General features: G+C 56.4%; 49 protein-coding genes. 26 read left to right on the top strand and 23 right to left on the bottom strand.

Annotated features, from left to right (window positions below):
- The first annotated feature begins 58 nt into the window (after positions 1 to 58).
- The 3 genes from K325_RS0117145 to K325_RS0117135 are packed head-to-tail and all read left to right on the top strand — an operon-like array spanning position 59 to position 4,044.
- Entirely contained in the window at positions 59 to 1,546 is a 1,488-nt protein-coding gene (locus K325_RS0117145; protein WP_029655486.1) for a SulP family inorganic anion transporter, read from the top strand.
- Between the two features lies 1 nt (position 1,547).
- Entirely contained in the window at positions 1,548 to 2,486 is a 939-nt protein-coding gene (locus K325_RS0117140) for a universal stress protein (RefSeq protein WP_029655485.1), read from the top strand.
- A gap of 10 nt (positions 2,487 to 2,496) precedes the next feature.
- Positions 2,497 to 4,044 carry a phospholipase D family protein gene (locus K325_RS0117135; protein WP_228128481.1) on the top strand — a complete coding sequence of 516 codons (1,548 nt, stop codon included), beginning with the start codon at positions 2,497 to 2,499 and terminating at the stop codon, positions 4,042 to 4,044.
- Between the two features lie 4 nt (positions 4,045 to 4,048).
- Here the strand turns inward: K325_RS0117135 and K325_RS0117130 are convergent, their stop codons facing one another.
- The 3 genes from K325_RS0117130 to K325_RS0117120 are packed head-to-tail and all read right to left on the bottom strand — an operon-like array spanning position 4,049 to position 6,396.
- Positions 4,049 to 5,239, bottom strand: coding sequence for a BaiN/RdsA family NAD(P)/FAD-dependent oxidoreductase (locus tag K325_RS0117130; protein WP_029655483.1), 1,191 nt, complete (start codon positions 5,237 to 5,239; stop codon positions 4,049 to 4,051).
- 45 nt (positions 5,240 to 5,284) lie between these two features.
- Positions 5,285 to 6,094: a PhzF family phenazine biosynthesis protein gene (locus tag K325_RS0117125; protein WP_029655482.1), complete on the bottom strand. Its 810-nt coding sequence runs from the start codon at positions 6,092 to 6,094 to the stop codon at positions 5,285 to 5,287.
- A complete protein-coding gene (locus K325_RS0117120) occupies positions 6,091 to 6,396 on the bottom strand; it encodes a hypothetical protein (protein WP_051146704.1) in 306 nt (101 codons plus the stop codon). Before K325_RS0117120 ends, K325_RS0117125 begins: the two co-directional genes overlap by 4 nt.
- Positions 6,397 to 6,599: 203 nt before the next feature.
- On the opposite strand from K325_RS0117120, the gene K325_RS0117115 reads away from it, so the two are divergent.
- Positions 6,600 to 8,015 carry an aminotransferase-like domain-containing protein gene (locus K325_RS0117115; protein ID WP_029655480.1) on the top strand — a complete coding sequence of 472 codons (1,416 nt, stop codon included), beginning with the start codon at positions 6,600 to 6,602 and terminating at the stop codon, positions 8,013 to 8,015.
- Between the two features lie 7 nt (positions 8,016 to 8,022).
- On the opposite strand, the gene K325_RS0117110 is transcribed toward K325_RS0117115, so the two are convergent.
- Both K325_RS0117110 and K325_RS0117105 read right to left on the bottom strand, forming a co-directional pair.
- Complete coding sequence (locus tag K325_RS0117110; protein WP_029655479.1) at positions 8,023 to 8,673, bottom strand: response regulator transcription factor; 651 nt, start codon at positions 8,671 to 8,673, stop codon at positions 8,023 to 8,025.
- On the bottom strand, positions 8,673 to 10,172 hold the full coding sequence (locus tag K325_RS0117105) for a PAS domain-containing sensor histidine kinase (protein WP_029655478.1): 1,500 nt from the start codon (positions 10,170 to 10,172) through the stop codon (positions 8,673 to 8,675). Before K325_RS0117105 ends, K325_RS0117110 begins: the two co-directional genes overlap by 1 nt.
- A 148-nt stretch (positions 10,173 to 10,320) precedes the next feature.
- Here K325_RS0117105 and K325_RS0117100 point away from each other — a divergent pair, with 148 nt between their 5' ends.
- The 5 genes from K325_RS0117100 (at position 10,321) to K325_RS0117080 (ending at position 16,717) form a co-directional block, all read left to right on the top strand.
- Positions 10,321 to 11,949, top strand: a complete 1,629-nt coding sequence (locus K325_RS0117100; protein ID WP_029655477.1) for an acyl-CoA synthetase — start codon at positions 10,321 to 10,323, stop codon at positions 11,947 to 11,949.
- Positions 11,950 to 12,043: 94 nt separating this feature from the next.
- On the top strand, positions 12,044 to 13,420 hold the full coding sequence (locus K325_RS0117095; RefSeq protein ID WP_029655476.1) for a solute carrier family 23 protein: 1,377 nt from the start codon (positions 12,044 to 12,046) through the stop codon (positions 13,418 to 13,420).
- A gap of 244 nt (positions 13,421 to 13,664) precedes the next feature.
- Positions 13,665 to 14,483 carry a metal-dependent hydrolase gene (locus K325_RS0117090; RefSeq protein ID WP_029655475.1) on the top strand — a complete coding sequence of 273 codons (819 nt, stop codon included), beginning with the start codon at positions 13,665 to 13,667 and terminating at the stop codon, positions 14,481 to 14,483.
- A 119-nt stretch (positions 14,484 to 14,602) separates the two neighbouring features.
- Entirely contained in the window at positions 14,603 to 15,553 is a 951-nt protein-coding gene (locus K325_RS0117085) for a DegV family protein (RefSeq protein ID WP_029655474.1), read from the top strand.
- Between the two features lie 129 nt (positions 15,554 to 15,682).
- Entirely contained in the window at positions 15,683 to 16,717 is a 1,035-nt protein-coding gene (locus K325_RS0117080) for a hypothetical protein (RefSeq protein WP_029655473.1), read from the top strand.
- Positions 16,718 to 16,790: 73 nt separating this feature from the next.
- Here the strand turns inward: K325_RS0117080 and fdxA are convergent, their stop codons facing one another.
- From fdxA to pgaA, 6 genes are all read right to left on the bottom strand, one after another.
- The gene (gene fdxA, locus K325_RS0117075) at positions 16,791 to 17,114 is read right to left on the bottom strand and encodes a ferredoxin FdxA (protein WP_023009330.1); all 324 of its coding nucleotides are present in this window, start codon (positions 17,112 to 17,114) and stop codon (positions 16,791 to 16,793) included.
- 163 nt (positions 17,115 to 17,277) lie between these two features.
- Positions 17,278 to 19,896, bottom strand: coding sequence for a DNA mismatch repair protein MutS (gene mutS, locus K325_RS0117070; protein WP_029655472.1), 2,619 nt, complete (start codon positions 19,894 to 19,896; stop codon positions 17,278 to 17,280).
- Between the two features lie 225 nt (positions 19,897 to 20,121).
- Positions 20,122 to 20,610, bottom strand: coding sequence for a poly-beta-1,6-N-acetyl-D-glucosamine biosynthesis protein PgaD (gene pgaD, locus K325_RS0117065; protein WP_029655471.1), 489 nt, complete (start codon positions 20,608 to 20,610; stop codon positions 20,122 to 20,124).
- Complete coding sequence (pgaC, locus tag K325_RS0117060; RefSeq protein WP_029655470.1) at positions 20,607 to 21,950, bottom strand: poly-beta-1,6-N-acetyl-D-glucosamine synthase; 1,344 nt, start codon at positions 21,948 to 21,950, stop codon at positions 20,607 to 20,609. Before pgaC ends, pgaD begins: the two co-directional genes overlap by 4 nt.
- Complete coding sequence (gene pgaB, locus K325_RS0117055) at positions 21,947 to 23,956, bottom strand: poly-beta-1,6-N-acetyl-D-glucosamine N-deacetylase PgaB (protein ID WP_029655469.1); 2,010 nt, start codon at positions 23,954 to 23,956, stop codon at positions 21,947 to 21,949. The genes pgaC and pgaB overlap by 4 nt, the downstream gene beginning before the upstream one ends.
- Before the next feature lie 11 nt (positions 23,957 to 23,967).
- Positions 23,968 to 26,424 (bottom strand): poly-beta-1,6 N-acetyl-D-glucosamine export porin PgaA, encoded by a 2,457-nt coding sequence (pgaA, locus tag K325_RS0117050; RefSeq protein ID WP_156836624.1) that lies wholly within the window; start codon positions 26,422 to 26,424, stop codon positions 23,968 to 23,970.
- A gap of 251 nt (positions 26,425 to 26,675) precedes the next feature.
- Here pgaA and K325_RS0117045 point away from each other — a divergent pair, with 251 nt between their 5' ends.
- Both K325_RS0117045 and K325_RS0117040 read left to right on the top strand, forming a co-directional pair.
- Complete coding sequence (locus tag K325_RS0117045) at positions 26,676 to 27,455, top strand: response regulator transcription factor (protein ID WP_029655467.1); 780 nt, start codon at positions 26,676 to 26,678, stop codon at positions 27,453 to 27,455.
- Between the two features lie 29 nt (positions 27,456 to 27,484).
- Positions 27,485 to 29,899, top strand: coding sequence for a hybrid sensor histidine kinase/response regulator (locus K325_RS0117040; RefSeq protein WP_169441830.1), 2,415 nt, complete (start codon positions 27,485 to 27,487; stop codon positions 29,897 to 29,899).
- Here K325_RS0117040 and K325_RS0117035 read toward each other — a convergent pair.
- The 5 genes from K325_RS0117035 to K325_RS0117015 form a co-directional block, all read right to left on the bottom strand.
- A complete protein-coding gene (locus K325_RS0117035; protein WP_211218173.1) occupies positions 29,869 to 30,966 on the bottom strand; it encodes an ABC transporter substrate-binding protein in 1,098 nt (365 codons plus the stop codon). The two genes, K325_RS0117040 and K325_RS0117035, sit on opposite strands and share 31 nt — an antisense overlap.
- Positions 30,967 to 31,135: 169 nt before the next feature.
- The gene (locus K325_RS0117030) at positions 31,136 to 32,032 is read right to left on the bottom strand and encodes a GGDEF domain-containing response regulator (protein WP_029655464.1); all 897 of its coding nucleotides are present in this window, start codon (positions 32,030 to 32,032) and stop codon (positions 31,136 to 31,138) included.
- Positions 32,033 to 32,060: 28 nt separating this feature from the next.
- Positions 32,061 to 34,442, bottom strand: coding sequence for an ATP-binding protein (locus tag K325_RS0117025; RefSeq protein WP_051146701.1), 2,382 nt, complete (start codon positions 34,440 to 34,442; stop codon positions 32,061 to 32,063).
- Positions 34,443 to 34,568: 126 nt separating this feature from the next.
- Positions 34,569 to 35,204: a TIGR04282 family arsenosugar biosynthesis glycosyltransferase gene (locus K325_RS0117020; RefSeq protein ID WP_029655462.1), complete on the bottom strand. Its 636-nt coding sequence runs from the start codon at positions 35,202 to 35,204 to the stop codon at positions 34,569 to 34,571.
- Positions 35,201 to 35,905 (bottom strand): TIGR04283 family arsenosugar biosynthesis glycosyltransferase, encoded by a 705-nt coding sequence (locus tag K325_RS0117015; protein WP_029655461.1) that lies wholly within the window; start codon positions 35,903 to 35,905, stop codon positions 35,201 to 35,203. Before K325_RS0117015 ends, K325_RS0117020 begins: the two co-directional genes overlap by 4 nt.
- 83 nt (positions 35,906 to 35,988) lie before the next feature.
- Here K325_RS0117015 and K325_RS0117010 point away from each other — a divergent pair, with 83 nt between their 5' ends.
- From K325_RS0117010 to K325_RS0116950, 14 genes are all read left to right on the top strand, one after another.
- A complete protein-coding gene (locus K325_RS0117010; RefSeq protein WP_029655460.1) occupies positions 35,989 to 37,080 on the top strand; it encodes an FAD-dependent oxidoreductase in 1,092 nt (363 codons plus the stop codon).
- A gap of 37 nt (positions 37,081 to 37,117) precedes the next feature.
- Positions 37,118 to 37,618: a nicotinamide-nucleotide amidase gene (gene pncC, locus K325_RS0117005; RefSeq protein ID WP_029655459.1), complete on the top strand. Its 501-nt coding sequence runs from the start codon at positions 37,118 to 37,120 to the stop codon at positions 37,616 to 37,618.
- Between the two features lie 158 nt (positions 37,619 to 37,776).
- Positions 37,777 to 38,820, top strand: coding sequence for a recombinase RecA (gene recA, locus K325_RS0117000; RefSeq protein ID WP_029655457.1), 1,044 nt, complete (start codon positions 37,777 to 37,779; stop codon positions 38,818 to 38,820).
- 177 nt (positions 38,821 to 38,997) lie between these two features.
- Positions 38,998 to 39,630 (top strand): TetR/AcrR family transcriptional regulator, encoded by a 633-nt coding sequence (locus K325_RS0116995; RefSeq protein WP_029655456.1) that lies wholly within the window; start codon positions 38,998 to 39,000, stop codon positions 39,628 to 39,630.
- 255 nt (positions 39,631 to 39,885) lie between these two features.
- Positions 39,886 to 41,073: an efflux RND transporter periplasmic adaptor subunit gene (locus K325_RS0116990; protein ID WP_051146699.1), complete on the top strand. Its 1,188-nt coding sequence runs from the start codon at positions 39,886 to 39,888 to the stop codon at positions 41,071 to 41,073.
- Positions 41,074 to 41,094: 21 nt separating this feature from the next.
- Positions 41,095 to 44,244, top strand: a complete 3,150-nt coding sequence (locus K325_RS0116985; RefSeq protein ID WP_029655454.1) for an efflux RND transporter permease subunit — start codon at positions 41,095 to 41,097, stop codon at positions 44,242 to 44,244.
- Entirely contained in the window at positions 44,241 to 45,671 is a 1,431-nt protein-coding gene (locus tag K325_RS0116980) for an efflux transporter outer membrane subunit (RefSeq protein WP_029655453.1), read from the top strand. Before K325_RS0116985 ends, K325_RS0116980 begins: the two co-directional genes overlap by 4 nt.
- Positions 45,664 to 46,296 (top strand): paraquat-inducible protein A, encoded by a 633-nt coding sequence (locus tag K325_RS18315; RefSeq protein WP_051146698.1) that lies wholly within the window; start codon positions 45,664 to 45,666, stop codon positions 46,294 to 46,296. The genes K325_RS0116980 and K325_RS18315 overlap by 8 nt, the downstream gene beginning before the upstream one ends.
- On the top strand, positions 46,293 to 46,910 hold the full coding sequence (locus K325_RS18310) for a paraquat-inducible protein A (RefSeq protein WP_051146697.1): 618 nt from the start codon (positions 46,293 to 46,295) through the stop codon (positions 46,908 to 46,910). The genes K325_RS18315 and K325_RS18310 overlap by 4 nt, the downstream gene beginning before the upstream one ends.
- Complete coding sequence (gene pqiB / locus K325_RS0116970) at positions 46,903 to 48,510, top strand: intermembrane transport protein PqiB (protein ID WP_029655452.1); 1,608 nt, start codon at positions 46,903 to 46,905, stop codon at positions 48,508 to 48,510. The genes K325_RS18310 and pqiB overlap by 8 nt, the downstream gene beginning before the upstream one ends.
- 2 nt (positions 48,511 to 48,512) lie before the next feature.
- On the top strand, positions 48,513 to 49,070 hold the full coding sequence (locus tag K325_RS0116965; RefSeq protein WP_029655451.1) for a PqiC family protein: 558 nt from the start codon (positions 48,513 to 48,515) through the stop codon (positions 49,068 to 49,070).
- A 118-nt stretch (positions 49,071 to 49,188) separates the two neighbouring features.
- Complete coding sequence (locus K325_RS0116960; RefSeq protein WP_029655450.1) at positions 49,189 to 49,650, top strand: flavodoxin family protein; 462 nt, start codon at positions 49,189 to 49,191, stop codon at positions 49,648 to 49,650.
- Positions 49,651 to 50,092: 442 nt separating this feature from the next.
- On the top strand, positions 50,093 to 51,013 hold the full coding sequence (locus tag K325_RS0116955) for a restriction endonuclease (RefSeq protein ID WP_029655449.1): 921 nt from the start codon (positions 50,093 to 50,095) through the stop codon (positions 51,011 to 51,013).
- Between the two features lie 288 nt (positions 51,014 to 51,301).
- The gene (locus K325_RS0116950; RefSeq protein WP_029655448.1) at positions 51,302 to 52,696 is read left to right on the top strand and encodes a hypothetical protein; all 1,395 of its coding nucleotides are present in this window, start codon (positions 51,302 to 51,304) and stop codon (positions 52,694 to 52,696) included.
- Between the two features lie 44 nt (positions 52,697 to 52,740).
- Here the strand turns inward: K325_RS0116950 and K325_RS0116945 are convergent, their stop codons facing one another.
- The 7 genes from K325_RS0116945 to K325_RS0116915 form a co-directional block, all read right to left on the bottom strand.
- Positions 52,741 to 53,493, bottom strand: a complete 753-nt coding sequence (locus tag K325_RS0116945; protein WP_029655447.1) for a hypothetical protein — start codon at positions 53,491 to 53,493, stop codon at positions 52,741 to 52,743.
- Between the two features lie 355 nt (positions 53,494 to 53,848).
- Positions 53,849 to 54,184: a putative quinol monooxygenase gene (locus tag K325_RS0116935; protein ID WP_051146696.1), complete on the bottom strand. Its 336-nt coding sequence runs from the start codon at positions 54,182 to 54,184 to the stop codon at positions 53,849 to 53,851.
- A gap of 11 nt (positions 54,185 to 54,195) precedes the next feature.
- Positions 54,196 to 54,384, bottom strand: coding sequence for a helix-turn-helix domain-containing protein (locus tag K325_RS18630; protein WP_228128480.1), 189 nt, complete (start codon positions 54,382 to 54,384; stop codon positions 54,196 to 54,198).
- A gap of 132 nt (positions 54,385 to 54,516) precedes the next feature.
- Positions 54,517 to 55,434 carry a LysR family transcriptional regulator gene (locus K325_RS0116930; RefSeq protein ID WP_029655444.1) on the bottom strand — a complete coding sequence of 306 codons (918 nt, stop codon included), beginning with the start codon at positions 55,432 to 55,434 and terminating at the stop codon, positions 54,517 to 54,519.
- 37 nt (positions 55,435 to 55,471) lie between these two features.
- Positions 55,472 to 56,074, bottom strand: coding sequence for a nitroreductase family protein (locus tag K325_RS0116925; RefSeq protein ID WP_029655443.1), 603 nt, complete (start codon positions 56,072 to 56,074; stop codon positions 55,472 to 55,474).
- 49 nt (positions 56,075 to 56,123) lie between these two features.
- Complete coding sequence (locus tag K325_RS0116920) at positions 56,124 to 56,651, bottom strand: DMT family transporter (protein ID WP_051146695.1); 528 nt, start codon at positions 56,649 to 56,651, stop codon at positions 56,124 to 56,126.
- A gap of 83 nt (positions 56,652 to 56,734) precedes the next feature.
- Positions 56,735 to 57,127 (bottom strand): helix-turn-helix transcriptional regulator, encoded by a 393-nt coding sequence (locus K325_RS0116915; RefSeq protein WP_084694276.1) that lies wholly within the window; start codon positions 57,125 to 57,127, stop codon positions 56,735 to 56,737.
- Positions 57,128 to 57,222: 95 nt separating this feature from the next.
- Between K325_RS0116915 and K325_RS0116910 the strand changes: the two genes are divergently transcribed.
- The coding region (locus K325_RS0116910) for an IS5 family transposase (RefSeq protein WP_029655440.1) at positions 57,223 to 57,671 on the top strand (449 nt) is incomplete at its 3' end.

The raw sequence follows: 57,671 nt of genomic DNA, 5'->3' as shown, positions 1-57,671 counted from the left end.
CGTCTGGCGGGGCAGGCCACGGAATTATTAGCTCTGAAATCACTGGACATCCCCGACTATGGTAAATGCACTCAAGCAACAATGGTTTTCTAACATTCGTGGCGATCTGCTCGCCGGCATTGTGGTGGCGCTCGCCCTGATTCCCGAAGCCATCGCTTTCTCGATTATTGCCGGAGTGGACCCCAAGGTTGGCCTTTATGCGTCTTTCTGTATCGCGGTGATCATCGCCTTCGTGGGCGGCCGGCCCGGGATGATTTCCGCCGCCACAGGTGCCATGGCCCTGTTGATGGTCACACTGGTGAAAGAACATGGGCTGCAGTACCTGCTGGCCGCTACGCTGTTGACAGGGGTGATCCAGATTGCCGCCGGCTATCTGAAGCTGGGTGGGCTGATGCGGTTTGTGTCCCGTTCCGTTGTGACCGGTTTTGTGAACGCGCTGGCGATTCTGATTTTCATGGCTCAGTTGCCGGAACTGACCAACGTTACCTGGCACGTTTACGCCATGACAGCGGCGGGCCTCGCGATCATTTATCTGTTTCCCCTGATTCCAACGGTGGGGAAACTGGTCCCATCGCCGCTGGTGTGCATTGTCGGGCTGACCATTGTGTCCATGATTCTGGGCCTGGATATCCGGACGGTGGGGGATATGGGAGAGTTGCCGGATACCCTGCCAGTATTCCTGTGGCCGGAAGTGCCCCTGACACTGGAAACCCTGATGATCATTCTGCCGTACTCAATTGGTCTGGCGGTGGTGGGGCTGCTGGAATCGCTGATGACCGCCACCATCGTAGACGATCTGACCGACACCACCAGTGACCGTAACCGTGAGTGTAAAGGGCAGGGCGTTGCCAACATTGGTGCGGGCCTCCTGGGCGGGATGGCCGGATGTGCGATGATTGGCCAGTCGATCATCAACGTAAAATCCGGTGGCCGCACCCGGTTATCCACCCTGACGGCAGGGGTCTGTTTGCTGATTCTGGTGCTGGTGCTCGACCAGTGGCTGGTGCAGATCCCCATGGCGGCCCTGGTGGCGGTCATGATTATGGTATCCATTGGTACCTTCAGCTGGGATTCTGTTCGTAATCTCCGGAAGCACCCCTTGTCTACCAACATCGTGATGCTGGTGACGGTGATGGTGGTGGTCGCCACCCATAACCTGGCTTTTGGTGTTCTGGCGGGTGTGTTGCTGGCGGCGCTGTTCTTCGCGAATAAGATAGGGCATTACATGCTGGTGACCCCGGAACTGGATGAGGCCACGGGTACTCGCCGCTATACCGTGGTGGGCCAGGTGTTCTTCAGCTCCTCGGAAAAGTTTCTGGAATCCTTTGATTTCAAGGAAGCGGTGGATAATGTGGTGATTGATCTCAGCCGGGCGCATTTCTGGGATATCACCGCCGTAGGTGCCCTGGACAAGGCGGTGATCAAGTTCCGTCGTGAAGGGGCCGATGTTGAGGTTATCGGCCTGAATGAGGCCAGCGCGACCATCGTTGACCGGTTTGGCGTGCACGATAAGCCCGAGGTGGTTGACCCGTTGATGGGGCATTGATATGACCCAAACCAAGGCAAATGCTGAAATTCGCAGCGATAATGACAAACAGAATCACCAGCAAGGCGAGGCAGTTATGTCGGCAGAGAATCTGAACGTTGTGGCGTGTATTGATGGCTCCCGGGCGGCACCGGCCGTGTGCGATTACGGGGCCTGGGCGAGCAGGCATACGGGGACGCCCCTGATGCTGCTGCACGTTCTGGACGAGGGGCGTTACCCCGCAGAGCCCGATCTGGCAGGCAGTATTGGCCTGGGAAGCCGGGAACACCTTCTGGATGAACTGGCAGAGCTGGATCGCAAACGTGCCAAGCTGGCTCTGGAGCATGGTCATCATCTGCTGGATGAAGCCGAAGCCCGGGTGAAAGCGGCCGGTGTTGCTGACATTCAGAAACGCCAGCGCCATGACAACCTGACGGAAGCGCTGACGACGCTGGAAAAGAACACCCGACTGTTTGTGATGGGGCTGCACGGAGAAAGCAGCTCCGACCGTGAGACCCACATTGGCAGCCAGCTGGAAACGGTGATCCGAAGCGTGAACCGCCCGATTCTGCTGGTGCCGGATGAATTCACGGAGCCCAGAACGGCGATGGTGGCCTTTGACGGCAGTGTAACCGCTTTCAAAGGCGTCGAAATGATCGCCCAAAGCCCTGTTTTGAAAAACTTGCCGCTGCACCTGGTGATGGTGGGCGAGGAAACGCCGGATCGTTGGGAGCAGTTGAAGAAAGCCGAGCAGATGCTGCATGGGCTTGGTGTGGAGATCACACTTGCCGTCCGGGCCGGGGATGTGGAACCGGCACTGCACGCCTACCAGGAACAACACGATATCGACATGCTGGTGATGGGGGCGTACGGTCATTCCAGAATTCGCCAGTTCCTGGTTGGCAGTACCACGACGATGATGTTGAAAACGGCGCGCAAGCCTCTCGTTATACTGAGATAGGGAGTCGACATTGCCCAACCAAAGGCTGGCGCGATTGATTGTAAAGGGGGTCTTCGCCCTGTTGTTTGCGGGCACCATGACGGGCTGCGCAGGAGGGATTGTGCCCATGATTCACGGGCCAGGGGAGCCGGTCATGTCTGAGCCCGATGCCTTTTTGCAGGCGCAGACCCAGGCTCGGGAAGACTCGGGATTGCCGAGCCTGAGGTTGCTGAACACCGGGCAGGATGCGTTTCTGGCGCGGGCGGCGCTGATCGAAACCGCCCATCAGCGCATCGACGCCCAGTACTATATCTGGAATGACGATGCGTCTGGCCGGTACCTGGCCAGTCGGTTGGTTGCGGCGGCACAGCGTGGGGTGTCGGTCCGGTTGTTGCTGGACGACATCAACGTTGCCGGGAAGGAATCTCTGTTCGCGTTGCTGGATGCTCATCCGGGCATCGAGGTCCGGATTTTCAATCCGTCCCGGTCGCGGGATGGTCTTGGTCGCTGGCTGTCATTCATCACGGACTTTGACCGCATAAACCGGCGCATGCATAACAAGACCTTCGTGGTGGATGGCCTGGCGGGAATCGCCGGTGGGAGAAATATCGGTGATGAGTATTTCGACCAGCACCCGAACCTGAATTTCCGGGATCGGGATGTTCTGGTGCTGGGGGCTCTGGCCGGGGACATGACCCGGAATTTTGAAGCATACTGGGGCAGCGCCTGGACATTGCCTCTGGAACGGCTTTATACCAAGCCGGAGTCTGGCGAGGCAGATTTTGCTGCCTTCAGGAAACGCGTTGAATCGGAAACCTACAATGCACCGCTGCCATACAGCCGTGATGTCGCCAGAACGTATCTGGAAACCCTGTTCTCCGGCCTGATTTTGGCACCGGCAGAGTTGGTGTTTGACGCACCACCAGAGAACCCGGAAGCACCTGCCAATGAACCCCAGCGGACTGCCGAGGCGTTGTACCAACTGGTCGAAAATGCCGGGTCAGAGATCCTGATTGAATCTGCTTATCTGATCCTGACCGATGAACAGTTACAAGCTCTCTCCCAGCGGCGCAGCGGGGAACTCGACGTTGCTGCGCTGACGAACTCCCTGGCAACCAATGATCTTGTGACCAATCATTCCGGATATGCCCGCTGGCGTCGGGCCATGCTGGAACAAGGCATTGAGTTACATGAACTGCGCCCCGATGCCCCGGCATGCCAGCGCTGGGTTGCGGCTCAGGAAGCGTGTAAAGGAGGGGAGGTCAGCCTGCATTCCAAGGCGGTGGTCTTTGATCGTGAAACCCTGTTTATCGGGTCGTTTAACGTCAACCTTCGTTCCATCTATCTCAACGGTGAGACCATCCTGGTGATCAGAAGCCCGGAACTGGCGGCTGCGGTTGCCGACGACATTCGTTATGCCATGGCGCCCGAGAACAGCTGGCAGGTCGTACTGAACGACCGGGATGAGCTGGTTTGGCATCAAGGGGCTCAGACCATACCGCATGAGCCCGAGGTCGGCTTCTGGCGGCGTGCAATGTCGCGAGTTCTGTCCTGGCTGCCGATTGAGAAGTATCTGTAAGCCCTCAGGCTTCATTTCCTGCTGCCACGCCGGACGCCCAGGCCCACTGGAAATTGTGGCCGCCCAGGTGGCCGGTGACATCCACAACTTCTCCGATAAAGTAGAGATCGGGTCTGTTCAGGCAGGCCATGGTTCGGGAAGATAGTTGTCGGGTATCGACGCCCCCCAGGGTGACTTCAGCGGTTCGGTAACCTTCGGTGCCAGCGGGTTTCACGCTCCAGTTGTCCAGAGTCCGGGCAATATGCTCAATGTCCTGATTACGGCAGGCCTGTAGTGGTCCGTGCCAGCCGTTCAGGTCGTTGAAGGCCTGAGCGAAACGTTTGGGCAGGTGCAGGCCAAGATACTGGGCAACCGTGGCCTGTGGTTTTTCGTTTCTCAGCGTCAGAAGGTCGTCGTGAACGCGTTGGCCGGGGAGCAGGTTGATGTGTATCGTTTCCCCTGGCTGCCAGTAGCTTGAGACCTGCAGCATAGCCGGGCCACTGAGGCCCCGATGGGTAACCAGCAGGGGCTCGCGAAAGTGCTGGTTGTGGCAGTGGGCATCAACCGGGCAACTGATCCCCGAGAGGGGCGCCAGTTGTTGTTTCAGCTCCGGTTGCAGGGTAAACGGTACCAGCCCGGCACGGGTTGGTAGCACCGTTAGCCCGAACTGTTTTGCCAGTTCGTAACCGAGGCCGGTTGCGCCCATGGTGGGAATGGACAAGCCGCCTGTGGCGATCACCAGAGATTCGCAGGTCAGAGCTCCGTCGCTGGTTGTCACCTGGTACCCTCTGTCGGCCTCCCGTACCGCCTGCACCGCGGTTTTCAGCCGGATCTCAGCACCGGCCCATTCGCACTCGGTCAGCAGCACGTTCAGAATATCCCTGGCGCTATCCCGGCAGAACAGCTGGCCCGGGGCCTTCTCCTCATACTCCACGCCGTGGCGATCCGCCAGTTCCAGGAAATCCTGGGGGGTGTATCGTTTAAGCGCTGAGATGCAGTAGTGGGGATTGTTGGAGAGAAAGTTTGCAGGGGTGCTGTTCAGGTTGGTGAAATTGCAGCGTCCCCCGCCAGACATCAGAATTTTTTTGCCCGGTTTGTTGGCGTGATCGACCACCAGAACACGCCGGCCACGGTAACCAGCGGTGGCGGCACACATCAGCCCGGCTGCGCCGGCACCGATGATGATTACGTCATACGCTGAAGCTGAAACTGCCATGGTACCGCCCGCTGTTGGTGGAAAACGGCGGGCAGTATACCAGCCTCATGGCAGCTGTACGGAACCTTCCATATAGAAGGCAGCCTGTCCGGAGATGGCGACCCGGTTGCCCCGAAGTTCGCAGCGCAGTTCGCCTCCCCGTGCGGATAGCTGGCGAGCTCTGAGCTGCGTTTTTCCAAGCTGTTCTGCCCAGTAGGGCGCCAGCACGCTGTGAATGGACCCGGTAACCGGGTCTTCATCAATGCCTGCGCCCGGGGCAAAATACCGGCTGACAAAGTCACAGTTGATTCCCCTGGCCGTCACAATCAGGCCCTGATTCCCGAGGGCTGCCAGCTTGCGCAGATCCGGGGTGGCCATGCGGACCGCGTCGTCATTCTCCAGAACCACCATGTAGTTTGTGTCGTTGGGCACGTAGAGGGCCTCAGGAGGGGCCTCGGGCAACGCCTCGGAGATCAGGGCCGGGGTTGGCACCGTTTCCGTGGACAGGTTCGGGAAGTCGAGTTCCAGCCAGCCGTCCGGGCAGCGGGTGACTGCCAGAGGGCCGCTTCCGGAATGGAATCGCACAGTCTCGCTTTGCCAGTTCAGCCGATTGAAGATGACCCAGGCCGAAGCGAGTGTGGCATGGCCGCACAGTGGGACTTCCACCGCAGGGGTGAACCAGCGGATGTGAAAGTCGGCCTGGCTGGCGCCGGTCAGTGGAACCAGAAAGGCGGTTTCCGACAGGTTGTTTTCCAGCGCGATCGCTTGCATTTGAGCATCCGGCAACCAGGATTCCAGCGGCATGACCGCGGCTGGGTTGCCTCCGAAGAGGTGGTTGGTGAATGCATCAACCTGATAGATCGGGGTTGTGTTCATCGGGGTCTCCGGTGGGTTTTGGTCAGATAGTGTCGGGCAGTCGAGTTGGCGAATCGTTGCAGTTCCTGTTCACTGTAACAGTGAATTTCCGGCAGCGGCTGAGAGCCCCTGAGAACCCAGTGGCCGGGGCCGATGGGAATCACCCGGATGCCCTCCCGGCTGAGCGCTTTCATGGCGGCCAGATGAGGCTGCGGCTTGTGTCCGGTATCCGGGCCGGACAGCCGGAAGAGATCTTTTTTTCGGCTTTGTGTCACTGGGGCCGATTCATCGGAATGCTCCTCAGCCGGGTGTGCGTGTGCCATGGTCAGACTCCTTCTTCACGGGATGTCTTTATTGTTCACTGAGCGAGAGAGGCATAACAGATTCAGAAGGGTTGTCTTTGGATCGGCACAGGCTGCCTATAATAGCGTCTGTGCTGGTCAGAAAGTCGCCAATCTGTGCTGCCCGAGCCGGTGCAGGATCTGCTGCAATAGTGCGGTCAACAGCCAATCAAACGGAGATCGTCATGGGTGTGCTCTACAATCAGGTGGCGGAGCAGCTTCAGGGGCTGATTCGGGACGGTGTCTACCGGGAGGGCGAACGCCTGCCGGGCGTGCGTGTGCTCAGCCGGCAGCTGGGAGTGAGTATTTCAACGGTGCTCCAGGCTCACCAGACGCTGGAGGCCCGGGGGTATCTGCAGGCACGGGAACGCAGCGGGTACTTTGTGCGCCTGCCAGCCAGAGAAATTCCGGAGCCCAGAATGGCCGACCAGCGAAGCCAGCCGCTGCCAGTAACGGCCCGGGAAATGGCGCTGGATCTGTGCGCCGATGAGCAGAAACGCATGGTGCCACTGGCAACGGCCATTCCGCACGCGGATTATCTGCCGTTGCGGCAGATCCAGCAGAGTACGATTTGGGCCGCCCGGCGGGGGCTGGAAACTCTGGATTACGCCTTTCCCGGTAAGGAGTCGTTTCGCCGACAGATTGCCCAGAAAATGGCCGCTCTGGGGGTGCCTGTTTCACCGGACGACGTGCTGGCGACTAACGGGGCTCAGGAGGCGATCATTCTGGCGTTGCGGGCGGTCACTCAGCCGGGTGATATCGTTGCCGTGGAGTCGCCGTCCTTTCCGGGCATCCTTCAGGCGCTGGAGGTAGTGGGGCTGCGGGTGATCGAGATCCCAACGCACCCGTCCGACGGTATCAGTCTGGAAGGGCTGCAACTGGCGCTGGAACAGTGGCCGCTGAAAGCCTGTGTGGTGGTGCCGAACCACAGTAACCCCATGGGTGCCCGGATGACGGACGAGCGCAAAAAACAGCTGGTATCGATGCTGGCAGCGGCAAATGTGCCGCTGATCGAAGATGACATATACGGTGATTTGCATCATTCCGGGGATCGGCCGCGGCCTGCCAAGGCCTTTGACCGGGCGGACAACGTGATCTACTGCAGTTCATTTTCAAAAACCATCTCACCAGGACTGCGGCTGGGGTGGATGATTCCTGGCCGGCACATGGCCAGTGCCCGGCAGCATAAGTACTTTGTGAATCTGGCGACGTCGACCATCCCACAGTTGGCGGTTGCCCATTTTCTGGAGCAGGGCGGTTACGACCGGTATTTGCGGGGTGCCCGACAACACTACCGGGACGCGACGGAACGCCTTCGCAGTGCGGTGGCGCGCTCATTTCCGGAGGGAACGGCCGTCAGCCGTCCCCAGGGTGGTTTTGTGCTCTGGGTTCAGTTGCCGGATGGCGTATCAGGGACTGAAGTGGGGCGTCGTGCGCGAGCGGAGAACATCAACGTCGCCCCCGGGTTGATGTTCTCGACCACCCGTAAGTTCGAAAACTGCCTGAGGCTCAATGGTGGTAATCCCTGGACCGAGCGCCTGGAAACCGCTGTCATTCGCCTTGGCTCTCTGGCCCACGAGGTCCAGCGGGAGAGTGGCTGAACCGGCGTTAGTCTGTGCGGTGGGGTGCCCTGAGCTGAAGCGGGTCGAGAAGTCTGGCGGCAACCGCCAGCCCGGTCACATCGGGCAGCCGTTCCGCTCCCAGGCGTTTCATGACCCTGGCCCGGTAAAGATCGATGGTTTTTACGCTGACATCCAGCTGTTCGGCAATTTCCTTGCTGGTGTAGCCCTGTGCCAAAGGCAGAAACACGTCTTTTTCCCGGCGTGTCAGACTGGCAAGCAGGGTTTCGGTACTGGCTGAAACCGCAGGGTCGGGGTCCGGTGCGTCACTGCCCTGAAGTGCTTGCTGAACGCTGTCCAGAAGCAGCTGTTCGTTGAAGGGCTTCTCAATGAAATCAAACGCGCCGGACTTGAATGCCCGCACCACGATGGGGACATCGGCATGGCCCGACACAAAGATGATGGGCACTTCAATGCTTCGTTTCTGGAGCTCTTCCTGAACGTTCAGACCACCCAGCCCGGGCATCCGGATATCCAGCACCACGCAGCCCGGTCGCTGAAGCTCCACTGCGTCCAGAAACTGTCGCCCGTCACTGTACCCTTTGACGTTCAGGCCGACCGATTCGAGCAGCCACTGGGTGGATTCGAGCATGCCGGCATCGTCATCAACAACGTAGACGGTGTTCTGTGTGTCTGCCATCAGGGTGTTTCTCCTGGCTGGGTGTCTTGGGTTCGGTTGGGAGACAGCCGGTTCTGGCTGGTTGGAAACCGGCAGATCAGGGACAGGCCGCCGGTACTGGCTGGTATGGCGTCCAGAAACCCGCCAAAGCCCTCAATAATGGACCGGCTCATGGAAAGCCCGAGCCCCAGGCCTTTGGGTTTGCTGGTGTAGAAAGGCTGAAACATCTGGCGAATGCCTTCTTCGTTCAGCCCTGTGCCTTCATCCGTAACCTGAATGAGGGTTTCCTGCTGATCATTTACGCAGGTGGTGACGACGATATGGGACATACTGCCTGCGTGGGCTTCAAGGTTGGCATCAATGCCGTTCCGGATCAGGTTGATCAGTACCTGTTCCAGTAGCACCGGGTCGGCGGCAATCACGGGAGAGGGCGCCGCCAGGTGTTCCTGAAGACGCACGCCGTTTTTCTCCGCTTCCCAATGGCACAGGCGGACCACGTCGCTGATGACCGCGTTCAGAGAGACCGGAGCCATGCGCTTCTGGCCTTTCCGAAGGAAGGCCCTCAGGCGTTTGATGACCTCTGATGCACGGTTAGCGTGATGGACGATTTTCTGTAGCCCATCCTCCACTTTCGCCAGCCGGCCGGGGTGTTTGTCAGCCTCTTTGAGAAAACGCTGACTGGCACTCGCAAAATTGACGATGGACGCCAGAGGCTGGTTCATTTCATGGGCAATGCTGGAGGCCAGCTCGCCCAAAGTGGCCAGCCGGGCGGTGTGGGCCAGTTCGTCGGCCAGCAGGCGGTTCTGTTCTTCGGACTCGACCCGGGCGGTGATGTCACGGGAGACGCTGATCACCTCCACCACGGCGCCGGTATAGGTCTCACGGATGGCTCGGCTGGCGATCTCAAACCAGCGCCGGCTGCCATCCCGGTGCCTGAGCTCGGCGGTGAGCGTGGCGTAGCCGTCTTCCCTCAGGCGGTGGCGGGTATGGGCCAGTGCTTCGGCCAGATTGTCCCCCTGAAAAACCTCTTCAAGGGCCTTCCCTCTGAGTTCCTCTGGCCAGTACCCGAGCAGGCGCCACGAGGCGGGTGTGGCATCGATAAAGTGCCCGTCTGGCGCGTGTCGGGAAATCAGGTCGGTGGTGTTTTCGGTAATCAGACGGTATAGGCGGTTGGAGCGCACGGCGCGCTCCTGATTCTGTATGTCGTCAGTGGCATCGCGGCCACGGGCCAGCACCTGATGTTGGCCGGGCAGCGGGATGAACCCCCACAGATAGATCCTGGAGCCGAACCGGGATTCCACGTTCTCGATGGCCCGGCCCTGTTCCAGTGCCGCCTTAACCAGAGCCACTGCATTGGTAGGCAGCAGATCCTCCGGAAAGGGGCCGTCATGGGATGAAAGCAGAGCCTGGGTGGCCTGATTCCAGTCTGACACCGTGGCGCCAACTTCCAGAAGGAGCGTGGGTTGCGGATCGCTGTCCAGTAACAGGTTGATTCTTCGATGATTACTGGGATCTGTCATGATTTATAGTATTTTTCCCATAATACCATGGTAGAGTTTCTAGTGTATTTTGTGTGATCTACCATTTTCGCTACGACTGAGTATAGCTGCTTTAGCGATTCTCCTGAATACGCGATAAAAACAACACTCAAGTTAGAGGACCACGCCGATGACGTCGATCTTTGACCAGGGGCTCGAGCCCCGGGACGCGAACTATGCCGTCCAGTCTCCCATAGATTTTATTGAAAGAACCGCCAATGTGTACCCGGATTATCCGGCGATCATTCATGGTGCCATCCGCCGGACCTGGGCCGAAACCTACGAGCGTTGTCTGCGCCTTGCGTCAGCCCTGAAAGGTCGTGGTATTGGGCGTGGTGACACTGTGGCGGTCATGCTGCCAAACATTCCGGCCATGGTGGAGTGCCATTTTGGTGTTCCCATGATCGGCGCTGTGCTGAATACGCTGAACGTTCGTCTGGACGCTGAGGCCATTGCGTTCATGCTGGAGCATGGCGAAGCCAAGGTAGTGATTGCCGACCGTGAATTCGGGCAGGTGGTCAAGGATGCGGTTCGCCATCTGGAGCATAAACCGCTGGTGATCGATGTTGATGACCCGGAATACGGCGAAGGTGTGCAGGTCAGCGACCTGGATTACGAAGCGTTCCTGCAGGAAGGCGACCCTCAGTATCAGTGGAGCTTCCCGGATAACGAGTGGGATGCCATTTCCCTGAACTACACCTCGGGTACCACGGGTAACCCCAAAGGCGTGGTTTACCATCATCGCGGTGCCTACATCAATGCTCTGGGGAACCAGGCGGTATGGTCAATGGATATGCATCCGGTGTATCTGTGGACGTTGCCGATGTTCCATTGCAACGGCTGGTGTTTCCCCTGGACCATCACCGCGATGGCCGGTACCCATGTTTGCCTGCGCCGCGTAGACCCGGAGAAGATCCTGAAGCTGATCCGGGATCATCAGGTGACTCACATGTGTGGCGCACCGATTGTCCTGAATGCGCTGCTGAATGCCTCGCCGGAAGCCAAGGCGGGTATTGATCACGAAGTGAAATCCATGACTGCTGGTGCGGCGCCCCCTGCCCAGGTGATTGGTGCCATCGAGGAGATGGGCATCAAGGTGACTCATGTGTATGGCCTGACCGAAGTCTATGGTCCGGTTACCGTGTGTGCCTGGAAGTCGGAATGGGACGAGCTGCCCCTGCAGGATCGCGCCAGAATCAAGGCCCGCCAGGGTGTGCGCTATCACACGATGGGCGGAACCATGGTCGGTGACCCCAACACCATGCAGCCGGTTCCCAAAGACGGTAAGACCATCGGAGAGATCTTCCTGCGCGGTAATACCGTGATGAAAGGTTATCTCAAGAACCCGACGGCGACAGAAGAAGCCTTCCGTGGTGGCTGGTTCCACACCGGAGACCTGGCAGTCTGGCATGAAGACGGTTACATGGAGATCAAAGATCGCCTGAAAGACATCATCATTTCCGGCGGTGAGAACATTTCCACCATTGAGGTGGAAGACACCCTGTATCGACACCCAGCCGTGCTGGAAGCTGCCGTTGTGGCAAGGCCTGATGAAAAGTGGGGAGAAACTCCCTGCGCGTTCATCACGCTGAAGCCGGAAGCCGGGGATGTGTCTGAGGAGGACATTATCGGTTTCTGTCGGGAGCATCTGGCCCGCTTCAAAGTTCCCAAGACTGTCGTCTTTACGGAGCTGCCGAAAACCTCCACAGGCAAGATTCAGAAGTTTGTACTGAGGGACCAGGCTAAAGATTTGAACTGATTACCTAAAACGGCTGCGCCTGTCAGCGCAGCCACACCTCTCCACAAAAACAACATTGGCTGGTACCTGAAACAGGGTGCCCGGAGGTTTCTTTATGCAAATGTTCCACAGAAAAAACGGTGAAGAGCAGCCGTATTGGCCGGCTGGTCCCTTCAAGATTCGACTTCCTTTCGTACATTACCGCTGGGAATTTGCGGAGATGGTTCAGGCGCTGATCATGTTTGTGGTCAGTCTGGCTATGATTCCGCTCCTCGAAAAATACCTGGGTGTGCCCTACGATGTGGCGCTGGCCTACGTGGTGGTTTGTGGCATCGGTTTCATGTTGCCTGCCCTTCTGGGGGTGCCTCTGGTACCTGGCTGGATCACGCCCGGTATCCCCGTGGTCTTGCTGTTTCTTTCAGACTACGAGCCCGGCCCTGAGGCCATTCAGGCGCTGTTCGCACTTCAGTTTCTGGTGTTTCTTATCTTCCTGATTCTGGGTGTCACCCGGCTTGGCAGTAAACTCGTGAACTGGATTCCCCGTTCCATGAAAGGCGGGATCATCATCGGGGCTGGTATTGCCGCATTGATGGGCGAGATTGAAGCCGGTGGTCGTCTGGCGAATACGCCGATCTCCCTGATCGTGGGTGGCCTGGTGTGTCTGTATCTGATGTTCTCTGTGTCTTTCAAAGGGTTTGTCGATAAAAGCAGTATTGCCCGGAAGATTGCGAACTACGGCATGGTGCCTGGCATGGTGGTGGCCATTCTGGTTGGATTTGCCACCGGCGAATATGACGTACCGAACGTGGAGTGGGGCATTACCAAGCCCGCGTTTGGCGAGTTGTGGAACTACCTGCCATTTACCGTTGGCTTTCCGGATCTGAATATTTTCCTGTACGCCATCCCAACGGCGGTGATCGCTTACGTGATTGCGTTTGGCGATATTGTGGTGGGGCAGTCCCTGATGAACCGGGTTGACCACCTTCGTAAGGATGAGGATATCGACAACAGCATCGACCGGGTGCACCTGGTGACGGCTATTCGTAACGGTGGCCATGCCTTCTTTGCACCATACCCAGGCCTGGCCGGCCCGATCTGGACAGCGGTCACGGCGACCATGGCAGAGCGTTACAAGTATGGCCGTAATGCCATGGACTCGATCTACAGCGGTGGCGGCACCTTCTGGATTACAGGCTTTATCGCTCTGTTCGTCCTCCCGCTGGTGAGTTTCTTCCAGCCGGTTCTGCCGATTGCCTTGTCGCTGACTCTGTTGCTGACGGGTTACATCTGTCTGATGGTCGGGCTGGAGCAGCTGGAGAACAACACTGAGCGCGGCATTGCCGGCACCATGGGCGTCGTGCTTGCGGTATACGGTGCCGGCTGGGGCCTGGCGACGGGTGCGGTGTTGTACTTCCTGATTGAGCGTACTCATCTTCTTGGCTTCACCCCAGACCCGGAAGCGCCGGGTGCGGAGCCGGTCAAAGAGCACTGAACCTGATGTCGCCGTTGTTCGGCGGCGACATCGACCCCCTGTGTGTCCTTGGGAGGCCTGAGAGCCTCCCTTTTTTTTGGTGATGCCCTTGCTCTGACAGGTTGTCATATTGTGACAATCTGTCCGGGTTTCCTCTCTATGACCTTTCTCTTTGCATCTGGGCGGGGGTAAACTGATTCTGTTGATTAAAAAATACCCGGAATCCTAGCCCTCGATAACAACAAACAGAGCACAGGAGGCGGTCATGACGATCAGCTCCACTCCCGATGGTGTCACGGTCAAACCCCGGCACCTTCGTTTTGATGTGAAAGCCGAACTGAGAACCCTCTGGCACGGCAACGATGCCTTCCGGACGGCATTTTTCAATGCCCTGTCATTACAGTTTCCCGACGGAGAACAGCAGTTCATCAACGCTGTTCGCCTATACCGGGACGAGATAACAGATCCCAAGCTGAAAAGTGAGATAAAAGGTTTTATCGGGCAGGAAGCCCTGCACAGCCGTGAGCACAAGGACTATAACGAAGCCCTGAAAAGCCGGGGGTACGACATTGATGCCCTGGACCAGCGTTTCCAGAAGCACATGGCGTGGGTCGGGCGCCTGACGCCAAGTCGCCAACTGGCGGGGACATGCGGTGCGGAGCATTACACCGCGGTGCTGGCCAATGCCATTCTTCGCCATCCGGAATGGATGGAGGGGGCCACCCCAACCATGAAACAACTCTGGCGTTGGCACGCCATTGAGGAAACCGAGCACAAATCGGTGGCATTTGATGTTTACCGCGCCTGTGTCGGGAGCGAAAGCCTGCGACGGATTGTGTTTCTGTTTGTGACCTGGAATTTCTTCAAATACACGTTCCTGAATACCTGTAGCCTGCTCAGGACCGACGGTAAACTCTGGAGTGTTCGTACCTGGTTGGGTGGGCTGAACTTTCTGTGGGGAAAGCCCGGGGTGTTGCGTAAGTGCTTGCCGGAGTTTCTTGCCTATTTCCGGCGGGATTTTCATCCGTGGCAGCAGGATAATCGCAGCTTGCTGGAAGCTAACCTGAGAGAGTTGGAGGCCTGAGCCGGTCTCCGGGGGTACTGAAATTATCATCAGGCTGTGTAACACTAGGCGACGGAAGAATAATCATAATAAAGGGCGCCCTCCGCTGACACGTGCGCCCGAACCCGGAGACATTCAGCATGCGAGTTGGTCTGATCGTTGACAGCGCCTGTGATCTGCCCTTTGACTTTGCCCGCAAACACGACCTGTTTGTATTGCCTGTGACGGCCATTATTGATGGCCAGACCTACGTTGATCACCACGATCCGGTCCGTACCCAGGAGTTTTACCAGAGTGGTTTGCTTGATAAGGGGCACGAGGCAGAGACCGAGGCATTCAGTGCGGAGCAGATACACAAGCTGTTCATGGAAAAAATTGTGACCGAGTTTGACGTAGCGATTTGTGAAACCGTCACCCGCAGTCGAAGTCTGATTCACCAGAATGCCACTGAAGCCATGAACTCGGTGATGGCAAACTACGAGCAAGCCCGTAAGGCCGCCGGTCGTGATGGCAAGTTTTCCATGCGGGTGATTGATAGCAAGCAGATCTTCGCCGGTCAGGGGCTGCTGGCGGCCCACACGCTGAAACTGATTGGCCAGAAACTCTCCAAGAATGCCCTTCGTCACGAGGTTGAAGCGTTTACCGACAAAATCTTCACGTGCGTGATTCCCCGGGATCTTCATTACATCCGGGAGCGGGCCCGCCGCCGTGGTGACAAAAGCGTGTCGGCGGTAGCTGCGTTTCTGGGCAAGGCGTTGAATATCATACCGGTGATTTTCGGGCAGGGTGTGGAGGGTAAGCCCGTTGCCAAGACCCGCAATTTCGACATGGCGGTGGAGAAGGTGATGAATTATGCCGTGGCGAGGGTGGAGGCCGGCTTGCTGACGCCCTACGTAAGCCTGTCCTGTGGCTTGAGCTGGACGGAAATTGAAGACTTGCCGGGGCTGAACCGGCTCCGGGATGCCTGTGAGCAGAACGGCGTTGAGCTATTGCTCTCTCAGATGGGAATCACCAGTGCCATCTATGTCGGGCCGGGCAGTATTTGTCTGGCGCTGGCGGCTGAGCCTCACGAATTCAGCGATTTTCAGTAATGTTTCCGGGCCGGTCTTTCTGACTGGCCCAGTCTCCTGTCGTTTGCTGTATTTCAGGCAAACCCGCGATGTTCATTGACATGTTAGCCTCTTAGCCCGATCTGAAACCTGCCAAAGGATAACCGGTTTATGACTCAGACTGCTCCGACCCTGGCGGACGAGTTGCTCGAAGCTCACGTCAAGTACGAACTGAATGCTCTGAAAGGCGCCAAGCTGAAGAAGTTTCTGCATCAGGAAGTGGATGAGCTGCTTGAGCTTGCCGGTACGGTTACCCTTGAACGCGTCATCAGCGCCGGGCAGGTAAAAGGGCTGATTCAGCGGGTTGTGGTAGATATGGAGCTGGATGCCGGTTTGCCTGAGCTGGCGGCGGAACTGGCGACCGAGGTGCTGAATGCCCCGGTTCAGAACGAGGTTCGTCTGGGGGATATTCTCTCCCGCGAACAGGCCAGCGGGTTTGTTGAACAAGCCCTGGAACTGCGACACCAGCGCGAACGGGTGATCAGTGAGATCATGGTTCACCCGGTGTATCAGGAGCTGGTTTCGAATGTGGTGTATCACGGCCTGGTGAATTATCTCTACGAAGATAATCTGATTACCCGTTCGGTGCCGGGCGTGGGCTCAATGATGAAGTTCGGCAAGAAGATGGCCAACAAGGCCGTACCGGGGCTGGATGAGACTTTTGAGCGGCGGATCAAGGCCTGGTTGTCCGACAGCCTGCCGGGCCTGATTGCCCGCAGTGAACAGTTTCTGCACAAGGCCTTGAGTGATGACGAGTTGCGGGATTCGGTGATGGCTGCCTGGGTGTCTCTGGAAGACCGCACCATGGCAGAACTTCAGGATGGGCTTGGGGATGTTCAGTTGCAGGAATTTGTGGTGCTTGGCTACGAGTTCTGGCTCCATTTCCGGAAAACGCCATACTTTGAAGGGTGTGTTCAGGTCGTGGTGGAAGGGCTTTACGCCCGCTACGGGCATCAGCCGGTGATGACTCTGTTGACGGACATCGGTGTAACGCGGGAGGTTATCGTGACAGAGCTGGAGACCGTAGGGTTGCCACTGGTGGATTTGCTCAGGGAGGAGGGGTATCTGGAGGCCTTGTTACGGCGCCGGTTGGCTCCTTTCTATCGTTCTGCGGCGGCAAAGAAGTTGCTGGCCGGGCGAACCTGACTCATCAGGAGAGTCGACAACGAAAAAGGCCGGAGGTGAAAGCCTCCGGCCTTTTGATTTGCAACGTGCCGCCTTAGCGTTCCAGATACTGAAGCTTGTCGGGCTTGCCGTCCCATTCCTCTGCGTCCGGCAGCGGATCTTTCTTTTCGGTGATGTTTGGCCACTTGCCAGCCAGGTCGGCATTGATCTCCACAAAGGCTTCCTGGCCAGCCGGCAGCTCGTCTTCTGAGAAAATGGCCTCAGCCGGACATTCCGGTTCACAGAGGGCGCAGTCAATACACTCGTCCGGATCAATGACCAGAAAGTTGGGGCCTTCGTAGAAGCAGTCCACCGGGCAGACTTCCACACAGTCGGTGTATTTACACTTGATGCAGTTATCAGTAACGATAAACGCCATAGTCGGATCCCTGGTTCGTAGAAGATTCAGTCTCATCAGGAGCCGGTTATACGGTCGGCCCCGGTTATAATTTGGTGCGATATTGTAGGGAGCCCCCCACACTGCCGCAAGCGTTGGCCTGCTATATCGTTATTACCCAGATCAAGTTTGGCGCAATTTGCCGTTATTTTTCCATCAATCCTTTCAACTCGTAAAGCTGGTTCAGCGCATCCCGTGGGGTGAGACTGTCCAGATCCAGTGTCTCCAGAGCCTGCTCTACCGCACTTGGCTCGGCCATGGCGAACATGTCGCCCTGAAAAGCCGTATTATCGTCTGTGCTCTGTCGGGGGATGTGCTGCGAGGGTTCTTCAACCTGTGTTGGAGCGGGGGATGGGCTGGCACTTGCCTCCAATCCTTCCAGGTGGGCCAGCTGAGCCTTGGCATTGCGGATGACGTCCTGAGGGACTCCGGCGAGCTTCGCTACCTGAAGCCCGTAGCTCTGACTGGCCGGACCGTCGTGGACATTGTGCAGGAAGACAATGGAGTCGTCGTGCTCGGTGGCTGTCAGGTGAACATTCACGGCGTGTTCCAGATCGTCCGCGAGCTGAGTCAGTTCGAAATAGTGGGTGGCGAACAGGGTGTAGCATCGGATGTTCTTTGCCAGATGCTCTGCGGTGGCCCAGGCCAGGGACAGGCCGTCGAAGGTGCTCGTGCCCCGTCCCACCTCATCCATCAGGACCAGGCTGTGCTCGGTGGCGTTGTGCAGGATATTGGCGGTTTCGGTCATTTCCACCATGAAGGTTGAGCGGCCACCGGCGATGTCATCGGACGACCCCATGCGTGTGAAAATCCGGTCGACCGGCCCCAGTACGGCCCGGTTGGCGGGAACAAAGCTGCCGGTATAGGCCAGCAGAGCAATCAGTGCGGCCTGCCGCATGTAGGTGGACTTACCGCCCATGTTCGGGCCGGTAATCACCAGCATACGGCGCCGGGTGTCCATCAGCAGGTTGTTGGGGACAAACGGCTCGTCCAGCAACTGCTCCACGACCGGGTGCCGGCCTTCGTCGACATCAAAGCCGGGCTTGTCGGAAAATTCCGGTGCAGTGAAGCGCAGGGAGGTTGCCCGTTCGGCAAAGTTGCTCAGTACGTCAAGTTCAGCCAGGGCCTGGGCAGCGTCCTGCAGGGGCGCCAGGTGCTCGGCCACGGTTTCCAGAACCTCGTCGTACAGGCCTTTTTCCCGAGCCAGAGCACGGCTCTTGGCACTGAGGGCTTTGTCTTCAAACTCTTTCAGTTCGGGGGTGATAAAACGTTCGGCATTTTTCAGGGTCTGGCGACGGATATAATCCACCGGTGCCTGGTCAGACTGGGCCCGGCTGATTTCGATGAAGTAGCCATGTACCCGGTTGTAGCCCACTTTCAGGGTGGAAATGCCGGTGCGTTCACGTTCCCGGGTTTCCACATCCAGCAGGTACTGGCCCGCGTTTTCGCTGATGTTGCGCAGTTCATCCAGTTCGTCGTCGAAGCCCTCGCGAATTACGCCGCCGTCGCGAATCACCACCGGCGGGTTGTCGATGATTGCGCGTTCTAGCAAGTCGGCCAGTTCAGGGTATTCGCCGATGGTGGCTGCCAGTTTAACCACATGCTGAGAGCGGACTGGGGTCAGGGTTTTCTGCAGCTCCGGAAGCGCCTGAAAGGCGTCGCGCAGACGGGCAAGATCTCTGGGGCGGGCGGAACGAAGGGCGACCCGGGCCAGAATACGTTCGATATCCCCCACCCGTTTCAGCAGATCGTGCACCGGTTCGTAATGGAAGCCGTCCAGCAGGGCCGACACGGACTGCTGGCGCTGGCGCACCCGTTCGACATCCCGCAACGGGCGGTTCAGCCACCGGCGCAGTTCCCGGGCACCCATGGACGTGGCCGTGCGGTCCATAACCCAGGCCAGGGTGTGCTGATGGCCACCCATCAGGTTCGTGTCGATCTCCAGGTTGCGACGGCTGGCGGCGTCCAGAATCACGGCCTCTTCCCGGCGCTCACGGGTGAGCTTGCGGATATGGGGCAGGGCCGTGCGCTGGGTTTCCTTGGCGTATTGCAGCAGACAACCTGCGGCACAAATGGCCAGGGTCAGGTCTTCGCAACCAAAGCCGGTGAGATCACGCACTTGCAGTTGCTGGGTGATCACCCGGTGTGCCGTATCCGATTCAAACAGCCAGGGGCCCTGGCGGCGAACGCCGGTAAACCCCTCCAGCAGGTCGGCGTAGGGAAAGTCTTCGCTGATCAGGATTTCGGCCGGGCGCAGGCGCTGCAGTTCTCCCTGCAGCGCTTCAAGATTCTCCAGCTCTGACACGGCAAAACGGCCGCTGGAAATGTCGAGCGACGCGAAGCCGAATTGTTCCTTGTGGTGGTAGATGGCGGCGAGCAGGTTGTCGCGACGATCCTCCAGGAAGGCCTCATCGCTCAGGGTGCCCGGCGTCACAATCCGCACAACTTTGCGTTCTACCGGTCCTTTGCTGGTCGCAGGGTCACCGACCTGTTCGCAAATGGCAATGGACTGGCCGGCGCGAACCATCCGGGCAATGTATCCCTCCGCGGCATGAAAAGGGACACCTGCCATGGGAATGGGGTTGCCGCCGGACTGGCCCCGGGCCGTCAGTGTGATATCCAGAAGCTCGGCGGCTTTCTTGGCATCGTCGTAGAACAGCTCGTAAAAATCCCCCATACGGTAGAACACCAGTTCGTTGGGGTGCTCTCCCTTGATTTTCAGGTATTGCTGCATCATCGGGGTGTGCTTGGACAGGTCCGTCATAATTCCTCAATGGTTCCGGGCAATTATCGGCATGGCCGCTCGGGCTTTAAAGCAGGCGATGTTATCACGCCGAGGGTGGTGTCAGCAGCCGGAAATGGCGAAGGTGAACCGTGCGTAACGGCCAGAGAAATCAGAGTCGGGCTATCCCTTGCCCGTTGCCTCAGCTGGTCTTGCACCCAGACGCTGCGATCCAATGAGGCTGAGTTTACTTTTTGCCCGGAAGTGTCAGGCGACTTGACGCTCGGGTGGGAGCTGAGGCCAGCCACTCTTCAGATCCATTTCAGCGACTCCCTGTCTGACAAAGGAGGCACGAGCAAGCGTTCCGTTGCTGTTGTTGAACAGAATAAGAATCTGTTCCTGCTGCATCATTTTCAGAATCGGCAGGCTCACTCCAAAGCTGGAGGCCAGCTGCGTGTCGGTCATGTCGGGGATCGGCTTGCGGCGCTGGTAGCGGGCGGCCCGGCGCTCACTGTATTTGGCCCATCCCAGGAGCACTGCTGAGAGCATCGCCGCCATTAGCAGGTACCAGAGGAGACTGTGCAACGTAGAGAAAAACTCTCCCGGTAGTGCAAACTCTTTTGGGCGGTGGCCTTCGTGGAGCAAGGTGTTGACGCCATCAATCATCAGAAAGGCGAAAACGGCCCAGGCTATCAGGGTGAAAATATTGCCCAGCAGGCGTGGAAACCAGTGTTGTTTCGTCTGGATTAACATCATGTGGAAGACCTCTTGATTCCGCGATCGGGGCTGGTCCATGTCGCAAGTCGTTTGCGTCGTTTGAGCATGACCTTGGGAAAGCTGACCAGGGTGGTGAACAGTGTGATCATCCAGTAGGCAGCGGGATACCAGATGATCCAGAAGACCCAGTGGTGCAGGTCGCGTTCGTAGTGACGTTCTATCAGCAGGCTGATGGTGAACTGGGTCAGGCACACACAGGCCAGCAGCAAGCCGGTAAAGCCCGGTGGCACCAGTTGGATGATGCGAAGGCTTTCAGGCAGCGTGATGAACTGGCCGAGCACCCAAAGTACGATGGTCAGGGCAAAGGTGAATGCCCAGATGGCTGACAGGCAGAACTCGAACAACAGTGGCCACATGTAACGCCAGCGCCATTTCCAAATGGTCCGCACGTTCTTCAGCAGCACTTCCGCGCCGCCTTGGGCCCAGCGCAGCCGTTGCTTCCACAAGCCGCGCAGGGTTTCGGGCATCAGAATCCAGCACAGCGCCCGGGGTTCGTAGAAAATGGACCAGTGGTCGAGTTGGAGCTTCCAGCTGATGTCGATGTCGTCGGTAATCATATCGACACTCCAGTAGTCCACCCGATCAAGTGCCGTGCGACGGAACGCTGCGATGACACCGGACACGGTAAAAACCCGCCCGTAAACCCGCTGGGTTCGCTTGATCATGCCAATGATGGATGAGAACTCGCCTACCTGAATGCGGCCCACCAGCGTTGAGCGGGTGCGGATGCGAGGGTTGCCTGTGACGGCGCCCACGCGGGGGTTGTCTATCATCGGGGCCACCATGAACGGAACGGCATCCGGGTCGAGCAGGGCGTCCCCATCGATGCAGACCAGGAACTCGCTGCGGGCCGCCAGGGCGCCACTGCGCATGGCAACCGCCTTACCCTGATTTTTGGCAAGGTGCACCACCCGCAGGCGGGGTTCGGATTCGGCCACCTGGTCTAGGATGTCTGCCGTGTTGTCGCTGGACCCGTCGTTGATGGCGATCACTTCAATGTTCTGGTAGTTCTGGTTCAACGCGGCCGCCAGTGTCTCGCGCACATGATCACCCTCGTTGAAGCATGGAATCAGGATCGATACCAGGGGCTCACCTTTGAGCTCAGGGACCTGGAAGGGGGTATCTTTACCTCGCCAGCTCCAGTGGCGCTCCCAGTGGAACCAGAAGTAGGTTGCGCCCGATATCCAGAGTGCAGACATCAACAGCGGGTACAGGAACACGAAGTTCAGCAGCAGTTGGCCAGTGAGGTTGAGGGCAAACCCCAGAGGGCCTGCGAGAACAACCAAAAGGATGAGCGCGGCAACAAGGCGATCTTTCATGGTTTTGGCTCCCAGGCGTTGGACAGGGAAGGGCGAATGACTGAAAGCGCAGGCTGGTCGTTGTGGAAGTCGTCCGGGTAGTAGCCGAAATGGCGGACACCTTGCCACTGCAGGGTTTCAATCCATTCCAGAAGAACGTGGTCGGATACCGGTCTGGCGGGCAGGCTCCGCCAGTCCATTGCCTGGAGTTCAAAAATGGTGCGATTGAGCCCATCAGGGCGCTTGCGTACTTCCTGAACCAGTTGGGTGAGCCACGCTCTGGCTTTGGTGTCGGGCACCGATTCCATCAGAGGCATGGCCATGGGAGCGGTCCAGTCGTAGGTTTCGAGGAAGTCATCCAGATTCTGGGCGAACCAGGTTTCGCTATAGGGGTTCAGGATGGGTTCGGCGAACAGATTCCGGGCCGTCTTGATCTGAGGGCCCCGGATGGCACGAACTCGTCCTGCAAGTTCCTGGGTAAAGTCGATCAGGTAGCGGCTCTTGAATCGGCTCCAGTCCCAGAACTGATCTTCATTCTCGCGAATGGCGAGGATGTCGTTGCCAAATCCGGCGTTCCGATACGCTTCAAGCGCCAAGGGGCTGGCATCTTCGTAGTCGGAGAGCAGAGCGTCGTCATGAAAGAGCAGGCCGGTAAAGTGGCTGCTGGCGGCCAGGTCTTCATATATTTCTCCAATGATCCGCCGATTTTCAGGGTCAAACGGAGACAGACGCTGATACTGATCAGGGTCGGTTTCGATGTCGCCGGTGTGTGGGCTGATTCGGCGGACCCGGGGTCGGTCAGGTGACAGTTCATAGCTCAATACTGGCATCCAGGCGTAGAGGTGGTTGATGTTTGCCCGGGTTTTCAGCTGCCACGCCACTCGATTGAACAAGTCTGCTCTTACGGGCAAATGGCGATTTGGGAAGTACAGCTCACGCACGGTTCCGTCGCCGCTGGGATCGGCATAGGCCTGAAGGAAAACCGTGCTAATGCGCATATCCGCGATTCGCTGGACCAGCAGATCCAGATTGGCCTGCTGCGCGATTGGGTCCGGGTCGTAGACGTAGTCGAGATCCACATGAATGACCCGGTGAGTCGGCGTGCTTTGCACCTGATTGATCTGGCTGGCAAAACCTGGAAGTTCTGGATCGGCATCCAGCAGGATTCTGGCGCCCGTGGACAGGTCCGTCATGGTGCTGAGTCCGGATTCCAGAGTCAGCGCCAGCTCGTAACCGTGCTGGCCAACGAGCTCAAGCGCTGTCCCGCTGGCGGAACCATAAGGCCATACCCACACGCGTGGTGCTTGTCCCGTGATTCGGGTCAGGCGATCTGTGATGCCGACGATGTCCTGAGTGAGTCGTGCCCGGTATTCTTCCTCACTTTCATAACCCTGCTCGTCTGAAAACAGTCGGGATGAGGCGGCCGGCTGTAGATTGCCTTGCGGGTTGGCGAGGGCGCCAAAGTGAAGGTTGTAGGTGTGCGCACCAAGTTCCACCAGCCCTGACTCGGCGATCTCGCGGAGCTGTGCTTCGTCAGCAAAGTGGAGTCTGTTAACGGCGAGCCCGCCGAAATCGACGGGTTGGTCAGCCGGTGTGTCCAGCCAGGCGCCGACGGGGGCCAATACGGCTGGCCACTGATAGGCGCGAAGTATGGGCAGAACCCGGGTGTGAAAGCTACTGAAGCCATCATCAAAGCTGAGCAGCACGGCTTTGTCGGGCAGCGCCGGACCACCATTGCGGGCGGCCAGGATCTGGTCGACGGACACCGGTTGGTAACCGTTCTCCCGAAGCAGGGCGAGCTGATCAATCAGATTGGCCGTGCGCACGGTCATAAAGGTATTGTCAGGGTTCTGATCCTGAACGTCATGGTAGGCCAGACCCATGACTCCGCCTTCCGGCCAGGGCATTTCGCTCGCTGACTGAGGGCGATCGCCGGGGGCAACAAACGGCGGTTTGGCCGGGGCGCTGCAGCCCATGAGCAGGGCAAAGGCCACCAGTGGCCCGAGTAACGAACGGCATGTGGTCACGGTCGGATTCCTTAAAAGCGATAGGTCAGGTCAAACAGGAGGGCGAGGCCCAGTTCCCGTTCTCCGTCGTAAGGTCGGGTGGAGGCAGTGAGTGTCGCCCCGGTGTTGAGCTGCTCATTCCATAACCAGCGTTGGCCGTAGCTCGCGTTAATCGTGGCGCCAGTGCCAAAACCGTTCTGGGTGTAAGTGCCAAGCCCCACGTAGGCCTGTTGGCTCCAGACTTTCTGATACTCGCGGTTAAGAATGTGATTCAGGGTCAGTCCCGGCAGAACGCTCAGGTCAGATTCCGGGTTGAAGTAGAGCCCGTCATTGCCCTGGCTGTTCCGGCTGGAGGAGAGTGACAGGTTGGCGTCCACCGTGAAGTAAGGGCGGGTGAGAAGGCGCTCCTTGCCGCTGATGCCGGCTTGCTGTCGGTCATTGCCATCGCTGAAGGCCATGGTTGAGAGGTCGAGTTGCCACTCGCGTCGTTCGTTGGCACGCCAGCGCAGATAACCAGCCTGGCGGTCGGCATCCGTATTGGCATTCAGGGCGCGTAAAGGCGTGTGCCTGGAGAGGCCCTCCAGTTCCCATCCGTATTGCCAGTAGTCGTTGAACTCATGGTCCCCCTTCAGCTTCCATCCTGCCTTGCCACCCTCGCCGTAGTGGTTGGCCGACAGTTCTGCGCTGATGGTGTGATCCCTGATGCGCCACTCCAGGCCAGCCCGTTCCCAGTGATAGTTCGCACGACCTTCGTCGAACTTGGCGGTGGCGTAACCCAGACCACCGAATATCCGCCAGTTTTGCTTGAGAGGTTGGGTATAGATCAGGGTGTCGATGCCGAACCCGCCGCTGCCGTTTGCGCCGTCGCCGTTGTTGGTGTCGGTGTAGGCGCTGGTCTGCAGTTCGTGCATGTGGTGTATCTGGCGTTGTCGTTGCACCCTCTGGTTGGCCAGAGTTTCCGGGTACCGCTGCGCCAGGTCGTCTGCGAGTACCTCAAAGGCCCCCCAGTCCTGCAAATTGAGCGCGGTCTCTGCCTGAGCCGTGAGCACGCCTGAGTTTACCGGGTCTGTGGTTTCGGCAATCTTGAGCTGGCGCTCTGCCTGGCGTGGCCACCCTCGAAGTTGATAGACCGACGCGAGGCTGGTTCGCAGGCCAGTGTTACCGGGGGCGTCCGAGACCAGTTGGCCATAGGCACTTTCGGCTGCAGGCAGGTTGTCCCGGTAGATGAAGTTGTTTGCGGACAGCACCCGGGCGTCTAGCCATTGTTGGTTAAGCACCTGTTGTTGTGTGCCTGGAATGGTATGGTAGGCCGGCTGCGGGGTGCTCAGTTCTCTGATCAGGGCGTTTGCCTCGTCCAGTCTTTCGGCTTCTACCAGGGCGTAGAAAAGCTGTTGATGGTCAGACATCCAGTGAGTGTCCCTGGCGTTACTGTCTGCAATCAGGTTTCGGTAGATTCGGGCGGCGGCTTCCGGGTGCCGCAGATAGAGCAAGGCGTTGGCATACCAGCGTTGCGCGTAACCGGGGAGCTCGATATCGTCTTCGATTAGCTGTTCCGCTTCGGTTTTTAGCTGGGGCATGGCGAGCCGGCTGTGCAACGCTCCAAGCCGGTCGAGCCGGAGACGGGTGGTTTCCTGCTGTGTCCATTCCCGCCCGTCGGCCATGAGTGACGCTGAACGCGAGAGAGCCCGGTCTGCCAGGCTGTAGCGGTGATGGTGTGCACCGATGGGGACGGCAGACAACCGAACCAGTTCGGAGAGTTGGTCGGCCTCCAGGCGTCTCAGCTCAGCGTCGCTCACCAGTGAACTCTGTTGCGCGAGTGAGAGGGCGGGGGAGCTTAATCCGGCCCTTTGTAAGGCAAAAAGGTATTCACGACGAATGTCCCGGCTTTCCGGCGCCAGTTGCAGAGCCTGATCCAGTTCAAACAGTGCGGCAAAAGGCGCGTCGGCGCGCATGAGCGCATAACCGTAGGCTAGTCTTGCTTCCGGAGTATCCGGGGCATCGGTCGTCCAGCGCCTGCCTTCTTCCTGTGCCCGTTGGGCGAGGCCGGCATCGGCGAGTGTCATGATCAGGCTGATCCGGTAGTCGGCTTGCTCTGGATGCGTTTTGTGCAGTTTCTCGAGTAAGACAAGGGCCTGGGGCCAGTGCCGGAGGTTGCGCCGGGCGCGTGCCGCTATGAAAGCGGCGTCCGGGAAGGCGGACAACTCGTCGGCATGGGCATCGTAAAGCTCAGCCGCTGCCTGGTCCTGACCGCTCCAACTGGTGATGATGAGCTGATCAAGACGCTGGTGTTCGGTCAGCGTCTGACGTTGGTTCAGGTAGTCCAGAGCCGGCTGGTAGAGGCCGTTTCGTGCCTGGGTGATCAGTTCATTGTATTGGTGTGACGGTTCGCTTTCCTGGGCCTGAGCGAGGCTGCAGAGGAAAATGGTGGCCCCGACCAGGCTTTTGAACGATTCATTGAAGCAGTTGCGTGGGTGGCAACGTCTGAACATGCCTTTCAAGTCTGATCCCTCAGGTAAAGTCAGGGTTGTGGTTCGCCTGATGACTGGTTCCTGAACGATATCCGGCTTCCGGGGAGCAAACTTGTGCGCGAGGAGATGAATCTTTTGGACGACTGGATGTCCGGCACTTTCACCTTGTGCTGAATTGTTAACTATCGTAAAACTGATTGACCTTCGGACGCATCCCCCTTTGTTTGGGGCGTGGAGTCGTTACAAGTCGGGCGCAGGCAATGGGGGCAGTGATGAAAGAGGCTTCGTCGTTAACGGGGCATGTACTGTTAGTTGATGACCGGCCGGAGGAACTGAGGCCGCTCATCCGGGTGCTGACCCGGGAAGGCTTTCGCTTGTCGGTGGTGGCAGCGGCCCGAAAGGCGGTCTACCAGGCGCAATTGGTCCGGCCTGATATCATCGTGCTCGACCTGCATATGCCCGATATGGATGGGCTTGCGGTTTGTCGCTTGTTGCGCGAATCGCCTGTCACGCAAGAGATACCCGTCATTTTTTTGTCTTCCTCGACGTCGGTTGATGACCGTCTTGCAGGTTTGAAGTGGGGCGCGGTCGATTTTGTGGTGAAGCCTTACACCGCAGAGGAAGTGCTGGCCCGGCTTCGCATCCACTTGAGTCTCGCGTGGCGCGCGATGGGGCAGGAAAGCGCTGAAGAAACGTCATTGCAGCCTGTGGCCAGCGCTGACGAACTGGTGTTGCGGGCAGCGTCCCGGCTGATTTTTGATGATCTGGCGAACCCTCCCTCGCTGAGTGATATCGCCAAGGCCTCAGGCACCCATGAAAAACGACTCCTGAAAGTGTTTCGTGAGCACTTCGGGATGACGGTATTCGCCTATATTCGCCATGCCCGGCTTCAGCGCGCAAAAGAGCTTCTTGCTGAAGGTCTGGTTTCCATTGAGGACATCGCCGCCCTGGTGGGGTTCAGTGGATCTGCCAACTTTGCAACGGCCTTCAAGGCGCAGGAAGGTGTTACTCCCAGAGCATACCGGCAGCAAGCTCGGGCATCTGAGGTCTAGCCTCTCAAACGGAATTGATGAATATGCACATGAAGCTGTTGGTCATCTTGTGGCTCATTATGGGAGCTGCTCTGCTGCAGGCGGGCGAACTGTTGTCTGTTCTTGACGGACCTCCGGTCTGTGAACAGCTGGATTATGACTTGAAGCTTGAAGCCAGTGTCCTGGAAGATCCGGGACGTTCACTTTCGGCATCAGAGGTTAGCAGGATGCCTGCTGGTGCTTTTATCCCTTTGGGCCGTGAAGGTTGGCGGCCTAATATCAGCACTTCCGCATACTGGTTACGATTCACTTTGAATAATGTGGGTGGCCGGGCCTGTCAACGACTACTGACCGTTGGTAGCCCGCAGCTTGAAGAGGTTTACGTTTACACACTGCGGGGAGAGACGCTGGAGCGGCGGGTGGCAGGAAGCAGGGTGCCTCTTGATAAGCGGTCGGTCAGGGCTCGGCAGCCTTATTTTTTTCTGAATGTGCCTGAAAATGCGCTCTATCCTGTCTGGGTCCGGGTGGAAAACGAAAGCCTGGCCGGGCTTGGGGTGGCGTTGTGGTCAGATGCAGCATATGGCCAACACTCTGCCCGACTGCATTTGAAAGATGGGGTGGTTGCTGGCGCCGCAGTGGTGGTGGTTATATCCGGATTGCTGGCTGCTTTTATCTTCAGGTCTTATCTGCTCGTGGCCAGTTCGTTGGGACTGCTCGGCTACCTGATGATTACGCTGGTTGTCAATGGTTATCTGTTCTATCTGCCAGAGCTGCTTCCCTGGTTCAGCTTTGTGGTAGCGGTTCTGGCAACGATAGTTTTCGTTTTTTTTTCCACTTATGTCTACCTGTTATTCAGGGTGAATCAGTTATCTGGGGGGGGCAAACTGCTTACTCTCGGATATCTGTTAATTGGGGCAGCCCTCTTGGTCTGGGGGGGGCTCGGAAACGTCTTTGAATCGATATACCTGTTCAATCTTTTTCGTTATGGAATCTACCTGCTAGTTCCTTTTCTGTTGGTTTTGGCTCTGGTCCATGGGATTCGACTATCCCCTTTGGCCTGGGGCTTGGCTGCGTTTATGTTGTTCCAAGGCGTGTCAGTGATGACCCGAAGCGTGATCTCTCCGTCTTTGCATGATGGGGAAGATCTCTTTGAAGTCAGTTCCAGCTTCATGATTCTGGTGCTGGTAGTGCTGACCGTGGTTTCTTTGGGTCGTGACAGCCGCCGGAATGAAATGAAAGCTCAGAGCCAGTTAGTCGAGGTTCAGGAGAACAGTCGTAAGCGTCTGCAGCAAATTGTCGAATTACGCACTGCCCAATTGCAGAAATCTCTGGCTGCTCGGGAGCTAATGGTCGCCCGTGTCAGTCATGACTTGCGGGCTCCGCTTGTCGGGATCATCCAGCAGGCACAATCGATGGGGGCAAATGAGCAAGGTCGTTACATTGAGCGCCAGGCGCGACAGCAATTGGGGCTGCTGGATGATCTTATTCTGTTGTCTGGCAAAGAGCTTGCTATGACTGAAAAAAATCTTCAGGCTGGATTTCTTTATGCGTTTCTGGATGACATTGAGGTCGACGGGCGTATGCTCGCGGAAAGAAACGGGAATCGGTTTCTGGCAGAGTTATCTTCTCATTTGCCACCGCTTGTTCTTGTCGATTTTCAACCGTTGCGCCGGGTGCTGCTGAACCTGGTGGGGAATGCCGCCAAATATACGCGGGAAGGGACCGTGACCCTTAAGGTTGAGCGCCTGGGGCGGGATCAGGATCGTGTATTCGTCCGGTTTGAGGTGGCGGATACAGGCATGGGTATCCCGCAAGAACTGCGGGAAAATCTCACTCAGCCGTTCCGGCGTGGTGAAGGGGTGAAGGCGACCGACGGGTTTGGGATTGGATTATCGGTTGTGGAAGAGCTGCTTGAGCAAATGTGCAGCCACCTGGAAGTTTATGATAATCATCCGGTTGGCAGTATTTTTGTGTTTGAACTTGCGATGCCAGTGGCAGATGAGTCTGATGTTGTCGTCGTGATGGAAGAAAAGAATGTCCGCGAAGTTGATGGCGAAGGGTTTCGAGTGGTGGTCGCTGATGATGTCGAGCTAACCCGGGCTTTTGTGGGTGAAATTCTTGGCGGATATGGCTTTGACGTGGAAGCGGTCTCCAGTGGCCAGGAGGCACTTGACGTTTTGAGCGAAGACGTTGCCGATCTGTTAGTGACCGACCAACTAATGCCGGATATGGATGGCTGGGCACTGTTGGACGAGGTGCGCAAATACTACCCGCAACTGCCCGTTCTCCTGTATTCCTCTATGCCGCCGAGTCCGGTGGCCAGGCTTTATGGAGTGGCGTTCGATGCAACACTGCTGAAACCGGCAGCGAGCGATGAGTTTCTGGCTGTGGTAGAGCGGCTGTGCCGCGAAAAGCGCCCGCTGGGGGGCGCGGATCAGCCTGGTCCTGTCCCGAGCAGCGCCTGAATCAGTTGGTCGCTGGCTTGTCGGTCATTGAGGTTGCCCCGGAAGTGGTCAGCGACAATACGATAAACGGCCTCTTTGACAGATGCGGGGTGCGCGTTCCCCATGGCGACTGATCCCATCAGGGTGCGGCGCATGTTGGCGTTGCGCATATCGCTGATGGCTTTACGACCGCAGGCTCCAAAGGCTTTTCTGGGTGCATCCACTCGTGCGGGAATAGCGCCAGACACCAGGTTGACATCACGTTGCAGATCCCTGTTCATTAAAAGACTCGTCAGTTTTCTGCGGGTGGTTTCGGGGGTCTTGCTGTCGTTGAGCAGCATGTATTGGTCTGCGTTGAACAGCACCATACCCTGAGTATCCGGAAACCGGAAACACTGGTAATCGGAGCCGGGCTTCAGGTTTCTTGCCGTGAATTCTCCATCCACCCAGGAACCCTGTACTTGGAGTAGCGCTTTGCCATTCTGAAGTTGCCGGGTCGCATCGCTCCAGACCATGCGGTGGTAGTTGTTGTCTACGAATGCCTGGAGTTGCCGCATTCTTGCAAAAACATGTTGGAAAATGTCCTGATCACCAGGCTGTGGAGAGAGTTCGAGAAAATTTCGACGATAGAATGTGACCCCCCCCAGACCAGCGGCTACGGACTCGAACAGGAGTGTTTGCTCCCAGGACTCGTTGCCAATGGCCAGCGCAGTCAGGCCAGCTTGCTTTGCTCTGGTGAGTAAGGCAATGAAATCCGTCCAAGTGTCGGGTTCCTGGCCGCCAATAGCCTCAAACTGGCGTTGGTTTACCCACAGCCAGTTGGTCGAATGTACATTGAAGGGCACGGCATACCAGTGCCCTTCGTATTTAGACAGTTGCTGGAGGGCAAAGGGAATCACTTCGTCCCATTCTTCGTCTCGGGCAACCGCATCCATTGTAGCTAGCCGCCCCTGTTTAGCCCAAAGGTGGATGTCGTAACCGATAACTTGTGAGGCAGTTGGTATCTGACCAGCAGCGAGCTGATCGTTCAGGCTCTCATAATAGCGTGCGGTTCCGCTGCCGGGGATGGCTGTGTCGGTGAACTGCATTCCAGCCCGCTCAGCGTAGTTCCGGATTACGGTGATGCCAGCTTGTTCACCTGGGGATACCCACCAGTGAGCCAAATCAACCTTGCCTGCGGGACGGGCTTCTGTTGGAAGAAAACAAAGCAGGAGACAGGTGAAAAGCACTCGTATATGAGGTGTTGAGCTTACGGAATCATTCATGGACAACACGGTTCCGTCCTGTATTTTTTGCAGTGTAAAGTCGTTGGTCGGCAAGGGCGATTAGCCTCTTGATGGAGCCCGTCTCGCCGGGGTAAACGCTTGCACTGCCAATGCTAATAGTCACGTAAGCGCTTACGGTTGACGCACCATGAGGAATCATAAGGTCCAGCACGGCGGCGCAGAGTTGGTTGCCGATGAGCCTTGCGCTGTCTTTATCGGTGTGAGGAAGGATGCAGGCAAATTCCTCCCCGCCATAGCGGGCCACCAAATCTCCGGAACGTTTGAGTGACTGGTTCAGACACTGAGCAACCCTTTTCAGGGCTTTGTCGCCGGTAACGTGGCCATACTCATCGTTGAAGGGTTTGAAGGCATCGATATCGATCATGAGCAATCCAAGGGGGTGTTTCAGTTCTCTCATTCGCTCCCACTCATGCCCGAGTGACTGGTCGAAATAGCGGCGGTTGGCGATATTGGTCAGGCTGTCCCGGTTGGACATTTTTTCGAGAGTTCTCCGTTTCCTTTGAAGTTGGAGCTGGTTCCAGATTCTGGCTTTGAGGATCTCCGGGTTGAAAGGTTTGCGAATGTAGTCAAGGGCGCCAAGCTCCAGCCCGGTTTTTTCTGACGCAATGTCTGTCATGCCAGACAGAAAGATAACCGGAATGTCTTCAGTCTGAGGATTGGATTTTAACTGCTGACAGACTTCGAAACCGTCCAGGCCTGGCATGTTGATGTCCATCAGAATCAGGTCAGGCTTCAGACGGCTTGCGAGTTTCAATGCTTTGGCGCCGGAATCGGCAGAAATCGGAGTGCAGAAGTCTTCGATCTCTGAGGCGATAAAGGCGTGGTTCAGCACCTGATCGTCAACGATAAGAACTTTCTGCTGATGCATGGCAGTCGGAGTATCCGACTGCCTGCTTTTATGATTGTGGCGAGCCATGGGGGAGTTCCAGTGCGTTGGTCAGTGGGTCGTCTGGATCATAGAAATGATGTTCCAGTATCTGAATGCTACTGCGAATGGTTGGGCGCAGCTCCTCGGCAAGGGTGAAAGCTTGTTCGTTATTGTGAGTTCTCAATGCCTCGGTGATTTCCCCGCACAGGGCCGATAAACAGTTGAGGCCTGATTGACCGGCTATGCTGATCAGGTCGTGGGCATTTTGATGCAGACTTTCCGTGTTGTTGTTGTTGGCGAGCGCCTCTTCCAATTGACTGCTGCGGTTGTTGAGCTCCCTCAGCAACAGACTGAAGATATGTTTGAACCGTTCTGGAGTCATGAGTTTTTGCATTCGGGCCAGTGGGTCGGGGTCCAGCACAAGCGTATTGTTCGGGTGCAAGCTGGTTGTAGCTTCAATACGCTGATTGGTTTGGTTTGTGGTGCCAGCCAGTGTGTCGAGCAGTGTTCTCCAAAGCTGTTGTTCATCAATCGGTTTTGCGAGGTGCCCGTTCATGCCAGCGCTGAAGCAAAGTTGGATGTCTTCGGGTTGGGTGCGAGCGGTCATTGCGATGATGGGAATCTGCCGGAAGCGCTCATGGCTACGAAGCGCCTGTGTGGCCTGAAGGCCGTCCGTTCCGGGCATCATAAGGTCCATCAGAACTGCGTCGTAAGTGCCGTCATCGCTCTGCATGAGTTTGTCTATGGCTTCCTGTCCGCTGCACGCTGTGTCGATCTCGAGGTTTGCCTGTTCCAGCATCTCTGACGCAACCATACGGTTCATTTCATTATCGTCTACCAGCAGTACCCGCAGGCTGGTAAATCGTGGTGGAAGGATGATCTCCGTGGCCGTTCCTGATTCGGATGTTCCTATGTCAACTTTCACCCGGAACCAGAACGTGCTGCCTTTGCCGGGTTCGCTGGATGCGCCGATTTCTCCACCCATGAGTTCTGTCAGTTGCCGGGAAATACTGAGCCCAAGCCCTGTCCCTCCATACTGGCGGGTTGTGGATGCATCAGCTTGTTCGAAAGGAAGGAACAGTCGTTCAAGCTGTTCTTTTTCAATGCCAATACCTTCGTCTTTGACTTCGCCATAGAGGTAATGTCCTGCGCTGGAGGTGTCCAGGCGCAGTAACAGAGAGATATCGCCTGAGTTGCTGAATTTGATGGCGTTATTGAGGAGGTTGACCAGAATCTGGCTGATCCTGAAAGGATCGCCAATCAGTTGGGGCAGTCCAGGATCGGGGGCCACCAGAAGGCTCAGGTCTTTCTCCCGGGCCCTCTGTTCTACCAGCAGTTTGACTTCGTTGAGCAACTGGTCAGGACAGAAGGATGTGTGTTCGATCTTAAGTTTTCCTGCGTCGATTTTTGAAAAGTCCAGCAAGTCATTGATGATCTCAAGCAAGTGCTGGCCAGCACGCTCGACTTTCTCTATGCGGCTGCGCTGAGTCTGGCTGAGAGGGTGTTTTAATGTCAGGCGGGTCAGCCCCATGATGGCATTGAGCGGGGTGCGCACCTCGTGGCTGACTGTCGCCAAAAATTCCGATTTAGCTTTAACGGCCTGGGCTGAAGCTTCCAGTTCTTCTGAGCGCTGCATGGTGTCTTTGAAGACCTGAAGAGCCCTGGCCATCAGGCCAACCTCATCTTGTCGGTTCAGGTAGTTGATCGGATCGTTGTACCTGTGCTGAGTCAGTCGGCTCATCACCTGGGTGAGCTGGCTGATCGGGCGTGCAATTCGGGTTGTGGAAAAGTAGGCAGCAAGTGCTATGCCTGACAGCAGCAACAATGTGGAAAACAACGTGGTGGTGCTGAGAGACTCCTCAGTGGTGTTGCTTAGCGAACGGGCTGAATTCTGGTAGCGGTTGACGGTACTGTCGCGCAGTGTCGACATATTAACCTGAAGTGCCGTTAACTGAGGGGTGAACTCCTTATGAAGAACGTCAAGCGCTTTATCCCCCCGCCACCGAATGGCCGCGTCGACAATCTGATTGGCCAATACGAAGAGACTGTGTTGTTGTCTTGAGATCTCGGATATCTGGGCTTGTTGACCTTCGATAGGGGTCAGCCTGGAGATCGTTTCGGCAAGCTGCATTTGAGCCTGTTTGAGCCGGCTCCGGGTGTTTTCCATTGCCGCTTCCGTCTGTTCGGTGAGTACTGAATAGGCGAGCAGTCCAGACTCACTGATCTGCATGGAGGCCTGACTGATAAGAATAGCGTTTCGGGCATCCTGATTGAGGAGGTTCCGGTAGTTTCGGTCAACGGAGTTGAGCGTGTATTGAGACAGTGCAGTGAGGCTGAGAGCCAGCACTCCCATCAGTGAGACCAGAAGGACGCATTGAAGTGTGATCGACAGGTTCTGGGCGTATCGCACGGGCAGCTCCGGCAAGACGGGTTGGTATGATGAGCCATTATCGCACGGAGGATTGTTGGCTGATTTTTGTGAAGCGGACAATAGTTTTGCTGCGCTGGGCCTGGTGGTTGCCGGGGACCAAAAGATTCAGTTTTCAGTCGGAGACTGGATGAAGTTGGGGCGTGTTGACATCAGCTTCAAAAGGTCTTCAGGTTCGTCAATGTCGTTCAGCGTCTCGCTTTCCGCGAAGCGCCATCCCAGGGCGGTCAATCGTTGCCGGGTTATCCTGGCGACCTCTGCGGTGCTCCACGGAATGTCGTTAAAAAGGCTGGGATGAAAGCGCCGTAGTCCGAGCAAGGCATAGCCCCCGTCGAGGACCGGACAGAGGCAGGCGTCGTGGTGTTGAAGCTGGTCAGCCATCTGTCTTAATCGGCCTGCAGACAGATCCGGGCAATCGGTGCCTATGAGCATTACCGGTAAACCTTGGTGCAGAGCTGCTCTGGCCGCCGTTGCCATGCGTTGTCCCAGATCTCCCTCTGTCTGAGATGAGACTTTGGCCTGGTCGGCGCCTGCAAGTTGTTGCCAGTAAGCGGCGCGGGGTTCCGGGCTGACGCAGAGTTCCACTGGGCCGAGACCGGCTTCCAGCGCCTGACGGAGTGTATATTGCAGCATCTGGTCTGCGAGTTGCGCCGCGCCGGCCTCTCCAAGGGCAGGAATGAGGCGGGTTTTTACGTGTCCGGGCCTGGGTTCTTTGGCGATAATGATGATTCTTGTCTGGGTCATCGGTATCGGAATGCCAGTTGTTCTGCAGGAACGCCGCGCCAGTATGCCCAGCGCAACCGCCACATTAACAGAATGGTTTGCCAGCTGCCCCGCTCGTCCCAGCGGCGACCGGACGTGACCACTTTATCCCTAAGGCACCGTGGAGTGGCCATGAGTTTCAGCCGTTTGCTGATTTCCACGTCTTCCATCAACGGCTGTACCGGAAACCCGCCGACCTGCTCGAACAGTTCCCGGGTGACAAAAATGGCCTGGTCCCCGGTCGCGATGCCAGTCAGCCTTGAGCGAAGGCTCATCAGTCTGCTGACAACGGGCAGCAGATTGGAGTGGCCTTCGATCTGAACGTCAAAACGGCCCCAGGCAGCCTGGCTCGACGAGAGGTGCTCTCGGACCAGGGTATCGGCTTGTGGTGGAAGCCGTGTGTCAGCATGCAGAAAAAGCAGGTGGGTTGAGGTGGTTGCCCGGGCTCCCGTATTCATCTGCACGGCGCGTCCCTGTTCTGAACGGATGACATGAAAGCCGCGCTCCCGAATGACGATATCGGATTTGTCGTCGCTGCCGCCATCCACGACAATGATTTCAGCCCCCCGTTGTTGCCAGATGGCAAGATGCTCCGTGAGGGCTCTGGCACCATCGATTTCGTTCAGCACGGGAACAATGATTGCAAGCCGGGGGGGGGATGGCGGTGTGGATTGTCGCAACATGCGGTTGGCCTCCTGTATCGGAGCATATCAGACCACGGGCTGGCAGGCATGACAGGAAACAGGGCGAGGCCCGGGATGGTTAAATGAAACGATTGGTGTTGCTGGGGGCAGGCCATGCTCATCTGGTGGCGCTGCGGGAGTTTGCCCGTCAGAGGTTGCCCGACACCGAGCTGATCGTGGTAACGCCATCCCCGTGGCAGTATTACTCGGGGATGATTCCTGGCTGGGTTGCCGGTTACTACACGCTGGATCAGTGTCGGGTGTCGGTGGCACCAACGGTAAGGGCGGCCGGTGGTTCTCTGGTTCTGGACCGGGCTGTTGAGCTGGTTGCCGCGAATCGTGAAGTCGTTCTGGCCAGCGGTACACGGCTGACCTATGACCTGCTTTCTATTGATGTGGGCTCTATGAGTGAGGGCCTGACCTTTGGGGGGGCTGGGCTCTCCACGGGTGTGTTCGGGGTAAAGCCCATGGATGAGTTGGCCCGCCAGTGGTTGGCGGCCGGGCCACGGCTGGCAGCAGCTGATAAGCCGACGGTGACGGTCCTGGGAGGCGGGGCTGGCGGAGTTGAATTGGCGTTGGCCATTGCCGGGGAAGGAAGGCGTGTTGTTTTGGTGGCAGGCGCCAAAGGGATTGTGCCGGGGTTTGGCCGTCGTTTCCGGCGTCGGGTGGGGTGTGCCTTGATGAAGCGCGACGTCGGGGTTGTTGACGAGTACGCCGAGCTGGTCAGGGATGGCATCCGGGTGGCGAGTGGCAGACAGTACCCTTCAGATGTGGTCCTGATTGCGACCGGCGGAGTGGCCCTGCCGTTTCTCCGGGACAGCGGTCTGGCGGTCGATGACGACGGCTTTGTACTGGTGGATGCCTGCCACCAAAGCCAATCGACGCCTAATGTGTTTGCGGTGGGCGATGCCTGTAGCCGGGTGGATCGCAGGCTGGACCGCTCGGGCGTGCACGCAGTCCGGGCGGGGCCCGTGCTGGCCAGAAATCTGGCGTCGGCCCTGGCTGGTCAGCCGTTGAAACCGTTTTACCCCCGCCGGTTTTCGTTATACCTGCTGGCAACCGGGGATCGGGCAGCCATCGGTAGTTACGGCCCCGTCACGTTCTCTGGTTCCTGGGTGTGGAAATGGAAAGACCGGATTGACCGTGGTTTTGTTGAGGGCTTTCCCAAACAATGAAACCAGTGAAGGATGATAACAATCAGGAGAATGCATCATGACCGTGACAGACACACAACTGGCGATGGCGGGAGAAGCCCTGGCGGAGGTTCTGGAGCGTAAAGGCCTGACCGTGGCTACAGCAGAGAGTTGCACCGGAGGCTGGGTGGCGAAAGTCCTGACCGATCGTGCGGGCTCGTCTGCCTACCTGATGGCGGGCCTGGTAACCTACAGCAATGACGCCAAACGATCGGTGCTCGGCGTGCCCGATGAGACGCTGGAGCAACATGGAGCGGTCAGTGAGCCGGTGGTACGGCACATGGTCAGAGGCGCGATTCAGGTGGCGAACGTTGATGTTGCCGTGGCCATCAGCGGGATTGCCGGCCCCGGGGGTGGTACAGAGCAGAAGCCGGTCGGCACCGTCTGGTTTGCCTGGGGCGCCGCGGCGGGCGGGGCTGAAGCCCGTGTGCAGTGTTTTGAGGGGGACCGGGATCAGGTGCGCAGGCAGGCAGTTTTGTATGTGTTAGAGGGAGTTACCGGCTTTCTTGAAGGTCTGTGAGGATTTTCACGGCTTCAGGGGTTGGTCTCTCTCTGACCATATGTTTTAATACTGTTCAAATATACAGGAAAACACTGGATGGTCGTTCAGGTTTTCTCCGGATTTCGCCGCTTTTGCGCCTGTTGGTCGAGCGGCTCAGGTGATGAGGGTTTGGAATAATGGAAGATAACCGCAAGAAGGCACTCAGTGCAGCGTTGGGCCAGATTGAGCGCCAGTTCGGCAAAGGCGCGGTGATGAAAATGGGGGATCAGCCCCGGGAAGCCATTCCTGCGGTCTCCACCGGGTCATTGGGGCTGGATGTTGCGCTGGGTATTGGTGGTCTGCCTTATGGCCGTATCGTAGAAATCTATGGTCCGGAGAGTTCGGGTAAAACCACACTGACACTGCAGGTCATCGCAGAAGCCCAGAAACAGGGTAAAACCTGCGCCTTCGTTGATGCTGAGCATGCGCTGGACCCGATCTATGCTGAAAAGCTGGGTGTCAACGTGGACGAACTGCTGGTTTCCCAGCCGGATACCGGAGAGCAGGCTCTGGAAATTGCCGATATGCTGGTGCGCTCTAACGCGGTTGATGTGATCATCGTTGACTCGGTGGCGGCCCTGACACCGAAAGCCGAGATTGAAGGCGAAATGGGCGACAGCCACGTGGGTCTTCAGGCTCGCCTGATGTCCCAGGCGCTGCGGAAGCTGACAGGTAACGTCAAGCATGCCAACTGTCTGATGGTGTTTATTAACCAGATCCGGATGAAGATCGGTGTCATGTTTGGCAGCCCCGAGACCACAACCGGTGGTAATGCTTTGAAATTCTACTCGTCCGTGCGACTGGATATTCGCCGTATTGGTTCGGTCAAGGACGGTGATGAAGTGGTGGGTAACGAAACCCGGGTTAAGGTGGTCAAGAACAAGGTCTCACCCCCGTTCCGGCAGGCTGAGTTCCAGATCATGTACGGCAAGGGCATTTACCACATGGCCGAAGTGCTGGACATGGGTGTGAAAGAAGGCTTTGTTGATAAAGCAGGTGCCTGGTACGCCTACAACGGCGACAAAATTGGCCAGGGCAAGGCGAATGCCTGCAAGTTTCTGGAAGAAAATCTGGATCTTGCTCACGAAATCGAAGCCAAGGTCCGTGACAAGCTGATGCCCAAGCCTGACAAAAAAGATGCCGCAGAAGCGCCTGCAGAGGTAAACGGCGAGTTGCTCTGACACTCCCTCCGCGAGACGTTACAGAGGTGTCCGGTGACGGACACCTCTGTTTTCTTTCTTTTAACCCCCTTTTCTTTTCGACAGACATCGCCGTTAGTGCATGCCTGCGTGCCCGTGCCTTGAAACTACCCTGAACGGTGCAGTAAAGTCTGGCGCAAGGGCAGGGAGGTAAGAGCCATGAGTACGCAAGCACCACGCCGTGTGCGCACAGGTAAGCGGCAGGACGTTATGACAGCCGCATTGAACGAATTTCAGGAACACGGTTTCCTGGAAACCAGTATGGACCGGATTGCCGAGGTGGCTCATGTTTCCAAGCGAACGGTCTACAACCACTTTGCATCCAAGGAAGCCCTGTTCGAAGCCATCCTTGATGAGTTGATTGTGCGTTGCGGGCATCTTGAATTCCCGCCTCTGAATGAAGAGCCGCTGGAAGACCAGCTGCTGGTCATTGGCCGGATGTACGCCGAGCTGGTCACCAGCGATGATTTCATCAAGCTTTCACGGGTTGTGCTTTCCCGTTTCATCCAATCACCGCGCATGGCGGGCACCGCGGTTACCGGGCGGGAGCCTCAGAAACCCATTCAGAATTGGATCGAAACCGCCCAGAAGCAAGGCCGGTTACCCCCGTTTGATGCGGCGCAGGCAACCACCCAGTTTGCCGGGATGATCACCTCCACAGAGTATTGGCCGAGACTGATTCAGAATGAAACGGCTTTTGATGAACAAGGCCGGGACCAGTACCTGAAATCCATTGTCTCGATGTTTCTGGGGCATTACGCACACCTGGAGACCCCGACTTCCCCCGCCTGATATCTCCTGTCTGATTACCGGCAGCGCCGCCTGGTCATCCTGATCTGGCGGTAGCCGATGCGGGTTATTCCCTACCTTTTTTTCTGTTATTTCTACTTCCGATTACACTGCACGGTGTAGTATATTTTGCTTTGATGTAGATCATGCCATGAGGTGGAGTCGCCGCCTGGTGCGACTACCTTTAGAACATTAACGGAAATTTATGTTTTTAGGCTCTCTGATGGCCTGAAACCACTGGATACCCTTGGGGGGGTTATGAAAACAAACCGACGTAACAACGCGTCAAACCGCTCTGGAATGACGTTTTCTCCACGCAGGCTCGGCCTGCCCATCGCGCTTCTGTGTGCATCACTGCTGTCAGGTTGCGCCGAGGAGAAAAGTGTTGCTCCGCCAGCTGTGCCGGTTCATGTCATGACGCTTGCCCCCCAGGATATCGAGCTGTTTGAACGCTTTACCGGCCAGGTCAGCAGCCAGCAGGAAGTCCAGCTTCGGGCACGGGTCTCCGGGGTCCTGCTTGAAAAACACTTTGAAGACGGCGCTTACGTGAACCAGGGCGATCTTCTGTTCACCATCGATGACCGGGATCTGAAAGCCCGTGTTCTGGAGGCAGAGGCCTCCCTCGATGCGGCCCGAAGTGATTACGAAAGGGCGCGGCTGGACGTGGAGCGTTATGAACCGCTTCTGGAAACCCAGGCCATAGCCCGCCAGGTTTATGACAACGCTTACGCAACCATGTCGGCGGCACGTTCGAGAATTGAGAATAGCAAGGCTCTGGTGGAGCAGGCCCGGTTGGCCGTTGAATATGCCTCTATCGTGTCGCCGGTGTCTGGCCGGATCGGTGCGGCAGAAGTTGATATCGGTGATCTGATCACGGCGGGCTCATCGCTGTTGGCAGAGGTGTCGACGACGGATATGTCGAGGGTGGAATTCAGCGTCAGTGAGCCAAAGCTGATTGAGTACGAGCGCCGCCACGGAAACATTGATAACGGCGCCAGGGACAAGCAGGTGCCCGTCAGCCTGTATCTGAGTGACGGTACGCTGTATGGCCATCCCGGTGTCATTAACTTCTCCGACCGGGCCCTGAACCCGTCTACCGGTACCATCAGAATGCGTGCGGATTTCCCGAATCCTGAGGGCACGCTGCGTCCGGGGATGTTCGCGCGAATAGAGCTGGTTACAGAGACGAGAGAGAACGTTCTCGCGGTGCCTGATAAAGCGGTCGAGCAATTGCTGAACAGTTATCGGGTGACAACGGTTGATGAGGAAGATATTGCGCGGAAGGTGGAGGTTGCCGTCGGGCCGAGACAGCAAGGCCTGTGGATCATCGAGGACGGATTGAATGCCGGTGACCGGATTGTCGTCGAAGGTATCCAGAAAGCAAGGGATGGTGTTCTTGTTGATGTTCTGGATCAGTCCGCTGCGGACAGTGGCAAACAGCAATAACGGGCCCGGGAGCTTTTAATTATGGCTAAGTTTTTCCTCCAGAGGCCGGTCTTTGCGGTCGTTCTCTCCATTGTACTGGTGCTGTCGGGTCTGTTGGTCCTTGTCGGTTTGCCAGTTTCCCAGTTTCCCGAAGTCGCGCCCCCAACGGTAGACATTAATACCGTGTACCCGGGTGCCGATGCGGAGACCGTGATTGATTCGGTTATTTCTCCCATGGATTCTCAGATCAACGGCGTCACTGACATGCGTTATATCCGCGCCGTGGCCGGAAACGACGGTTCGGCGAGGATTCAGGTGACGTTTGCGTTGGAGCGGGATGTTGATATCGCCGCGGTGGAAACCCAGAACCGTGTGAGTCAGGTGTCGTCGCGTCTTCCGCAGGAGGTTAACGACATTGGGGTTTCGGTCGCTAAATCATCCCCCGATGTGCTGATGTTCGCGGCCGTCTATTCCCCGGACAACAGCAAAGACCGGTCATTCCTCGACAACTATCTGAACAACTTTTGGGTGGATGAACTCAAGCGAACTCCGGGGGTGGGGGACCTGAAGGTCTTTGGCTCCGAGTTCGGTATGCGGGTCTGGTTGAAACCCGATCGTATGGCAGCGCTGGGCCTGACCCCGTCTGATATTGTGGCGGCGATTCAGGAGCAGAACAAGCAGGCTGCCGCCGGGCAGGTTGGCCAGCCGCCTGCCGATACCGAGAGTGGTTTTCAGTATTCCCTGACACTGCAGGGACGTTTGGTGGAAGTCAGTGATTTTGAGAACGTGATCCTGAGAGCCAACAGTGACGGTTCTATCCTGCGCCTTAAAGACGTTGCCCGGGTGGAACTGGGGGCCAAGGATTACAACATTTATGGTCAGTTCAATGACAACGTCAGTTCGGCCTTTGCTGTGTACCTTTCTCCCGGCGCCAATGCGATGGAAACCTCGGAGTTGCTCCGCGCCAAAATGCAGGAACTGAGCGGAGACCTGCCTTCCGGAGTGGACTACTCGGTTGTCTATGACACGTCGAAGTTTGTTGAGGCATCCATCGATGAGGTGGTCAAAACCTTCATTGAGGCGCTGGTGCTGGTCACGATTGTGGTCTTTATCTTCCTTCAGAACTGGCGAGCGACCCTTATTCCGATGCTGGCGGTGCCCATTTCCCTGATTGCCACGTTCATCAGCTATCAGGTGCTCGGGTTCTCCATCAATACGTTGTCACTGTTTGGGATGGTGCTGGCCATCGGGATTGTGGTGGACGACGCGATCGTGGTTGTGGAAGCCGTTGAAGAAAAGATGGAAAGCGAGGGTTTGTCGGCTTTCGAAGCGACTAAAAAGGCGATGGATGAAGTCTCAGGCGCCCTGGTGGCTATGGCGTTGGTGCTTGCGGTTGTTTTCATTCCCATGGCGTTTGTGCCCGGTGTGACAGGGCAGCTGTATAAGCAGTTTGCTTTGACCATCGCCGTTTCCACCATGTTCTCCGCTCTGGTTGCGCTGACGTTGTCGCCGGTTATGTGTGCCTCGATTCTCAAGCGTAAAGCTGAAGTTGAGGAAAATCCCGGGTTGATGACGCGCTTTTTCCGGGGCTTCAATCGGCGATTTGATCAGTTCACCCAGGGGTATCTGAAACTGACGGGGTCTATGGTTCGTGCGCTGAAACGCCTGGCGCTGTTCTTTGTGATCCTGATCATCGGTATCTATGCGTTGTCTTCGGTCACCCCGACCGGGTTTGTGCCAGAGGAAGACCAGGGGGCATTCTTTGTTCAGGCCCTGTTGCCCGAAGCCTCCACCACCACCCGGACAGAAGCCGTGGTGAACGATGTCTCCGAGAAGCTGCAGGCCCTGCCCGGAGTGGAAGGTGTTCTGGGGATTACCGGCTTTGACCTGATTACCGGCGTGTCTGCGTCCAACGGAGGCCTGTTGGTTGTCCAGCTTGAGGACTGGGGCGACCGCCAGAATGCGGAAGAGCAGCTCAGTGCCTTGCTGGGGAAAGCCCAGGAAATCGGAAGCCAGACCGAGGAGGCCATGGTGTTTGCCTTCAACCCTCCGGCCCTTCCTGGCTATGGGGCGGTGTCTGGCGTATCCATGATGTTGCAGGCTCAACGGGGTCAGTCACCGGATGAATTGTCGGCCATGACCCAGCAGTTTATTGCGGCCGCCACGGCGCGCCCGGAAATCGCGCATCTCAGCACCACATATGCGTCTGCGACGCCGAACTATCGGCTTGAGGTGGATCGGGAAAAGATCAAGAAGCTGGGCATTCCGGTCAGCGAAGTGTTTGGCACGCTGCAAATCTTCCTTGGTAGCTATCAGGTTAATGATTTCACCGTGTTCGGGGAAAACTACCGGGTAAGCCTGCAGGCTGAGCCGGAGTTCCGGAGAGATATCAAAACGCTGTCGGAGCTGCATGTACGTAATGCGTCAGGCGAGATGGTGCCGCTGGACACTCTGGTCAGCTATGAGCCGAGCACGTCACCCCGTTACATCATGCGTTACAACCTGTTCCCGTCTGCGGAGCTGACCGGCATTCCCGCACCGGGGTACAGCACCGGACAGGTTCTGGACGCGCTGAAAGAAGTTGCTGCGACCGAACTTCCTGACGGCTTTGGCTATACCTGGTCTGGCCAGACGCTGGAGGAAGTCGAAACCGGAAACACCGGCACCTACGTTCTGTTGTTGTCGATTGTCGCGGTGTTCCTGTTCCTGGCGGCGCTCTATGAAAGCTGGAGCGTGCCGTTTGCGGTTCTGCTGGCTGTTCCTTTTGGTTTGCTCGGGGTCTTTGCCGGTTTGCTGGCAACGGGTATGGAGTTCAACGTTTATGGCCAGATTGGTCTGGTAACTCTGGTTGGGCTATCGGCCAAGAACGCCATATTGATTGTTGAATACGCCAAGCTGCACTACGAGAAGAAAGGGTACTCCCTGATTGATGCGGCGATTGCCGCGGCCAGGTTGCGTCTGCGCCCCATTCTGATGACGTCTTTTGCCTTCATCCTTGGGGTGGTGCCGTTGATGATCGCCTCGGGGGCAGGTAGTGCCTCCAAGAACTCGGTTGGCCTGGTGGTGTTCTGCGGCATGTTTGTGGCCACCATGATGGGGGTGTTCTTTGTGCCGGCGTTCTACGTGATGGTTCAGAAATTGTCTGAAAAGTTCACGGGCGGCAAAAAGAACCGGGAGATCGCCGAACAATGAAAAAACTATTGATGGTTGCCGTGGCAATCGCTGGCCTCGGAGGATGCGCCGTAGGGCCGGATTACCAACGCCCTGACATGGACGTGCTGGCGCCTGGTTATGAAGTTGGGGAACCCGCTACGGATGCAGAGTCGCTGGCCAATGTTGAGTGGTTCGATCTTTTTGACGATCCGTATCTGGAGCAGCTGATCAGGACGGCGTTGGCGCAGAATACTGATCTTTCCATCGCGTTGACCCGGGTTGAGGAGGCCCGGGCGCGTATGGGGGTTGAAAAGAGTGGCTATGGGCCTGAAATCCGCGGATCGTTGAACACCGATGTTGCTCCGGGTGGTGGTGGCGACGATGCCACCTACAATGCCGGGGTCGGGTTTACCTGGGAGCTGGACGTTCTTGGCAAGATCCGCCGGGCTAATGAAGCGGCCCAAGCCAGCCTGTTGGCCACAGAGGAAGGTTCCCGGGCGGTCATGTCGACGCTGGTGGTCAGTGTGGCGCAGACCTGGTTCGCCCTGCTGGAGCTGGATGAGGAGCTCCGGATTATCGAGCGGACGCTGGTGACCCGGGAGCAGTCCCTTGCCCTGGTGCAGTCGCAGGTCGAGGCCGGTGTTGCTTCCAGAGCTGAAGAGCGCCAGGTGGCGGCTGAGGTGGCGGCGACGCGCACCCGTCTGCCAGAGATCCGAAAGGCGATCGCTCACGCGGAAAATACACTCTCCATCCTGCTGGGGCAGAGCCCCCGGCACTTTGACGATCGGCCAGAGGGGTTGCCCGTCCGGAATCTGGGCAACCGCGCCCTGGCGCTCGGGGTGCCGGCAGAGTTGCTGGATCGCCGGCCGGATGTTCGCAGTGCTGAGCAGCAGCTGCACGCCGCCACCGCAAAGGTGGGTGTTGCTGTCGCCAACCGCTTTCCCTTTCCGACCATTGGTCTGAGTGGATTTGCTGGCCGATACGCGACGGACTTTGGTGATCTGGGCAGCAGTGGAAATTCCCTGAACTTCAGTGGCTGGGGGCCATACATTGACCTTCCAATCATCGACTGGGGGCGTGCCAAGGGTAATGAAGAGGCTGCCCGGGCGGCAACACGGAGCGCTTTGTACGCCTATCGCGGTGCGGTTCTCCAGGCCCTCAAAGAAGTGTCTGATGGTGTCTACGCGTACGACTACTCTGCAGCGGCGATCGAGGCGAATCAGGACTACCTGACGGCGGTTCAGTCGAGCCTTGAGGTCCAGCGTTCTCTTTTCTCCAGTGGGGTGGCGGATTACCTGTCGGTCCTAGATTCGGAGCGGCAGCTGTTGTCGGCTGAGCTGAACCTTGCCCGGGCGCAACTGAGCCAGTTGGTGGCTTACCTCGACATATACCGCGCGCTCGGCGGAGGGTGGTCGGATACCGACCTGGTGTCGGTCGCTGAAGCCCAGGCGCCGACCGATGACTGAATCGTCTGGTGCGGCCGAGGTGGTTGCCTGCCCTGAGTGCGATCTCATGGTGAGACTGCCGGGCATCCAGGAAGATGCCCGGCTCGGTTGCCCCAGATGTCATCACACATTGAGTTATAGCGGGGAGGCTCGTCTCAGGCGGGCCCTCCCTCTTGGTGTATGTGCAGCGTTGTTGTTGCTGTTGTCGCTGTCGTTTCCGTTCATGTCTTTCGAAAGCGCCGGCGTGGAAAACCGGATGACCCTGATCCAGGCCAGTTGGGCGTTGTTGCTGGATGGCAGTTATGTGCTGTCGGCTCTGGTTATGGTGTTTATTGTGATTGCGCCAGCGGTTCTGGTGGCCTGTGTTCTCGTGGTGTCTTCGTTTATCTACCGGCAAAAGCCATCGGCTGGGGTGGCAACCGCAACCAAGCTGCTCTTTGGGCTGACAAGCTGGAGCATGGTGGAGGTCTTTATCATCGGAGTGTTTGTGAGTCTGGTGAAAATCGCTGCCATGGCCACGGTTGAACTGGGGGTTTCGCTCTGGGCCTACCTCGGCCTGTCTTTTGCGCTGGTGGGGGCGATTGCTTCACTGGACAAGGTCAGCATCTGGCGCCTTCTTGCTCAGAGCCGGGGGGGCGCCAGATGATGCCTCGAACCGCCAGGTCGGCCGGGAAGGTGGGTTGCTCGGTGTGCCACAAGGTCAACCCGGGTTCCGTGGCTCAATGCAGCCAGTGTGGCAGTCATCTGTATTCACGTATCCCTCATTCCCTGCAGAGAACCTATGCGCTGACTCTGGTTGCGATTGTGCTGTACATACCCGCAAACCTGTTGCCGATCACGTACACGGTTTATCTCGGGGCTTCCGGCCCCAGCACCATTTTTGGCGGCGTTGTCACTCTGTGGCAAATGGGGTCTGTAGGGATCGCACTGGTAATTTTCGTGGCCAGTGTGTTTGTCCCTGTGGCCAAGCTGGCGATCCTGCTTTACCTGTGTGAAGTGGTGCGTCGTCAGCGCATTGGAAACCCCCACAAAGTTGCCTTCCTGTACCGGTTGACCGAATTCATCGGGCGCTGGTCTATGATTGACGTCTTTGTGGTGGCGATCCTCGTCGCACTGGTCAGGCTCGGCAACATCATTTCCTTTTATCCCGGTCCGGCAGCACTCAGCTTCGCCGGTGTCGTTATTGTCACCATGGTTGCAGCCGCGCAGTTTGACCCGCGCCTGCTGTGGGACGTTAGTGAGAAATCAAACTATGAATGAGCCAACCGCGTCTGTAACACCGGCGCGAAAAATCAGCCTGGTCTGGCTGCTGCCGATACTGGTTCTGGCCATCGGTGGTTGGGTGACCGTTCAGTACTATCTGGCTCAGGGGCCTTTAGTGCAGATTTCATTGAGTACCGCCGAAGGCCTTGAAGCCGGGCGCACCCGGGTGCGAGCCCTGAGTGTCGACATCGGTGTGGTTGAGGACATCCGGTTGTCCGATAACCTTGATGGCGTAATGGTGACCGCTCGTCTCGACCCGGGTACCCGCCACTTGCTGAATCAGGAAACGAAATTCTGGGTGGTCAGGCCGCGAATCACTGCCGAGCGAGTCTCTGGCCTTGGAACCCTGCTTTCTGGCGCCTACATCGAGCTGTACCCGGGGAAAGAGGGGGAGGCCCAGCGCAGCTTTCAGGGGTTGGATCAGGAACCAGATTCCCTGCCTGGCGCTGCGGGGCTGCGTGTTGAGCTCTATGGTGAATCTGCTTCTTCAGTGACCACCGGGGCGCCTGTCCTGTTCCGGGGGTTAAGGGTGGGGCGCGTTGAGTCAGTGGGGTTGTCTGACGATTACCGGGAGTCACGCATCACGGTACTCATAGAGGAGCCCTACGATAAAGTGATTACCAGCAATACCCGCTTCTGGAACGCCAGCGGCATTAATGTCTCGACCAGCGCAGACGGTATCGAAGTCAATACACAGTCCCTGACGGCGCTGATGTCGGGAGGGATTGCCTTTTCCGTACCGGAGGAGTCGGGGAAGGGCGAGGTGGTTGAGGCCGGCGCCCGATTCCGCCTTTATCAGTCCCAGTGGGAGGCAGAAGATGCACCGTATTCCGTGGGGGTGGATTACGCTCTCCTGTTCCATAGATCCTTGCGGGGCCTGAGTGAGGGCGCTCCGGTTGATTATCGTGGGATCCGGGTTGGAACGGTGAAGGAAATCATGAGCGTTGAACTGGCTGAATCTGACCAGGCCAATGCCGTATCGGTCATTATTCGCGTTGAGCCGGGCCGGATCGGGTTGCCGGATGTTTGGTCCTCCGTTGAGGAAGTCCGGCACAGGATCGACCGGATCGTCTCTGAATCGGGATTCAGTGCCAGCCTTGAAACCGGCAATGTCCTGACCGGTGAGTTGTTTGTCGCGCTGGATTACCGGGCGGCAGAGGATGGAGGCCAGGTTGGGCGCTATCGCGGGTATCCAACCATTCCTACCGTTGAGACTGGCCTGGTCCGACTGGAGGAGCAGCTTTCAACGTTACTGACCAAGCTTAATGGCCTGCCTATGGAGGCGGCACTGGATGAGACCCGGGTAGCCCTGTCGTCGCTGCGCGACACTCTGGATTCTGTTAGTGCACTGGTGAGCCAGGAGGACACCATGCAATTGCCTGGAGCGTTGGCTGGGACAATGGCCGCCGTTAGGGAAACCGTGGAGAACTATGGGGCAGGCTCAGAGACTGAGCAGAACGTTAATCGCTCTCTTCAGCAACTGAATGCCACCCTGCGTGAGGTGAAGTCGCTGACAGAGACCATCGGAGATCAGCCCAGCGCGCTCCTTTTCCCGCCTGAATGGGCACCAGATCCAGAACCGAAAGTGAGACATTAACCATGAAAACATGCTATTCCCGGTGGTTCCGGACATCCCTGCTGACCCTGCTGGCCTTCCTGGTATCCGGCTGTGCGACGCAGCCTGCGCCGGAGAGACATACTTATCTTTTGAGAGTCCCTCAGGGGGAGGCGAGCCCGGTCAGCCCGGGGCGCCTGTCGCTGGCTCATGTGGCTGTACCTGGGTATCTGGAGGCTCAGGAGGTGATGTTGATGGTATCGGCCACTGAGGTTCGCCCGGCCCGCTTTCACCGCTGGGCTGAGCCGCCACGCGAGGGGCTAACCCGATATCTCTCAAACCGCTTGGCAAACGAACCGGTAGCGACGGATTACCGGGTTGATGTTGTGGTAGAGGAACTGCTCGGGACGGAGAAAGGCAGCGTACGCCTGCGTGCTGATTATGCTCTTGAAGATGAGGCCGGGCAGGTGGTTAGAGGGCATTTTGACCGCACCGTGGCCCAGTCCTCCGACGGATATCCGGCTTTGGTTGAAGCCCATGCCCGGCTGCTCGACCAGTTGGCCGAGGCCATTGTTGCAACGGTGCCCGAAAGAGCTCCCTGAATACGGTGCGCTCCGGCGGTTGAGACCGGAAACCGAGTGGAAAACCGCTCCGGGGGCGTGACCGCAGCCTCCACAAACGGCACACTACTGCTCAGGCTAACCGGTCTGGAGGAAAAGAGTGAAACGACTTCTGGTGTGTGCCCATGCGCCCTCATTGAACACCATCCGTATGCGGGATGCCCTTGAGAAGGGGGCCTGCCATCCGGACATTGTCGGGGTGGACGTGATTGTTAAAGCGCCACTGGAGACAGGGCCTGATGACATTCTGAGCTGTGATGCCATCGTCATCGGTACCACCGAAAACCTCGGTTACATGGCAGGTTTGATCAAGGATGTGTTTGATCGATGTTACTATGAGTGCCTCGAAAAGACTGAGGGACTTCCTTTTGCGTTCTATGTTCGGGCAGGTCACGACGGCACGGGTACTCACAGAGCAATAGAGAGCATTACTACCGGCTTAAGATGGCGTCTGGTTCAAGAGCCTCTCATCTGTCGTGGGGAATTTCAGGAGGAGTTTGCTGATCAATGTGAGAGGCTGGGGTTGTCGATGGCAGCCAGCCTGGAGGCGGGAATTATCTGAGATGGTCAGTTGAGGAAAAACTAAGCCCAGCTAACCTGCCAAACCCCTCATATGGCAATGGCCATCTTGAGCAGACTCTTAATATCTATTTTTATGGGAACCATAAGTTGGTCAGTTTGGCCACTTTGCGGTCACACAGGCAACCGCTTGAGGCCGCCCGGAATGTCTTTTTTTAAACAAAAGCGGACATTCGAGTTAGGGCTTTCTTCCGGAACTTCCAAACTCATCACAGTCCATACATCCATTATGGTTTGCGGAGCAAATTGCAGACGTTGAATGGTTACATGGCAGAGATGGCCATGCTCGGCTAAGCTATTGTTTTATTGATTCATGTGTAGAGTTGGCAATGGTTCGAAGTTAGTAATAATCACGTAGTCAAATTTCTGTAATGATAAAGCGCGCTGTCTAATTGCTGTTAGCTTTTCAGGGGGAAGGGAGAAAGATGGCAGCAAAACGATTATCACCTGCGGCAATCGTCGCTCTTAAGGAATCTCTGTGTAGCGTCTACTGGTACAAGGCCGACCTACGGAGCTTTCTTTCGAATTCAGTGAGCAACAAAGCGCTGGTAAGTTCCTTGAACTGGGAAAACTACAAACGGCAAATAGTTGCTGATTTGGTGGATACTTTGACCGGTAATCAGGACAGGTATCTAGGTGACCTGACCAAGCTTTGCTACGAAGTGACTAGCATTTGCAATTTCTCACACCTAGAGCAGCTTGATGGCGGTCAGCAAAAAGCGCGCAGAGCCAAAGAGGCTGTCGAACAACTACGACAACTGGTAGAACCTCATCAAGACAAGAAGAAAGATGAGGAAGAATTTGAACGTAGGCAAAAAGAGCGAGAAGAAAAGCTCAGGTCAAATCAGGCAGTCCGAGCGAAACTGGCCGAATTGAACACGCGCTTTATGGCAATCGCGGCGGGAACGAATCCGCAAAATCGCGGATTTGATCTCGAACGTTTAATGTATGACGTGTTCGAGCTTTTTGATCTCGATCCGAAAGCATCCTTCCGAAATGTTGGCGAACAAATAGATGGTGGCTTTTTTCTGGAGGGCACTGATTACCTGTTTGAGGCGAAATGGCAACAGGGACTCATTGGCGTTGAAGATCTCGATGCCTTCTCGCGAAAGGTCGAACGCAAACTAGAAAACACCCTTGGCGTATTCTTGTCTATGAACGGATTTTCGCCAGATGGAGTCGCAGCACACTCCAGCGCAAGGCCAAGCATCATCTTGATGGATGGAGCCGATTTGATGGCAGTTCTGGAGGAGCGGATTGATTTTGTCACTTTGTTGCTCCGCAAGAAGCGGCATGCTGCTCACACTGGCAATATCTATCTGAAGGTACATGAAATCACGCGATGAGCTAAAAAAACCATGAACGCGGGCAGCAAAAAATGACGCTCCTCGTTCCTCGTCTATCTGTCTTTTTTGCTGCCGGTGGCAAGCCCCCGATATCCTAGACACTCCGGCCATCTGAAATGGTACGTTGAATTGCTCGGGCAACACGATTAGTCGTGAGTCGTCAAGGTGCACTGATAACAACAACACGATATAAAGTAACATTTTGTTGCACGGTTCCAGTAGGGCTCTACTATTCTTTGAATGCTTGCACTGAGGATCAGTGCAATATTTCAGTAAAAGGAGAACATTGTGCACAAGATTAGAGTCTTTTCCTCATCCTGTATCGTGGTTTGCGTCCTTGGCTCACCATCACTTCTTGCAGCCCCGTCTGTCCCACTTTCATCTGCCCCAGCAGATTTTTCTAAGATCGAAACAATCTCTAGCGGCAAGGGCCAGGCAGCGTCTACCCAACCAGAAAAGACCTACTACAACTTCGAAGCGGTGCCGGTCCGGTCATATAAACCGTTGGAGCGCCAACCTAAGGTTGATGCCACATCAGAGACGGATACTCAAATACAATCGAAAATAGCAACCAGCGCCATAACTCCACTCTGCACCACGCTCAGCACAGACACTTCGTACACGCTGGACGGCACCACTACGGGAGGCTCATACTGCTATCACTTTGAAATAACGCAGCGTGCCAAAACACAAGTGTTCTTGACTGGACAAAATGCCAATACGGATTTCGCGCTGACGTTGGTGAGGCACGAGGAAGACGATACTCTGACGTCACTTGGGACATCGGACCAGCCCGGTAACGCCGATGAAGGGCTTCTGGCACTTACGCAACCTGGAAACTACTACTGGTTGATGGATGCTAATGCCTCGGATGGATCAGCCTTTCAGTTTGGGGCAATAGCGAATACAGCTATAGACGCCCATGAGCTGAATGACGCAGTAAGCCTGTCAACAACTATCCCCAATAACCGAACTCCAATGATCGGTAGTATGGACAGCGCCCAGGATATCGATTATTTCAGTTTCGTTGCAGAAAATGGACAAGATTTGCAGCTACGATTCACCGATACCTACAGTCAAAACGAGTGGGTGGTCGAGTACTTTACAGGCACCGCCTGGAGCTCTCTAAACACCAACACACTCTACAACCTTAATGACTTACCAACGCCCTATACACTTCACGTTCGGGTTTCCCCGAATCCGGCAGCGCCCGTTAATCCAGCACATGAATATGAGCTAGTAGTGGGGGCCCGGGTCACTGCTTCCGACAGCGTGGATGTCGGAAGCGATGAGAATCTAGTTCGCATGAGTAATACACCTGTTTTCCTAACTGACCAGGTACATAACGAGTTGAATTGGTCCATGCGAGTTCTTGATTCCAGAGGAAATCCCGTCGAAGGGGCAGAGGTAACTTTTTATTATTATACTAATGACATTCCATTGACAGGCGATACCGTGATTAGCAAGTCGAGTGGCATCGCCAGTAATACGATCTCATTACCTGATTGCATTGGCTCCTATTCCACCACTGATTATTCAGGCGGCTATACGTGGCTATCGGAGTTTAATGTCGGGGAATGGTGGATTCGGGTGAAGGATACAGATCATAATGACGTAGGAGTAGGAGGCGATAACTATCCGGCCGTGACCTTGGGACACGTCTGCGACCAGACCATTCAGTAAATGTCCGAGGCCCAAGCAATGTTTGGGCCTCGACTTGACTCTGCCTACAGCGTGATCAGCCCAAAATCGTCAGGCTTGGAATAGCCAACGGAGGCGTTAGCGCTGATCTGATCCATCAAGGCACGTCCACCGTAAGCGAAGAGGCTTTCGTAATCAGTAGGGTCTATCGGGTTCAAGTCGTAGCTTCCTCCCGGTTCATGCGCCTGCAGGTAGGTGCGAAGATCAACAATTTCCCCAAAGTTTTCCTGGGAGACGTCGAACCGACCGATACCATTACTCACGCCAGCCGGTCCACGATCCAGTTCGAGCGCCCGACTCATCGTAGAAGCCACCTGGTTGGCATGATACTTGACATCCACTGCTGAAAACGCGTCCTCAAGGGCGTTGCGATCCTCAGATGATAGGGCGTTGCTACCTTCCGAAAATACCAATGCACCGTTGGCAACGGAAAATCCCCAATCCTTTTTCTGCAGATCCGGTTGTAGGGATTCGATTGCCATATCATAGGCGCGCTTTAGGTCAGCTGATGCCGTGGCAATCCCTTTGGACAACGTCTGCATCATCTCAATCATTCTGGTACGGGATGCTTCAGGACTTTCCTTCGGCATTTTGTATATTCTGTCAATGACATGGCCGTTGGTATCTGGAAGATTATCTTTTGAGCCATGATAAATAACCGACGTCACCTCCGTGGGCCGGAACTCCGCATCAATTGGGGTCGCCCGCGTGATCTTTGCGTTACCATTGGAGTACACATCCTGTTGATTAATCGAACGCGACAAGTGGTTCAAGTCCATTCTGTTAACCTCCTTCAAAAGACTCTATTTAGTTATCGGAGTATTCCCGAGAAACTTTAATTACTCAACCGATGACGAATCGCCAGCTTCCAAAGCTTATGAATGTAAAACAGTGCGCGGAAGCCTCCAGTGAATGCTGGTGACACGCAAGCATTCGGCCCCTGAAAAATGGCCGGAACCGGCCCATTATTTTTACCTCGTTGCCATGCTGGTCCCGCGCCAGCTATCGGGCAATAGCGCGAAGGCTATGATCCTAATGCTTCAAAAATATGAGTGTCTGGCGATCAGTGGTGCTGAGGTGATGATAGTGTTTTCCAAGGCCACACGATACTCGATTAGAGGGTGTTGCACTTAGTTATTGAGACCGCGAGTTATTCAATGCAAAATCTCCCTGCAGATAATCACCGCTGACTTCCAGTTTATAAACTGTTGTTGACCGGACTAAGCAACTCCGCATTTCACTGCGTGCTTTTTGGTAACTTTCATCGGCTATTTGATGATCTTTTTCCCATTGCTCTCGATTGGGCCACTGAGCATAGCCAACTAAGATATTTGGCCTGTCCGAGGTATGAAGCCTTGAACCAAAACTACCGCAATGCTCATAAATGGCTTTGGTGACTTCAAGCCAAGCTTCACGAAACGAAGTTTCGGTACCGTCCTTTATTTCAAACTCATACACTACGATAAACATCCACTTCTTTCCTAAGTGCTAACAGAGCATAGAAGTTCCCTGGCGCGGCAGACCCGCCGCGTGGTAACCCAACTGTGCGGCGGGCACCCGCGCACCAGCCGGAACATGCGGTGGAAGTGGAATCCGGACATATTCGCCAGTGAGGCAAGGTCAGTGAGGTGAATTGGCGTTGCGAGATATGCCTCAATGTAGTCGTCCACTCTCCGCGAATGGCTCGTGAAATGGCACAACCAGCCACTCTACCGTCAGAAGAGGTTGCCCGTGATGTTGCCTGATGGATCAGTGCAAGGCCAGGTGGTTTGCGCCAAGCCCTATGTGTCAGCGTGAAATTACTAATAAGCGTAAAACAATTCATCGGCCGCCAAATCAGCTACTAATTCCCTTAGCCATCGATGGGCAGTGTCACTTTCTTTCCGTGAATGCCAGACTTGCTCGAACCTAAAGGGAGCAATTGCTAACGGCGGCTCAAACACTGAGAAGCGGGTATTCAACGCAACACTTGCTGTGTTTCGACGGGCTACGGTCAGTATTAAATCCGTACCCGAGACTATGTCACTGCCTACCCCCCAGTAGGGTAGGCGCAAGGCAATATGCCGCTGCAAGCCTTGCTGTTCCAAGGCCAGGTCAATTTCATTTTCCGCCTCAGGGTTCACTGTCAGCAGAACATGGGGTCTTCGTAGCCATGCATTCAGATCTGGTATTCCATCGACCAGGGTTTCGGCATCAGCAACGCAGACAAAAGTCTCAGTAAAAAGGGTTTGGCGGTGCAATTGATCGCCGAGTGGCGGAAAAACGCCTAGAGCCAGGTCGATCTCCCCATCAACTAGACCAGCAACCATAGCCTCTCGACTTGCGTACTTTACGACTAGCTCAATACCGGGCGCAACCTCACGTATGGCTCGGATCAGCTGGGGCAATACTACCTGGGCTCCGTAGTCTGACATTGCAAGCCGAAACATGCGCCGGCTTTGCCCGGGAATAAAACCAGGGGGGTCAAGCAGACTGTCTAATCGTCTGAGAGCTTCCTCCAGTAGTGGTTGTATCTCGTTGGCACGCGATGTTAGTTCAAACCGATTGCCATTGCGCACTAAAAGTGGATCATCGAACAGCTCGCGCAACCGCGCCAAAGCGTGGCTGACGGTTGGTTGGCTTTTATGTAGTCGAAGCGCAGCCCGGGAAATATGCTTCTCCTCCAGCAAAGCCTGGAGGGTTAGCAACAGATTAAGATCTATACGCCTTAGCAATCCCATAACGCAAATACCTTAGTCGCGTGACAACAACTCGCCTTCAGAGGAAGACTTTGAATCGTTGGGCATCGTCAATAAAAGTTTTCTCGTGGGGCGTATGATCGATGCCGCCAAATGGCATTTGCGCACGCAAAACCCACTGATCTGGCAGTTTCCAGCGTTGGGCGATTGCGTTGTCGATGAGTGGGTTGTAATGCTGCAAGGAGGCGCCCAGGCCTTCCTCAGTCAGTGCAACCCAGACGGCAAACTGTGCCATTGCGGAGGCCTGTTCAGACCAGAACGGAAAATGCTCTGCATATAGCGGAAGCGCCTTTTGCAGCTCGTCAACTACCTGGCGATCCTCATAGAACAGTACAGTGCCCATGCCGCTGGCAAAACTGTCGTCAATTTTCGCCTCAGTTTTTGGGTAATCCTTTTCGGGCACTCGTTGTGCCAGTGCAGATTTTACCAGCTCCCAGAACGTTTGGTGGTGCTCCCCGAATAACACCACAACTCGGGTACTTTGTGAATTAAAAGCACTGGGTGTTTGTTTTACTACTGCTTTAATCAATCGCGTAAGTGTTTCCGGTGGCGTTGTCACATTGCGATTCAAACGGTAAATGGAGCGTCGTTGTTCCATCATGTCTAAAAATCGGTTTTTCATTTGTCTACCTTTGCGCATAATTGGCAAAAAAATAATAGGTCTTCAACTGTTATGTGTTTTTTCTCAGCTCCATTGGAGGGGGCATTGTTTTATCCTTGCCTTCGGTTGCAGATGGTGACCACTGCACGAGCAGCATACCCGCAAAAATCAAAACGACACCAACACCCTTGGCCACAGTTGTTGGCTTCTCGGGCATCCCAAACAATCCGTGATGGTCGATAGTCAGCGAAACCAATAACTGCCCTGCAATCACCGCGACAATAAATGCTGTTGCACCGATTCGAGGCGCAACTATCAAGGCCGAAGTGATAAAAAACACTCCGGCTGCACCGCCCAACCAAGCCCAAAAGGGAAGCTGAAAAGCACTTTTAACCAAAGGAAAAGGTACTTTTGCCAAAGCCATCACGGGTATGAGAGCGATCACACTAACCAATAAAGATGTCATGCTCCCCCAGAGCGGGTGTCCAAAAGTACGGCCCAGCAACGCGTTGCTGGCAGCTTGGAACGGAACAACCGCCCCCGCCAATATGGCCAGAAAAATTAAAGAAGAGGCGAATAGTGGGAACGAGGATTTCATGGAGCATCTCGGCTTTTCAAGAATGGTGTGGATTAGTATCACACCGTACTTTTATTTCGGGAAATTCGATTATTTATAAACGGTTATTCGCCGGAGGAATTGTCATGAGCAAGCTTGCGAAATTGTGCAGGAGTTCGACCGGTTTGCGCGCGAAACACGCGGGTAAGATGACTCTGGCTCGAAAAGCCGCAGTGGACCGCAATGTCAGCAATCGGTGCCTCTAAGCGTAGATATTTCCTTGTGCGGCAGACCCGCCGCCGGGTAACCCAGCTGTGGGGCGGGCAGCCGCGTACCAGCCGGAACATGCGGTGGAAGTGGTACTCGGACATGTTAGCCAGTGATGCAAGGTCATTGAGGTGGATTGGCGTTGCGAGATAAGCCTCAATGTAGTCGTCCACCCTCTGCAAAATATGAGGTGCAAGCCCCCCAAGAAAGCGTATTTTCCGCCCGGGAAGCACGCCGATCAGATCAGCCATGGCGCTGTCTGCCTGAAGTGTATTGGAGACTCTGAATAAGTCTCCGAAATCAGCGATAATACGGCCATCGTCAACCGCATAGGATCGTTGCCACCATGGATCAGATCACTTTCTCCGAAGCCGAGTACCAGACCAAGAAGCGCAAAACCCGCCGCGAGATCTTTCTGGAACGGATGGACAAGCTGATTCCCTGGAAACAGCTGGAGAAGAAGGTGGCCCGATATTACCCCAAGGGTCAGAACGGACGCCCTCCCTATCCGTTGTCTGCCATGCTGCGTGTTCACTGCATGCAGTTGTTCTACAACCTCAGTGGTCCTGCCATGGAAGACGCGCTGTACGAGATCGAATCCATGCGTCAGTTCGCCGGGCTGAAGCTGGACCGTCTGCCGGATGAAACCACGATTCTGAAGTTTCGTCATTTCCTGGAGCAACATGGCCTTGGCAACGTGCTGTTCAAAGAAGTGAACAAGCACCTGGAGAAAAATGGCCTGATGCTGCGTGAAGGCAGCATTGTGGACGCCACCATTATCTCTGCGCCCAGCTC

This window comes from Marinobacter daepoensis DSM 16072, assembly GCF_000421165.1.
Classification (GTDB): domain Bacteria; phylum Pseudomonadota; class Gammaproteobacteria; order Pseudomonadales; family Oleiphilaceae; genus Marinobacter; species Marinobacter daepoensis.
This window is presented reverse-complemented; position numbering and strand designations above follow the sequence as displayed.

Bases quoted from the DNA above. Each gene is read 5' to 3' on its own strand.
- mutS (WP_029655472.1), bottom strand. From the start codon at position 19,896: ATGACGGACCTGTCCAAGCACACCCCGATGATGCAGCAATACCTGAAA.
- K325_RS0116925 (WP_029655443.1), bottom strand. From the start codon at position 56,074: ATGAAAAACCGATTTTTAGACATGATGGAACAACGACGCTCCATTTAC.
- K325_RS0117110 (WP_029655479.1), bottom strand. From the start codon at position 8,673: ATGGCAGACACACAGAACACCGTCTACGTTGTTGATGACGATGCCGGC.
- recA (WP_029655457.1), top strand. From the start codon at position 37,777: ATGGAAGATAACCGCAAGAAGGCACTCAGTGCAGCGTTGGGCCAGATT.
- pgaC (WP_029655470.1), bottom strand. From the start codon at position 21,950: ATGAAAGATCGCCTTGTTGCCGCGCTCATCCTTTTGGTTGTTCTCGCA.
- K325_RS0116955 (WP_029655449.1), top strand. From the start codon at position 50,093: ATGGCAGCAAAACGATTATCACCTGCGGCAATCGTCGCTCTTAAGGAA.
- K325_RS0117080 (WP_029655473.1), top strand. From the start codon at position 15,683: ATGACTCAGACTGCTCCGACCCTGGCGGACGAGTTGCTCGAAGCTCAC.
- K325_RS0117085 (WP_029655474.1), top strand. From the start codon at position 14,603: ATGCGAGTTGGTCTGATCGTTGACAGCGCCTGTGATCTGCCCTTTGAC.
- K325_RS0116995 (WP_029655456.1), top strand. From the start codon at position 38,998: ATGAGTACGCAAGCACCACGCCGTGTGCGCACAGGTAAGCGGCAGGAC.
- pgaA (WP_156836624.1), bottom strand. From the start codon at position 26,424: ATGTTCAGACGTTGCCACCCACGCAACTGCTTCAATGAATCGTTCAAA.
- fdxA (WP_023009330.1), bottom strand. From the start codon at position 17,114: ATGGCGTTTATCGTTACTGATAACTGCATCAAGTGTAAATACACCGAC.
- K325_RS0117040 (WP_169441830.1), top strand. From the start codon at position 27,485: ATGAAGCTGTTGGTCATCTTGTGGCTCATTATGGGAGCTGCTCTGCTG.
- K325_RS0117105 (WP_029655478.1), bottom strand. From the start codon at position 10,172: ATGACAGATCCCAGTAATCATCGAAGAATCAACCTGTTACTGGACAGC.
- K325_RS0117095 (WP_029655476.1), top strand. From the start codon at position 12,044: ATGCAAATGTTCCACAGAAAAAACGGTGAAGAGCAGCCGTATTGGCCG.
- K325_RS0116985 (WP_029655454.1), top strand. From the start codon at position 41,095: ATGGCTAAGTTTTTCCTCCAGAGGCCGGTCTTTGCGGTCGTTCTCTCC.
- K325_RS0117125 (WP_029655482.1), bottom strand. From the start codon at position 6,094: ATGAACACAACCCCGATCTATCAGGTTGATGCATTCACCAACCACCTC.
- K325_RS0116945 (WP_029655447.1), bottom strand. From the start codon at position 53,493: ATGGACTTGAACCACTTGTCGCGTTCGATTAATCAACAGGATGTGTAC.
- K325_RS0117030 (WP_029655464.1), bottom strand. From the start codon at position 32,032: ATGCATCAGCAGAAAGTTCTTATCGTTGACGATCAGGTGCTGAACCAC.
- pgaD (WP_029655471.1), bottom strand. From the start codon at position 20,610: ATGATGTTAATCCAGACGAAACAACACTGGTTTCCACGCCTGCTGGGC.
- K325_RS0117100 (WP_029655477.1), top strand. From the start codon at position 10,321: ATGACGTCGATCTTTGACCAGGGGCTCGAGCCCCGGGACGCGAACTAT.
- K325_RS0117035 (WP_211218173.1), bottom strand. From the start codon at position 30,966: ATGCAGTTCACCGACACAGCCATCCCCGGCAGCGGAACCGCACGCTAT.
- pncC (WP_029655459.1), top strand. From the start codon at position 37,118: ATGACCGTGACAGACACACAACTGGCGATGGCGGGAGAAGCCCTGGCG.
- K325_RS0116980 (WP_029655453.1), top strand. From the start codon at position 44,241: ATGAAAAAACTATTGATGGTTGCCGTGGCAATCGCTGGCCTCGGAGGA.
- K325_RS0116915 (WP_084694276.1), bottom strand. From the start codon at position 57,127: ATGGCTGATCTGATCGGCGTGCTTCCCGGGCGGAAAATACGCTTTCTT.
- K325_RS0116965 (WP_029655451.1), top strand. From the start codon at position 48,513: ATGAAAACATGCTATTCCCGGTGGTTCCGGACATCCCTGCTGACCCTG.
- K325_RS0117020 (WP_029655462.1), bottom strand. From the start codon at position 35,204: ATGACCCAGACAAGAATCATCATTATCGCCAAAGAACCCAGGCCCGGA.
- K325_RS0117010 (WP_029655460.1), top strand. From the start codon at position 35,989: ATGAAACGATTGGTGTTGCTGGGGGCAGGCCATGCTCATCTGGTGGCG.
- K325_RS0117115 (WP_029655480.1), top strand. From the start codon at position 6,600: ATGGGTGTGCTCTACAATCAGGTGGCGGAGCAGCTTCAGGGGCTGATT.
- K325_RS0117120 (WP_051146704.1), bottom strand. From the start codon at position 6,396: ATGGCACACGCACACCCGGCTGAGGAGCATTCCGATGAATCGGCCCCA.
- K325_RS0117130 (WP_029655483.1), bottom strand. From the start codon at position 5,239: ATGGCAGTTTCAGCTTCAGCGTATGACGTAATCATCATCGGTGCCGGC.
- K325_RS0117145 (WP_029655486.1), top strand. From the start codon at position 59: ATGGTAAATGCACTCAAGCAACAATGGTTTTCTAACATTCGTGGCGAT.
- pqiB (WP_029655452.1), top strand. From the start codon at position 46,903: ATGAATGAGCCAACCGCGTCTGTAACACCGGCGCGAAAAATCAGCCTG.
- K325_RS0117090 (WP_029655475.1), top strand. From the start codon at position 13,665: ATGACGATCAGCTCCACTCCCGATGGTGTCACGGTCAAACCCCGGCAC.
- K325_RS0116935 (WP_051146696.1), bottom strand. From the start codon at position 54,184: ATGTTTATCGTAGTGTATGAGTTTGAAATAAAGGACGGTACCGAAACT.
- K325_RS18310 (WP_051146697.1), top strand. From the start codon at position 46,293: ATGATGCCTCGAACCGCCAGGTCGGCCGGGAAGGTGGGTTGCTCGGTG.
- K325_RS0116930 (WP_029655444.1), bottom strand. From the start codon at position 55,434: ATGGGATTGCTAAGGCGTATAGATCTTAATCTGTTGCTAACCCTCCAG.
- K325_RS0116920 (WP_051146695.1), bottom strand. From the start codon at position 56,651: ATGAAATCCTCGTTCCCACTATTCGCCTCTTCTTTAATTTTTCTGGCC.
- K325_RS18315 (WP_051146698.1), top strand. From the start codon at position 45,664: ATGACTGAATCGTCTGGTGCGGCCGAGGTGGTTGCCTGCCCTGAGTGC.
- K325_RS0116990 (WP_051146699.1), top strand. From the start codon at position 39,886: ATGAAAACAAACCGACGTAACAACGCGTCAAACCGCTCTGGAATGACG.
- K325_RS0117015 (WP_029655461.1), bottom strand. From the start codon at position 35,905: ATGTTGCGACAATCCACACCGCCATCCCCCCCCCGGCTTGCAATCATT.
- K325_RS0117045 (WP_029655467.1), top strand. From the start codon at position 26,676: ATGAAAGAGGCTTCGTCGTTAACGGGGCATGTACTGTTAGTTGATGAC.
- K325_RS0117140 (WP_029655485.1), top strand. From the start codon at position 1,548: ATGACCCAAACCAAGGCAAATGCTGAAATTCGCAGCGATAATGACAAA.